The sequence below is a fragment of the Halomonas sp. MMSF_3323 genome, assembly GCF_030733595.1.
Lineage (GTDB): Bacteria > Pseudomonadota > Gammaproteobacteria > Pseudomonadales > Halomonadaceae > Halomonas > Halomonas litopenaei.
Genome location: NZ_JASHIT010000038.1, coordinates 1 through 54,041, shown reverse-complemented (window position 1 = coordinate 54,041; position 54,041 = coordinate 1). Strand labels below are relative to the sequence as shown.

At 60.9% G+C, this 54,041-nt stretch carries 51 protein-coding genes, 1 tRNA gene and 4 pseudogenes; 29 read left to right on the top strand and 27 right to left on the bottom strand.

Annotated features, from left to right (window positions below; all coding sequences use genetic code 11):
• Positions 1-36: 36 nt before the first annotated feature.
• Positions 37-1,233, bottom strand: a complete 1,197-nt coding sequence (gene fabV / locus RBB39_RS17830) for an enoyl-ACP reductase FabV (protein ID WP_045990896.1) — start codon at positions 1,231-1,233, stop codon at positions 37-39.
• Between the two features lie 256 nt (positions 1,234-1,489).
• On the opposite strand from fabV, the gene RBB39_RS17825 reads away from it, so the two are divergent.
• Complete coding sequence (locus RBB39_RS17825) at positions 1,490-1,879, top strand: hypothetical protein (protein ID WP_045990895.1); 390 nt, start codon at positions 1,490-1,492, stop codon at positions 1,877-1,879.
• 12 nt (positions 1,880-1,891) lie between these two features.
• Here the strand turns inward: RBB39_RS17825 and RBB39_RS17820 are convergent, their stop codons facing one another.
• Positions 1,892-2,377 carry a glutathione peroxidase gene (locus RBB39_RS17820; RefSeq protein WP_045990894.1) on the bottom strand — a complete coding sequence of 162 codons (486 nt, stop codon included), beginning with the start codon at positions 2,375-2,377 and terminating at the stop codon, positions 1,892-1,894.
• 84 nt (positions 2,378-2,461) lie between these two features.
• Positions 2,462-3,013: an NUDIX hydrolase gene (locus tag RBB39_RS17815; protein WP_239452483.1), complete on the bottom strand. Its 552-nt coding sequence runs from the start codon at positions 3,011-3,013 to the stop codon at positions 2,462-2,464.
• Between the two features lie 171 nt (positions 3,014-3,184).
• Between RBB39_RS17815 and RBB39_RS17810 the strand changes: the two genes are divergently transcribed.
• Complete coding sequence (locus tag RBB39_RS17810) at positions 3,185-4,831, top strand: acyl-CoA dehydrogenase family protein (protein WP_045990893.1); 1,647 nt, start codon at positions 3,185-3,187, stop codon at positions 4,829-4,831.
• Between the two features lie 52 nt (positions 4,832-4,883).
• Here the strand turns inward: RBB39_RS17810 and RBB39_RS17805 are convergent, their stop codons facing one another.
• Positions 4,884-5,492 (bottom strand): LysE family translocator, encoded by a 609-nt coding sequence (locus tag RBB39_RS17805; RefSeq protein WP_083970155.1) that lies wholly within the window; start codon positions 5,490-5,492, stop codon positions 4,884-4,886.
• Between the two features lie 248 nt (positions 5,493-5,740).
• Between RBB39_RS17805 and RBB39_RS17800 the strand changes: the two genes are divergently transcribed.
• Positions 5,741-6,256: a hypothetical protein gene (locus tag RBB39_RS17800; protein ID WP_306169238.1), complete on the top strand. Its 516-nt coding sequence runs from the start codon at positions 5,741-5,743 to the stop codon at positions 6,254-6,256.
• Between the two features lie 157 nt (positions 6,257-6,413).
• Here the strand turns inward: RBB39_RS17800 and dmeF are convergent, their stop codons facing one another.
• Positions 6,414-7,370, bottom strand: a complete 957-nt coding sequence (dmeF, locus tag RBB39_RS17795) for a CDF family Co(II)/Ni(II) efflux transporter DmeF (RefSeq protein WP_011589743.1) — start codon at positions 7,368-7,370, stop codon at positions 6,414-6,416.
• 180 nt (positions 7,371-7,550) lie between these two features.
• Entirely contained in the window at positions 7,551-7,820 is a 270-nt protein-coding gene (locus RBB39_RS17790) for a metal/formaldehyde-sensitive transcriptional repressor (RefSeq protein WP_011589742.1), read from the bottom strand.
• A gap of 140 nt (positions 7,821-7,960) precedes the next feature.
• Between RBB39_RS17790 and RBB39_RS17785 the strand changes: the two genes are divergently transcribed.
• Positions 7,961-9,244 (top strand): ISL3 family transposase, encoded by a 1,284-nt coding sequence (locus tag RBB39_RS17785; RefSeq protein WP_045995197.1) that lies wholly within the window; start codon positions 7,961-7,963, stop codon positions 9,242-9,244.
• Here RBB39_RS17785 and RBB39_RS17780 read toward each other — a convergent pair.
• Entirely contained in the window at positions 9,225-9,488 is a 264-nt protein-coding gene (locus tag RBB39_RS17780) for a hypothetical protein (protein ID WP_306169237.1), read from the bottom strand. The genes RBB39_RS17785 and RBB39_RS17780 overlap by 20 nt on opposite strands.
• Here RBB39_RS17780 and RBB39_RS17775 point away from each other — a divergent pair.
• Positions 9,411-9,596, top strand: a complete 186-nt coding sequence (locus RBB39_RS17775) for a response regulator transcription factor (RefSeq protein ID WP_306169239.1) — start codon at positions 9,411-9,413, stop codon at positions 9,594-9,596. The two genes, RBB39_RS17780 and RBB39_RS17775, sit on opposite strands and share 78 nt — an antisense overlap.
• Positions 9,597-9,626: 30 nt before the next feature.
• Here RBB39_RS17775 and RBB39_RS17770 read toward each other — a convergent pair whose 3' ends face one another.
• On the bottom strand, positions 9,627-9,971 hold the full coding sequence (locus tag RBB39_RS17770) for a hypothetical protein (protein WP_045995223.1): 345 nt from the start codon (positions 9,969-9,971) through the stop codon (positions 9,627-9,629).
• A gap of 229 nt (positions 9,972-10,200) precedes the next feature.
• Positions 10,201-10,605: a GreA/GreB family elongation factor gene (locus RBB39_RS17765; RefSeq protein ID WP_045992777.1), complete on the bottom strand. Its 405-nt coding sequence runs from the start codon at positions 10,603-10,605 to the stop codon at positions 10,201-10,203.
• 408 nt (positions 10,606-11,013) lie between these two features.
• Here RBB39_RS17765 and RBB39_RS17760 point away from each other — a divergent pair, with 408 nt between their 5' ends.
• Positions 11,014-11,577, top strand: a complete 564-nt coding sequence (locus RBB39_RS17760) for an exopolysaccharide biosynthesis protein (RefSeq protein WP_239452547.1) — start codon at positions 11,014-11,016, stop codon at positions 11,575-11,577.
• Positions 11,578-11,726: 149 nt separating this feature from the next.
• On the opposite strand, the gene RBB39_RS17755 is transcribed toward RBB39_RS17760, so the two are convergent.
• Positions 11,727-13,430, bottom strand: a complete 1,704-nt coding sequence (locus tag RBB39_RS17755) for a dihydroxyacetone kinase family protein (RefSeq protein WP_045992775.1) — start codon at positions 13,428-13,430, stop codon at positions 11,727-11,729.
• Between the two features lie 369 nt (positions 13,431-13,799).
• Here RBB39_RS17755 and RBB39_RS17750 point away from each other — a divergent pair, with 369 nt between their 5' ends.
• Complete coding sequence (locus tag RBB39_RS17750) at positions 13,800-14,405, top strand: hypothetical protein (protein WP_045992774.1); 606 nt, start codon at positions 13,800-13,802, stop codon at positions 14,403-14,405.
• An 82-nt stretch (positions 14,406-14,487) separates the two neighbouring features.
• Here RBB39_RS17750 and RBB39_RS17745 read toward each other — a convergent pair whose 3' ends face one another.
• Complete coding sequence (locus RBB39_RS17745; protein ID WP_045992773.1) at positions 14,488-16,149, bottom strand: amidohydrolase; 1,662 nt, start codon at positions 16,147-16,149, stop codon at positions 14,488-14,490.
• Positions 16,150-16,513: 364 nt separating this feature from the next.
• On the opposite strand from RBB39_RS17745, the gene RBB39_RS17740 reads away from it, so the two are divergent.
• From RBB39_RS17740 to RBB39_RS17690, 12 genes are all read left to right on the top strand, one after another.
• A complete protein-coding gene (locus RBB39_RS17740; RefSeq protein WP_045992772.1) occupies positions 16,514-16,711 on the top strand; it encodes an ADP-ribosylglycohydrolase family protein in 198 nt (65 codons plus the stop codon).
• Positions 16,712-16,986: 275 nt separating this feature from the next.
• Complete coding sequence (locus RBB39_RS17735; protein WP_253028920.1) at positions 16,987-19,428, top strand: class I SAM-dependent DNA methyltransferase; 2,442 nt, start codon at positions 16,987-16,989, stop codon at positions 19,426-19,428.
• Positions 19,421-20,758 (top strand): restriction endonuclease subunit S, encoded by a 1,338-nt coding sequence (locus RBB39_RS17730; RefSeq protein WP_052704346.1) that lies wholly within the window; start codon positions 19,421-19,423, stop codon positions 20,756-20,758. The genes RBB39_RS17735 and RBB39_RS17730 overlap by 8 nt, the downstream gene beginning before the upstream one ends.
• A 57-nt stretch (positions 20,759-20,815) precedes the next feature.
• Positions 20,816-20,998, top strand: coding sequence for a hypothetical protein (locus tag RBB39_RS17725; protein WP_045992771.1), 183 nt, complete (start codon positions 20,816-20,818; stop codon positions 20,996-20,998).
• On the top strand, positions 20,998-21,582 hold the full coding sequence (locus tag RBB39_RS17720) for a hypothetical protein (RefSeq protein WP_083970401.1): 585 nt from the start codon (positions 20,998-21,000) through the stop codon (positions 21,580-21,582). Before RBB39_RS17725 ends, RBB39_RS17720 begins: the two co-directional genes overlap by 1 nt.
• Positions 21,579-22,505 carry a hypothetical protein gene (locus RBB39_RS17715; protein ID WP_045992770.1) on the top strand — a complete coding sequence of 309 codons (927 nt, stop codon included), beginning with the start codon at positions 21,579-21,581 and terminating at the stop codon, positions 22,503-22,505. The genes RBB39_RS17720 and RBB39_RS17715 overlap by 4 nt, the downstream gene beginning before the upstream one ends.
• A 195-nt stretch (positions 22,506-22,700) precedes the next feature.
• A complete protein-coding gene (locus RBB39_RS22800; RefSeq protein WP_083970400.1) occupies positions 22,701-22,970 on the top strand; it encodes a DarT ssDNA thymidine ADP-ribosyltransferase family protein in 270 nt (89 codons plus the stop codon).
• Positions 22,967-23,149: a hypothetical protein gene (locus RBB39_RS17710; protein WP_045992769.1), complete on the top strand. Its 183-nt coding sequence runs from the start codon at positions 22,967-22,969 to the stop codon at positions 23,147-23,149. Before RBB39_RS22800 ends, RBB39_RS17710 begins: the two co-directional genes overlap by 4 nt.
• Positions 23,150-23,318: 169 nt before the next feature.
• Entirely contained in the window at positions 23,319-24,506 is a 1,188-nt protein-coding gene (locus RBB39_RS17705) for a hypothetical protein (protein WP_045992768.1), read from the top strand.
• 3 nt (positions 24,507-24,509) lie between these two features.
• On the top strand, positions 24,510-27,890 hold the full coding sequence (locus tag RBB39_RS17700; protein ID WP_306169236.1) for a type I restriction endonuclease subunit R: 3,381 nt from the start codon (positions 24,510-24,512) through the stop codon (positions 27,888-27,890).
• Positions 27,887-28,588 carry a M48 family metallopeptidase gene (locus tag RBB39_RS17695; RefSeq protein WP_108448529.1) on the top strand — a complete coding sequence of 234 codons (702 nt, stop codon included), beginning with the start codon at positions 27,887-27,889 and terminating at the stop codon, positions 28,586-28,588. The genes RBB39_RS17700 and RBB39_RS17695 overlap by 4 nt, the downstream gene beginning before the upstream one ends.
• 846 nt (positions 28,589-29,434) lie before the next feature.
• On the top strand, positions 29,435-30,130 hold the full coding sequence (locus RBB39_RS17690; protein ID WP_045992765.1) for an NYN domain-containing protein: 696 nt from the start codon (positions 29,435-29,437) through the stop codon (positions 30,128-30,130).
• Between the two features lie 413 nt (positions 30,131-30,543).
• On the opposite strand, the gene RBB39_RS17685 is transcribed toward RBB39_RS17690, so the two are convergent.
• A tRNA-OTHER gene (locus RBB39_RS17685) sits at positions 30,544-30,637 on the bottom strand.
• 651 nt (positions 30,638-31,288) lie between these two features.
• Between RBB39_RS17685 and RBB39_RS17680 the strand changes: the two genes are divergently transcribed.
• From RBB39_RS17680 to RBB39_RS17670, 3 genes are all read left to right on the top strand, one after another.
• A complete protein-coding gene (locus RBB39_RS17680) occupies positions 31,289-31,891 on the top strand; it encodes a hypothetical protein (protein ID WP_124802881.1) in 603 nt (200 codons plus the stop codon).
• Positions 31,892-31,927: 36 nt separating this feature from the next.
• Positions 31,928-32,431: a hypothetical protein gene (locus RBB39_RS17675; RefSeq protein ID WP_124802883.1), complete on the top strand. Its 504-nt coding sequence runs from the start codon at positions 31,928-31,930 to the stop codon at positions 32,429-32,431.
• An 84-nt stretch (positions 32,432-32,515) separates the two neighbouring features.
• Positions 32,516-33,466: an IS481 family transposase gene (locus tag RBB39_RS17670; protein ID WP_124802885.1), complete on the top strand. Its 951-nt coding sequence runs from the start codon at positions 32,516-32,518 to the stop codon at positions 33,464-33,466.
• A gap of 149 nt (positions 33,467-33,615) precedes the next feature.
• Here the strand turns inward: RBB39_RS17670 and RBB39_RS17665 are convergent, their stop codons facing one another.
• The 8 genes from RBB39_RS17665 to RBB39_RS17630 all read right to left on the bottom strand — a co-directional run bounded on the left by RBB39_RS17665 (position 33,616) and on the right by RBB39_RS17630 (position 39,577).
• Entirely contained in the window at positions 33,616-34,731 is a 1,116-nt protein-coding gene (locus RBB39_RS17665; RefSeq protein WP_124802887.1) for an MBL fold metallo-hydrolase, read from the bottom strand.
• 123 nt (positions 34,732-34,854) lie between these two features.
• Positions 34,855-35,598, bottom strand: a complete 744-nt coding sequence (locus tag RBB39_RS17660) for an SDR family oxidoreductase (RefSeq protein ID WP_311767524.1) — start codon at positions 35,596-35,598, stop codon at positions 34,855-34,857.
• Between the two features lie 75 nt (positions 35,599-35,673).
• Complete coding sequence (locus RBB39_RS17655; protein WP_124802891.1) at positions 35,674-36,033, bottom strand: cyclophilin-like fold protein; 360 nt, start codon at positions 36,031-36,033, stop codon at positions 35,674-35,676.
• Between the two features lie 100 nt (positions 36,034-36,133).
• Positions 36,134-36,895 (bottom strand): SDR family NAD(P)-dependent oxidoreductase, encoded by a 762-nt coding sequence (locus tag RBB39_RS17650; protein WP_124802893.1) that lies wholly within the window; start codon positions 36,893-36,895, stop codon positions 36,134-36,136.
• Between the two features lie 129 nt (positions 36,896-37,024).
• Positions 37,025-37,495 (bottom strand): cupin domain-containing protein, encoded by a 471-nt coding sequence (locus RBB39_RS17645; protein ID WP_185696371.1) that lies wholly within the window; start codon positions 37,493-37,495, stop codon positions 37,025-37,027.
• Between the two features lie 92 nt (positions 37,496-37,587).
• Positions 37,588-38,310 carry a dihydrofolate reductase family protein gene (locus tag RBB39_RS17640; RefSeq protein WP_124802895.1) on the bottom strand — a complete coding sequence of 241 codons (723 nt, stop codon included), beginning with the start codon at positions 38,308-38,310 and terminating at the stop codon, positions 37,588-37,590.
• Between the two features lie 15 nt (positions 38,311-38,325).
• The gene (locus RBB39_RS17635; RefSeq protein ID WP_124802897.1) at positions 38,326-38,721 is read right to left on the bottom strand and encodes a cupin domain-containing protein; all 396 of its coding nucleotides are present in this window, start codon (positions 38,719-38,721) and stop codon (positions 38,326-38,328) included.
• A gap of 202 nt (positions 38,722-38,923) precedes the next feature.
• The gene (locus RBB39_RS17630; RefSeq protein WP_124802899.1) at positions 38,924-39,577 is read right to left on the bottom strand and encodes an NADPH-dependent F420 reductase; all 654 of its coding nucleotides are present in this window, start codon (positions 39,575-39,577) and stop codon (positions 38,924-38,926) included.
• A 97-nt stretch (positions 39,578-39,674) separates the two neighbouring features.
• Between RBB39_RS17630 and RBB39_RS17625 the strand changes: the two genes are divergently transcribed.
• The 5 genes and pseudogenes from RBB39_RS17625 (at position 39,675) to RBB39_RS17605 (ending at position 43,895) form a co-directional block, all read left to right on the top strand.
• Positions 39,675-40,568, top strand: coding sequence for a LysR family transcriptional regulator (locus RBB39_RS17625; protein ID WP_124802901.1), 894 nt, complete (start codon positions 39,675-39,677; stop codon positions 40,566-40,568).
• Between the two features lie 138 nt (positions 40,569-40,706).
• Positions 40,707-41,492: a carboxymuconolactone decarboxylase family protein gene (locus tag RBB39_RS17620; protein ID WP_124802903.1), complete on the top strand. Its 786-nt coding sequence runs from the start codon at positions 40,707-40,709 to the stop codon at positions 41,490-41,492.
• 91 nt (positions 41,493-41,583) lie between these two features.
• Positions 41,584-41,865: pseudogene (locus RBB39_RS17615) on the top strand ((2Fe-2S)-binding protein); the annotation flags it as partial.
• A gap of 58 nt (positions 41,866-41,923) precedes the next feature.
• Positions 41,924-43,086 (top strand): IS3 family transposase gene (locus RBB39_RS17610; protein WP_124802905.1). Its coding sequence is split into 2 segments (ribosomal slippage): positions 41,924-42,182 and positions 42,182-43,086, totalling 1,164 coding nucleotides; the frame shifts between segments, so codons are not numbered across the junction.
• Positions 43,087-43,451: 365 nt separating this feature from the next.
• On the top strand, positions 43,452-43,895 hold the full coding sequence (locus tag RBB39_RS17605) for a hypothetical protein (protein WP_124802907.1): 444 nt from the start codon (positions 43,452-43,454) through the stop codon (positions 43,893-43,895).
• Between the two features lie 110 nt (positions 43,896-44,005).
• On the opposite strand, the gene RBB39_RS22795 is transcribed toward RBB39_RS17605, so the two are convergent.
• From RBB39_RS22795 to RBB39_RS17595, 3 genes are all read right to left on the bottom strand, one after another.
• Positions 44,006-44,122 (bottom strand): DUF4113 domain-containing protein, encoded by a 117-nt coding sequence (locus RBB39_RS22795; RefSeq protein ID WP_185696372.1) that lies wholly within the window; start codon positions 44,120-44,122, stop codon positions 44,006-44,008.
• A 72-nt stretch (positions 44,123-44,194) separates the two neighbouring features.
• Positions 44,195-46,123, bottom strand: coding sequence for a TRAP transporter fused permease subunit (locus RBB39_RS17600; protein ID WP_306169235.1), 1,929 nt, complete (start codon positions 46,121-46,123; stop codon positions 44,195-44,197).
• A gap of 3 nt (positions 46,124-46,126) precedes the next feature.
• Positions 46,127-47,083, bottom strand: coding sequence for a TAXI family TRAP transporter solute-binding subunit (locus RBB39_RS17595; RefSeq protein ID WP_124805326.1), 957 nt, complete (start codon positions 47,081-47,083; stop codon positions 46,127-46,129).
• Positions 47,084-47,525: 442 nt separating this feature from the next.
• Here RBB39_RS17595 and RBB39_RS17590 point away from each other — a divergent pair, with 442 nt between their 5' ends.
• Positions 47,526-48,440 (top strand): LysR family transcriptional regulator, encoded by a 915-nt coding sequence (locus RBB39_RS17590; protein WP_124805325.1) that lies wholly within the window; start codon positions 47,526-47,528, stop codon positions 48,438-48,440.
• On the opposite strand, the gene RBB39_RS17585 is transcribed toward RBB39_RS17590, so the two are convergent.
• From RBB39_RS17585 to RBB39_RS17575, 3 genes and pseudogenes are all read right to left on the bottom strand, one after another.
• Positions 48,437-50,170: a thiamine pyrophosphate-binding protein gene (locus tag RBB39_RS17585; protein ID WP_185696496.1), complete on the bottom strand. Its 1,734-nt coding sequence runs from the start codon at positions 50,168-50,170 to the stop codon at positions 48,437-48,439. The genes RBB39_RS17590 and RBB39_RS17585 overlap by 4 nt on opposite strands.
• Positions 50,171-50,187: 17 nt before the next feature.
• On the bottom strand, positions 50,188-51,645 hold the full coding sequence (locus tag RBB39_RS17580) for an aldehyde dehydrogenase family protein (protein ID WP_124805323.1): 1,458 nt from the start codon (positions 51,643-51,645) through the stop codon (positions 50,188-50,190).
• A gap of 218 nt (positions 51,646-51,863) precedes the next feature.
• Positions 51,864-52,166: pseudogene (locus RBB39_RS17575) on the bottom strand (integrase core domain-containing protein); the annotation flags it as partial.
• 44 nt (positions 52,167-52,210) lie between these two features.
• Here RBB39_RS17575 and RBB39_RS17570 point away from each other — a divergent pair.
• A pseudogene (locus tag RBB39_RS17570) lies at positions 52,211-53,583 on the top strand (IS30 family transposase).
• Positions 53,584-53,614: 31 nt separating this feature from the next.
• Here the strand turns inward: RBB39_RS17570 and RBB39_RS17565 are convergent.
• Positions 53,615-53,966: pseudogene (locus tag RBB39_RS17565) on the bottom strand (DDE-type integrase/transposase/recombinase); the annotation flags it as partial.
• Between the last annotated feature and the right edge of the window lie 75 nt (positions 53,967-54,041).

Sequence of the window (54,041 nt, the reverse complement as noted above, 5' to 3'; positions counted from 1 at the left end):
GCGGCCTCCTTCATCGCCGAACGGCAGTCCTCTGGTTTACAGCTGCACCACGTCGAACTCGGCGACAGGATCAACGTCGGCGTCGTAGTCGACGTCATCGCGCTCAAAGCCAAACAGCTTCAGGAATTCGTGCTTGTAGCCGGCGTAGTCGGTGATGTCGAACAGGTTGTCGCTGGTCACCTGGGGCCACAGGTCCTTGCACGCCTGCTGGACATCGTCACGCAACTCCCAGTCGTCCAGGCGCAGGCGCCCGACGTCATCGGTGGTCGCCTCGCCACCGTAGAGGCGCTCGCCGAACAGGCGATTGAGCTGATCGATGGTGCCTTCGTGCAGACCCTGCTCCTTCATCACGCGGTACACCATGGCGATGTACAGCGGCATGACCGGAATCGCCGCACTGGCCTGGGTCACCACGGACTTCAGCACCGCCACGTTGGCGCCACCACCGCTCTGCTTGAGCGAGTCATCGATGGCGGAGGCTGCCCGGTCCAGGTCTTCCTTGGCCTTGCCAAGGGCGCCGTGCCAGTAGATCGGCCAGGTGATCTCGGTACCGATGTAGCTGAACGCCACACTGCGAGCGCCGGGTGCCAGCACGCCGGCCTCGGACAGCGCCTCCATCCACAGTTCCCAATCCTGGCCACCCATGACGTCGATGGTGTCGGCGATCTCCTGCTCGGTCGCCGGCTCCACCTGGGCTTCGATGATGGTGTCCTTGTTGGTATCGATGGCGGTAGCGCGATAGGTCTCGCCGATGGGCTTCAGGCAAGAGCGCTTGAGCTCGCCGGAATCGGGCAGCTTGCGCACCGGGGAAGCCAGCGAGTAGACCACCAGATCGATCTGGCCCATGTCGGCCTTGATCAGCTCAATCGCCTTGTCACGAGCCTCGTGGGAGAAAGCGTCGCCATTGATGGACTTGCTGTAGAGCCCTTCTTGCTTGGCGAACTTGTCGAAGGCGGCAGAGTTGTACCAGCCCGCCGTGCCCGGCTTCTTCTCGCTGCCCGGCTTCTCGAAGAACACCCCCAGGGTATCGGCGCCGTAGCCGAAGGCCGCAGTGACGCGCGCGGCCAGACCGTAACCACTGGAGGCGCCGATGACCAGCACCTTCTTGGGCCCTTTGGATGCATCGAGGCCGCGCGCACGGGTCGCCTCGATCTGCTCGAGGACGTTCTTCTCGCAACCGACGGGATGGGTGGTGGTGCAGATGAATCCGCGTACCTTGGGCTTGATGATCACGACAGACCTCTTCGTTACTCGCGGCTCCCGAGGGAGAGCCATCCAATGTGTAGAGCGTGGTCGCGATATTCTAGCGGCACAGCGCCGCCCTGTCCGCCTTTGTGCACATGCCCCTGACTTCCCGCGCTTTTCCTTGCCGCGCATTGCGCCTGAACACACCAGGGCCCTGTCCGGCTGTGCTGGCGATCGCGTCGCTCTCTTGCCCACCGGCACGGGGTCGGGCAGGATGCTGCCCACCGCTTGAGGAGACCGCCCGATGGATGCACAGACCCTGGTCGATGAACGCGGCGAGCTGTGGCTTGCCCTGGCGCCCATGTGGCTCGAACGCGAGCCCAGAGAGTCCGACTATGCGCGGATGGTCGAGGTGATCGAGCGCGCCGGCATCGCCCTCAAGGACCTGGAATGGGTCTTTCGGATCGAGCTGGCGCCGGTATTGTCGCGTCAGCAGATGTCGGTCGCCGGTGAGTGGCGCAAGTTCGATGACCACCAATTGATGCGCCGTCTGGTCGCCCACAACCTTCGCCTCAAGGGCTGGCGACGCAAGTTCTGGGCACTGTTTTCGGGCCTGACCACCATGATGGTGCGCCATCGCTACAACGAACTGGTGGAACGGCTGGTGGTGGCGCGCGGAGGAGACATACGCTGACCGGCAAAGAGGTCAGGATTCGTCCAGTGCCCGCTCGAGGTCCAGCATCATGGCGTCGCCCCCATCGCGAGGCCCATAGCGCTTGAGCACACGGCCGTCTCGAGCGACCAGAAACTTGGTGAAGTTCCACTTGATGGCGCGTGTTCCCATCCATCCTGGGGCTTCGGCCTTCAGGCGCTTGAACAGCGGATGGGCCTTGGCGCCATTGACCTCGACCTTTTCCATCAAGGGAAAGGTGACACCGAACTCACGCTCACCGAAAGCGCAGAACTGCTCTGCGGACTCCGGCGACTGCCGTGCGAACTGGTTACAAGGGAACCCGAGCACGGTGAAGCCGCGCTCGCGGTGTTCACGATAGAGCGCCTCCAGCTCCGCCAGCTGAGGGGTGAAGCCGCACTTGCTCGCCACGTTCACCACGAGCAGCACCTGGCCACGCAGGGCGCGGAGGTTGAAGGGCTCGCCGCTATGGGTGCGGCACTCGACATCATGCAGGGTCATGGGATGAACTCGCGCTTACTGTCTTCACGATGACATGCCAGACGTCATTGCGCCAGTCGCAACGCCCTGGCGGCAAAGCGGCATTCAGTTGTCCCCCTCGCGCTCGAGCAACAACTCGAGGGCCAGCCGCGTATCCGGCGTCACGCCGGCGAGCTCGAGGGCTCGACGCGGTGACATCCAGGCCACGCTGGCGACCTCCTCGGCCTGCAGCGACAAGGGGCCGTCCCACTCTACGCAGTAGACGCTGCCGAAGATGCGATACCCGTCCTCATCGTAGCGAAACTCCAGGCAATGGCGCAGCGCTACTGCGCGGATACCGAGCTCCTCGGCCAGCTCACGACGTGCCGAGACGTGGACCGCCTCCCCGGCGCCGACCACGCCTCCCGCCGCCAGGTCCAGTCCGCCGGGAAAGGCTTCCTTGGTCAGCGTTCGATGCTGCACACATAGTTCACCACGGCGATTGCGTACCACGATGTAGGTGGCGCGGTGCCAGAACCGATAGCGGCGCATTTCTGCGCGCCAGGCGCTGCCACAGGGACGATTGCGGGCATCCACCACCTGCACACGCTCCCGGGCGATCACCGCTGCGGGCGCCTCACGCTGGTAGTCAGGGGACGCCTCGCCAGCATTCGTCACGCCAGAGGCCGTGGGAGCCGAGTCGAAAGAGGAAACAGGGCACATCGAAGGGCTCCACCGAGAAAGCCCCAAGACTACCCATCCCGTCCCGTTGCGTCATCCCTCTCGTTTGACCCGAGGGGCACAGCACACCATGCTGAATATCAGGTCTTTCGTCATCAGGACAGGGCCATGCATGACCAAGCTCCGCGAGAGTGCCTGGCGAGCCACCGGGTCGACAATCAGCCGTACTCTCTTCCCTTCGACGCCTTCGCCGACGACGCCGTGCTTCAGTTCTGGCTGGCCCATCTGGCGCCGGCCTGGGTGAGTTGCCGACTGTCCCTGCTGGGCCAGGATGTCGGTCGTGCGGAGACCCAGCGACTGGGTGACGAGGCCAACCGCCACCCACCCTCATTGCGACTTTTCGATCGTCACGGTCGCCGGCTCGACGCCGTCGATTACCACCCGGCCTACCACGCCCTGATGCGCCTGGCTACCACCCGTGGCGTCCATACCATGGCCTGGACGGAGGAGGGGCGCGGCGGTCATCAGGCGCACGTGGCGGGACTCTATCTGCTGACCCAGGCCGAAACTGGCATCTGCTGCCCGGTGACCATGACCCATGCCGCCTACCCGGTGCTGCGTCGAGAACGCTCGCTGCCGGATTGGTGGGCCTCTGGGCTGCTCGTCGAGGACTACGATTCCAGGGCCCTACCGGCGAGCGACAAGCACGCCCTGACCTTCGGCATGGCGATGACCGAGAAGCAGGGTGGCAGCGATGTGCGCACCAACACCACCCGAGCCGAACATGGCGAGGACGGCTGGCGCCTGTACGGACACAAGTGGTTCATGAGCGCCCCCATGTCCGACGCCTTCCTGACCCTGGCTCAGCGAGACGAAGGCCTCAGCTGCTTCCTGGTGCCTCGCTTCGCCCCTGATGGCGAGCGCAATGCCATCGAGATTCAGCGACTGAAGGACAAGTGCGGCAATCGCGCCAATGGCTCCGCCGAGATCGAATATCGGGGGGCCTGGGCCCACCCGCTCGGCGACCCTGGGCGCGGCATCGCCACCATCCTGGAAATGGTTCAGCAGACCCGTCTCGACGCCGCCAGCGCACCGGTGGGCATGATGCGCCAGGCCTGGCGCGAGGCCTGGCAGCATACCTGTCAGCGTCATGCCTTCGGGGCGCCCTTGGCCGAGCAGCCGGTGATGCGGGCGGTGCTGGCGGATCTGGCGCTGGAGGTGGAGGCCGGCGTAGCGCTGATGCTGCGCACCGCTCAGGCCTTCGACGGCGCCAGCCGCGGGGAGGAGCAGGAGCGCGCCCTGGCCCGGCTGCTGCCGAGCCTGGCCAAGTACTGGCACAACAAGCGCGCCCCCGGCTTCATGGCCGAGGCCATGGAGTGCCTCGGAGGCATCGGCTACGTCGAGGAAGCACCGCTGGCGCGGCTCTACCGCGAAGCGCCGGTCAATTCCATCTGGGAAGGATCCGGCAACGTGATCTGCCTCGACGTGCTGCGGGTCATGGCGCGACACCCCGAGGCCATGGCGGCCCTGTATCAGCTGTTCGAGCATGCCCGAGGTGGACATCCGGATCTGGATCGCGCCTTGGCCCTGCTGCCTCAGCCACAGACCAGCGAAGACCTGGTGCCCAGGGCCCGCTGGCTGACCCAGTGGCTGGCCCAGTGCACCCAGGCAGCGCTGCTGGTCCAGCACGCGCCGCACGAGGTGGCGGATACCTTCTGCCGCACCCGCCTGGGCCAGCACCCGAGCCCGGCCTATGGCGTGTTGCCGACGGCAAGTCCGCTGGACGCCATCCTCCATCGCTCGGCGCCAGCATGAACCGACATCGCCAGCAGCCTCGGCCACGACATGCTCGCAGCCGGCGGCGGCCTTATCCCGCCAGTACCCTCAGCGCCAGCCCCAGCAGCAGCACCCCGCTGATGCGATTGATCCAGTGGGCGCGAGCCTGGAGCCAGGGCAGCACGCGGGAGTGCGACAGCCCCAACGCCACGATGACGTACCAGCCACCGTCGATCAGCATCGCCGTCAGCACAATGATGGCACGCTCGATCGAGGACATTTCGGGGCTGACAAACTGACTGAGCAGCGCGACGAAGAACAGGATCAGCTTGGGATTACCCAGGGCAACCAACAGCCCTTCTCTCGCAGCGACGCGGTGACTGGCGGCGGTGGGTCGGGCGCCCAGCGCTCCGCCACGCCCGGCCCTCAGCGCCTTTATGCCAAGCCAGGCCAGATACAGTGCCCCACCGATCGTGATCACGCGAAAGGCGGAGGGATGGCGTTCGATCACCTCCCCCAGTCCCCAGACGGTCAGCAAGGCGTAGAGGCCGACGCCCAGCGCATGGGCGATCGCCGCCACCACCCCGGAGCTGCGCCCCCCTCCCAGCGTATGACGAAGCACCAAGGCCAGACTTGGACCAGGAGACATGGCCCCCATGGCACAGATGGCGGCCAGAGACATCCACAATGACAGCGGCATCACACTCCCTCGTGAGAATTCCGATGGACTAGACGACGAATGGCGCACAGTTCAGCGTGCTGACACCTACGACCCACGGCGCTCAGCGGCCATCCTTTGCGGCCCGAATCAAAAAAACCATTCTTCGGAAATGACAAAGTTCACGCCCAATGGTCATTTACAAGCATATTAGTATCGATAACGATACTAAATCGGCATCACCAAAAAACGATAACGATCAATCATCGCATGGGAACAGGGAGGGGACGATGTCTGCCCTTCAGGAAGGTCCGATCGTCCGGCTGATCACGCACCCCAACGTGCAGTCGCAGTTGTTCACCCATCACCTGAGCCAGGTACTCGACTGCCAGGTCAGTCCTCTTGCCCCGGAGGCGGTGTCCGGCCTGGAAGCGGAACTGTCGAACTCACCTCCTGGTGTGCAACTGTGGCTACTGGACGCCGATCAGCTGTCACACAGCGACATGCATCGCTGCCACGAGCTCAAGGCACAGTTTCCCGACATTCTGCTGGCGGCGTTTAACCTGGCCAGCCAGGAACAAGCCGCTGAATTGCTGGCGTCATTGCACCTTCAGGGCATCTTCTATCGCCGCGACGAACTGGACAATATCTGCAAGGGAATCATCCAACTCCTCGATGGCGCCCTGTGGATGTCGCGTCCGCTGCTTCAGCAGATGTTCGAATATTTGGGTATCCGGAATATCTGGTTGATCTCTGGGTATCATGGGGAGGTAACAACTCCCCACTTCATCGGATTCCTTGGTTGATATGTCACTCAGGCCATTAAGGTACCTACAAAGCCTGGAACGTGTATGGACAATGACACTTACATGGCTTGGAGAGAGGGCGAGGCCAAGCTGAATGCAGAGCAACTCCCTCGCCCGTACCAAAACCGACTATTTCGGCCCAGCCCGCTCAATCAGCTCATCGTATCCTGGAGCCGGTATTCTCCGGACCAGTGAGACAGCGCTGTGGCTCGACTGTAATGTGTACTAATGACGGGCACTGAGCCTGGATACGCTGCTTGTAGACGGCAGGCGCCTCCGGGTCATGCGACACGACCGAGACGATGGCGGCGTGAATATTCGGACCAATGGCCCAGAGGTGCAGATCGCTGATTCGTGCATCGTCACTCTCAATGGCATGTCTGACGTCGTGCTCCAAGTCACTGCGCTGTTGATCAAGCAGCACGCGGGAGGTGTCTTTCAACAGATGCCATGACCAGCGAGTGATAAGTAACGCGCCGACGATACCCATGATCGGGTCCATCCAGTCCCAGCCCGCATACTTTCCGGCCAGCAAGGCAGCAATCGCCAATACAGAAGTTAAGGCATCGGCGAGTACGTGGAAGTAGGCAGCTCGACGGTTATGATCATGATGCCCATGCCCATGCCCATGCCCATGCCCATGCCCGTGGTCGTGGTCTTCCCCGCCCAGTATCCAGGCCGATACTCCATTGACGATCAAGCCGATGACGGCGACGAAAATAGCTCCATTGAACGAAATTTCTACCGGGTGGATGAAGCGGTCGATGCTTTCGATCACCATATACAGGGCGAAGCCTGCCAGCAGGACCGCGCCGGTGAACCCGCCTAGCGCATTGACCTTCCCGGTGCCAAATGAGAACTGTGTATTGCCTGCGTTGCGGCGAGCGTATGCATAGGCGAAGGCTGCAATACCCAGAGCGACAGCATGAGAGCCCATATGAAGGCCATCGGCCAGGAGGGCCATCGAACCGTATAAGACACCGGCCAGAATTTCCCAAACCATCATGACGACAGTTAGAGCGACGACGATCAGTGAGCGTATTTCACCGGATTTTTTACGATCTTGACCAAAAACATGATTGTGTTGCCATTCTTCGAGCCTGTGACCATGCATACTGTAATACTCCGAGTTGATAAAAATTATGGTCAGCAAGACCAATGAAAGTGGTGGCGATTGATGGCGAAGCCCTGCTAACAGCTCCGGTTCCGCAAGAACTTCAGGGGCGCGGATATTAAATCACTGCCAAAGTTCGCCTCTTACAGCTAGGGTACCCACGCTGTAGCTCGTGATGTTCTACTTGAGGTAGGACTTGATGACCTGCAGCACCGCTTCCAAGTCTTGTTGCCGCTGCTCCAACTCGGGTTCCCTGACGACGTGATCAGTCAAGTGCCCCTCAATGATGGCTGCCATCAGTCCATTCACCGCCCCACGAATCGCGGCGATCTGTTGCAGCACGGCCGTGCAGTCGCCCTCCTCGTCAAGCTGCCTTTCCAGTGCGGCCGTCTGCCCCTGAATGCGCCGAACGCGGGTTAATAGCTTCGCTTTGTCTTTGATCGTGTGCATGCAGTCGTCTCTTTAGTGGCCCAAAAACTATACTGGAGGGTAGTATATAAATACTAGGGGGTAGTATGCTTGTTTGCAAGAGAGGAGAGGTAGGTGAAGCTCACCAACGTGACACTCGCCAGCCGTAAGGAGCACGCCGCATGACCGAAATGCCCGACAACATCCTGCACCTGCCTGAGTACCAGGTGCTGGGCTGCAAATCCACCGACGACGAAATGCACTTCCAGGTGGACGCGCCCGATCCCATCGCCTGCGAGGAATGCGGCGTGCAGGGTGAGTTCGTGCGGTTCGGCAAGCGTGATGTTCCCTATCGTGATCTGCCCATCCACGGCAAGCGGGTCACCCTCTGGGTGGTCCGCCGCCGGTACACCTGCCGGGCCTGCAAGACCACCTTCAGGCCCCAGCTACCGGAGATGGTGGACGGCTTCCGCATGACGCTGCGGCTGCATGAATACGTGGAGAAGGAATCCTTCAACCACCCCTACACCTTTGTGGCGGCACAGACCGGCTTGGACGAGAAGACGGTACGTGACATCTTCAACGCCCGCGCCGAGTTTCTGGGGCGCTGGCACCGCTTCGAGACGCCCCGCATTCTGGGCATCGACGAGCTGTACCTGAACAAGCGCTACCGCTGCATCCTGACCAACATCGAGGAGCGAACCCTGCTCGACCTGCTGGCCACCCGCCGTCAGGACGTGGTGACCAACTACCTGATGAAGCTGAAAGACCGGCAGAAGGTCGAGATCGTCAGCATGGACATGTGGAACCCCTACCGGGCAGCGGTCAAGGCGGTGCTGCCACAGGCCCGTATCGTGGTCGATAAGTTCCATGTGGTGCGCATGGCCAACGATGCCTTGGAGAAGGTGCGCAAGGGCCTCAGAAAGGAGCTGAAACCCTCCCAGAGCCGAACCCTCAAAGGAGACCGGAAAATCCTGCTGAAACGCGCTCACGAAGTCTCAGACCGGGAGCGACTCATCATGGAGACCTGGACAGGCGCATTCCCGCAACTGCTGGCCGCCTACGAGCACAAGGAACGCTTCTACGGCATCTGGAACGCCACCACCCGGCCACAGGCAGAAGCCGCCCTGGATGACTGGATAGCCACCATTCCAAAGGGCCAGAAGGAAGTCTGGAGCGATCTGGTCAGGGCAGTGGGCAACTGGCGCGAAGAGATCATGACCTACTTCGAGACGGACATGCCCGTCACCAACGCTTACACGGAGTCCATCAACCGACTGGCCAAGGACAAGAACCGTGAAGGGCGTGGTTACTCGTTCGAGGTGATGCGGGCACGAATGCTCTACACCACGAAGCACAAGAAGAAGGCCCCGACTGCGAAGGTCTCTCCGTTCTACACCATCGGTTACGGACTGCCGGACTTCGCAGAGGAACTCAACTACGGGGTCAATCTATCAACCATCTGAGGGTGGTATCAGGTTGGTGGGGTGAAGGTGCCCCATCAACCATTAAATCCGTATACCCGAATATTTCCGACGACAGCAGTTCAACACCTACCGACCCGTCGCCGGTCTGACCCAGCGGGAGCTGGAAATTCTCGGCTTCATCGGCAACGGCGCGTCCAACCAGGATATCGCCACCCAACTGTTCCTGAGTGAGCATACGGTCAAGTCTCACCTGTACAACATCTTCAAGAAGATCAAGGTGCATCACCGCGCCGAGGCCGCACACTGGGCGCGCAAGCACCTGGGCATCCCGCCCCCCATGACCAAAAATTCACATCGCAGCCGTCTGCCCCGGGAGCTCGAGCCTCGCTGAACCGATCACGACATGGCCTTGCGGCCAGGCTCACTGCAACGAAAACAACATCGTCGCCCCGGCACCACTGCTGGACGAGGAAGAACGATTGCCGCGCCCGGTGACCAGCACCTCCAGCCGGCCCCCGGACGCCTGCTGGATGACGGTCATGCTGAACCGTCCGTCGGGCAGGCGCTCTACCCGAGGCGCCCGTCCCGCCCAGGTCCCGCTCCTGTGCTCCTGCCCTTGGCCCGTCCACTCCCACTGAGCGGTGAAGGGAATGCCCTTAGTCCCGGAGAACCGCACGACAATATCGGCCACGGCAATGCCTGTGGCCGCGAGGAAAAGCCCCAGCCCGAGGACACACCCTGCGAACAGGTGAGTGAATCGGCCCATCTCCCTCCTCCTTTGCTCATCCAGGCGATGCCAAAGGCTGCGGCTGCGCTGCTCACTGGGCCTTGAGCGAGAAGTCGATGAGCGAAAAGTCGACGAACGAAGGTTAGACAAGGCAAAAATCGGTGAGAAAGCGCAGTTTACGGGGTGTAAATGAGTATTTTGACCGGGCTGGCGCACCAGCCGATTTTTAACGCCGTATTACCGAGCGCAGGCACTTTTCAGACAAGCCCTAGCGATGAAACTGACGCTCTCGCTCCGGCTGCCACAATATCTCTTCCACCCGCCAGCGCCCTGGCTTCCCCAATGCCACCTGGGTCGTCCACTCTTCCCCGACCCGACGGGTCAACAGCTCGGCGCCCAGCGGCGCCATCACCGATAGACCATCTTCGGTCGTCGCCAGCGCATGAGGATAGACCAGCGTGCGCGTCAGAAGTCGGTCCGTGTCGACGTCCCTGAGCACAACCTTGCTGTTCATGCTGACCACGTCATCGGGCATCTCGTCCGGGTCGCGAATCTCGGCACGCTCCAGTCGCTCTTCCAGCAGGTCGGCGGCAGCCCGTTCGGTTCCGCAGGCTTCATCGATCAGGCGCTGTAAACGCTCCGCATCAAGACGGTTGGCAAGTCTCAACGACATCCTTGGCACCTCACTGCTATACGTCGGCCTGCGTCGAAGACAACGATCGAGAATCAGGCCTGGCAACAAAAAAAGCCCTCCCCGATATAGGGAAGGACTCGTATCAGTTTCAGCATACGACAACTTCTAAAAATAAGAAACTACTTATATTAAACTCGCACCCGCCTCGCCCCTTGCCTGGACACCGTTCTGTCGCCGTCGCATCGACAAGCGCGGACGCAGTTGACGACCGATGTGACAGGCCTGGCAAGCCTGCCTCTACACCGCCGCCTGCCTCCGGAGGCGACAAGCGCGCAGGGTTCACGGCATGGACAGGCTGCTTTTCCAGCCCCCATACTACGTCGCTTTACCCACGCCCGAGGCCCCATGCCGACGAGTTCCACCGCTTCAGAGTCCTCTCCAGAATCCTTGACCGAACTGCTCGACCAGCTACAGGCTGCCAGCCAGGACAAGCGCTGCCTGAGTCTGGCTGAGGTCATCAACGCCGTCGGCAGGCGCAGCTTTGCCCCCATCCTGCTGGTCGCAGGCCTGGTCACGCTCACTCCGCTGATCGGTGATATCCCCGGCGTGCCCACCACGATGGCGCTGCTAGTCGTGCTTGCAGCAGCACAATTGTTAGCCGGAAAAAAGAGTGTCTGGCTGCCGGCCTGGCTGGCGCGGCGTGAGGTGGAGACCGACAAGGTCGAGCGAACCATCGGCTGGATGCGCAAGCCGGCCGCCTGGATCGATCGGTTGTTGAAACCGAGGCTGACTGTATTCACCGGTCAGATCGCCCGTTACCCCATCGGCCTGGCCTGTCTGGCCATAGCGCTCGCCACGCCACCGATGGAGCTGATCCCATTCAGTGCCACGCTCGCCGGCACGGCTCAGACCATGTTCGGCCTGGCCCTGCTGGCACGAGACGGACTGATGGCGCTACTGGGCTATCTCTTCACCCTATCGACCGCCTGGGTGGTGCTGGTGGCGCTCTAGCACGAAGCCCCCCTTCTTTAGAGCAAAGCCGGCGCGGCCCCCTCTCTCTGATCACTGTTCGGCCTGGCCCTGCTGGCGCGAGACGGCCTGATGGCGCTGCTGGGCTACCTCTTCACCCTATCCACCGCCTGGGTGGTGCTGGTTGCGCTCTAGCGCTGGCCGCAGGAGCGGTCGATGGCCTCGAGCCATTTTGCCACCGCCTCGGCGCCACCGTCGGGCACGCCCATCACCCGATCGCCGAGGTAGGCCGCGCGACCAAAGCGTGGATGCATGCGGGCCGAAGCCTCGACGCCGCGCCAGGCCGCCTCGACCGCCCGAGCAAAGGCCTGAGATCCGTCCAATCCCTCTGCCAGCGCGGCCTCGAAGGCCTGGCTGGCCGGCACCAGAGCATCCAGCATGGTGCGATCCCCAGGAGCAGCACCTCCGATCTCGGCGATAGCGTCGCCGGCGGCCTTGAGCGCTCTTGCCCAATCCTGCGCCGCGACCTCCCCTTCGCTCGGCAATGCCTGCGACGCACGCAGCAGGGCAAAGGCGTAGAAGGGACCTGAGCTTCCTCCGATCGCTCGCCTCAGGGCCTCCCCGGCTCTGGCCAGGCAGTCGGCAGGCGCACCAAAAGCGCTGTCCGGCAGCTTGCGCAGCGCCTGGGCCGCGCGCACCATGCTGGCCCCCAGGTCGCCGTCGCCGGCGGCACTGTCGAGCTCGGTCAAGCGCTCCTCGCTGGCCACCATGGCGCTCGCCACCGCCGCCACCGCTCGCTGAAGTCGCTCGCAGGGTGGTCCAGCCTCGTCGGCGCCCGGCAGCGGCTCATCAAGCACGCTGGCAGTCACACTCTTCACCTCCGCTGCCACTTCGGCACTGCCTGGCCAGATGCGTACCTCGGTCGGCGACGTGAGCAAGTCCTCGCGGGCTTCGTCGAGCACCATCAACGACAGCGAGCACCCCGGCATTTCCAAAGCCGTCATGAAGTTGCCGCACCACCCCAGCACCGGCTCGGCCCCCAGCTCACGCAGCCTGGTCAAGGCCCGTCGCGCCACGATGGCAAGCTCCATCGGCGGTGTGCCGCCGAGACCATTGACCAGCACACCCAGGCGACACCCCTTCACCGACAACGCCTGGCTCAGAGATTCCAGCATGCTATCGACGATGGTATCCGCCGGCAGCATGGCCGACTTGCGAACCCCTTTCTCGCCATGGATGCCCAATCCGAATTCGATCTCGTCATCACCGAGTTCGAACCCCGGCCGGCCGACCGCCGGCACCGTGCAGGCACCCAAGGAAATACCCATGGTCGCCACCGATTCGGCCGCTCCCCGAGCCAGCGCGGCGACCTCCTCGAGGGGTAGACCACGGGCCACAGCGGCACCGGCGATCTTGTGCACCAGTACCGTCCCGGCCACACCACGACTCTGCTCCCGGGGTAGTGAATCGCGCAGCGCCACGTCATCGGCGACCATCACCACCTCTACTGGAATCCCCCGGACCCTTGCCAGTTCAGCGGCAAGGCGGAAGTTGAGACGATCCCCGGTATAGTTCTTTACCACCAGCAGGGCCCCACGTGGACCGGCGCAGGCAAGGATCGCCGCCAGCACGGCATCGACGCTCGGTGAGGTAAAAACGTCTCCCGCCACGGCGGCCGTCAACATGCCGCGCCCGACGTAGCCAGCGTGGGCCGGCTCGTGTCCGCTGCCGCCGCCGGATATAACCGCCACCGACCGACGCTCAGGGTCTTCAGGTAAGCTAGCGTCGATGACCACGTTTTCTTCATCCATCAGCGCAAGCCCAGGATGAAGGGCCACCATGCCTTCCAGCATCTCGCGAACGCTGCCTCTGGGATCGTTGATCAGCTTCTTCATGATGAGCCTCCTGCCCGACGGTGGATTCAGAATGGCAACATGGATGAGCCTCGAACCCTTGTAAAGCCGGCGCACGAGCCTCGCCCCGCGCTTCACGCACGGCCACGGTGCGCTGAAGCGAAGAGCTGGCCACAGGTTTTTCCGCCACACTGGGCCAGTTGTGCCCAAAAAACAGCAAAGTAGCGCTATCGCACAACCATGCTCATGGCCACCTGATCCTGGTCAAAGGCACAGCCGTCTAAGGGGGCTATTCTGATCTTGCCGACCAAGGATTGGTCGAGTGACAAGTCAGCGACGGCATGGACGCCGTCGCATCGCTTTTCGGGGGCAAGAGGTGGCATTCCGTCCCTCTTCCCAGCAGGGACCGATATGAAAACCTCTCGCCATGACCTGAAACTGTCCGACCCGCTTCACGACTACCTGCAACACCCTTCCACACGACACGCCGTGGACGCCCTGCTCGCCCATGAGCTGGAGCACCTGGCGGTCGGCATGCAGTGGGACGAACTCATCAACCACTGCAATACGCTGATTCTGGCGCATCAGATCCGCAACGATTATCTGGAAATCCTGCTGAAGGCGTCGAAGCGCATCTGGAAGCCATTGATCAAGGGCACCATCTGGCGCGAGCTCTCCATCGGAGAACTCGCCCCGGAACAGCAACCGAGCCCCCAGAACGTCTGGACCCAAGGGTTGTTTCGGTGCTTCATCAATCGCGACAACGGCCAGCCACTGACCACCTTGCTGAGCTGGCATCAGGGCGAAGGGCTGGTGGCCGCGTTCAGCATCGAACCGCGGGATGTCCAGGACATTCCGCCAGGGTGGGAGATCGATGGACAGGACTCCCGCTACTGGCGGACCCAGCCCGGCCTCGCCGAGTATCATCACTCCTCGCTGCTGGACATTTCATCGCTGGTGGGTCTGGCCGAGACCGCCATCACCGCCCTGAGTCAGACTGAAATCGAGCCATCGTGAACGAGTAAACAGGCGCCCTCCCCCCTTCGCCGCAACCTCAGCATATCGGCCTTGCTCCAAGCCTTGTAGGGCACCTTTCGGCCTATTGGTCCCGCACAAACACTCGCTCTCCGGCAATCCAGGTTTCACTCACCCGGGTTTGCCAGAGCTCAGCCGGATCGGCACGCAGAATATCGGTATCCACCAGCACAAAATCCGCCCACTGCCCCGGCATCAAGCCACCCAGGCTACCCTCCTGGTGCGCCGCGTAGGCCGCATCGACGGTAAAGCCGCGCAGGGCTTCGGCCACGGTGAGCTTCTGCCCGGGCAGCCAGCCTCCTTCGGGCTGGTCGTCGCGGTCTTCCCGAGTCACGGCGGCGTGCAAGCCGTAAAAGGGGTTGGCAGGCTCGACCGGAAAGTCGGAACCCGCGGCGATACGACTACCACTGTCCATGAAAAAGCGCCAGGCGTAAGCACCGGCAAGACGCTCCTGGCCTAGCCGGTCGCCGGCCATGTTCTTGTCGCTGGTCGCATGGGTGGGCTGCATCGAGGGAATGACGCCAAGTTCCGTAAATCGCGGTATATCATCGACGCTCACCACCTGCGCATGCTCGATGCGATGGCGAAGCTCACGCCGCTGGGGATCCTGCTCCAGGCTACGCGCATAGACGTCCAGAGCGACACGATTGGCCCGGTCGCCTATCGCGTGCATATTGGCCTGGAATCCCTGGCTGCTGACCTGATCGACCAGCGCCTGCAGGGCATCCTGATTCTGGATCATCAGTCCGCTGGAATCGGGTCTATCACTGTAGGGTGCCAGCAGCGCCGCTCCTCTGCTGCCGAGGGCGCCATCTGCATAGATCTTGACGCTGCGAATATCCAGCCAGTCTTCGGGGTCGTCGTGGATGCCCTGCGCGAGAATCTCGTCAAGCTGTGGGTCGCTTGAAGACACCATCGGGTAGATGCGCACCCCCAACTCACCTGCATCGGCCCTGGACCGGTACATCTCAAGCTCAGCGGCGCTGGCGCCGGCATCGTGCATTCCGGTGATGCCAAGCTCCTGCAGATGTGCCACAGCGGTATCGAAGGCCTTGGCCATTTCCTGTGCACTGCGCGGGGGAATCTTGTCGGTGATAAGCAGCTCGGCATTGTCGATGAAAACGCCGGTCGGTGTGCCGGCATCATCACGAATGATCTCGCCCCCTTCCGGTGCCTGGGTCTCGCCATCCACGCCTGCCATTTCCATGGCCTTGCTGTTGACCCAGATCGCATGCCCATCCACTCGACTCAGCACCACGGGGCGATCGGCAATCACTTCATCGGGCACTTGCGCGGTGGGAAATGCCTTGCCGTCCCACAGCACCTGATTCCATCCCCTGCCGCGTATCCATTCCAGATCGGGATTTGCCGCGGCGAAGTCGGCGACGGCATCAGCGCTCTGCTCGGCCGACGCCAGGCCACGCAGCTCGACCTCTAGCAGGCTATAGCCGAGCCCCATCAGATGCCCGTGGGCGTCGATCAGGCCAGGCAACAGCGTACGGCCTCCTGCATCGATCGTTGCCTGTGGTTCAGGATACTGCGATAGCAGTTGCTCATCGCCTCGTGCCACCACCTTGCCATCCTCGACGACAAGGGTGGTAAAGCTCACCAACTGGCGATAGGCATCGAAACCGTAGCCGTTGGCATCATGAATCACGGTGGCATCGGCACAAACACCAAGACTGGCGCCGGCAACCGACAACGCAAGCAACGTTTTATTGAGCATGGGCCCACCCTGTCATCTTGTTGTCATAAGGCCTGAATCAACTTTCAGCCTAGCCGTATTGTTCGGCGGCACCCTACGAGCATGGGGGATACAAGAAAGGACTATTACTTACAAACACCGAGGAAAAAGAAGGCAAATAGACGAAGACAGGACCACCAACCTGGGATACAACATCAGCACGCCCAGTCACCGCTGTCGACGGAGAACCGTGCGGTGCATGTCTTCGAATCAGGCTTGAGTGCTTTGAACATCTTGAGCGGATAAGGCGGTCGATTTCATCGCCCCCCTGCTCGGCTAGCCTGGAAGTACTCCTTACCGAAACGACGCCGGATCCAGCCTCGCCGGCGGTTGTGACCACGACTTCGTGCTGACCGTAAACCATGACGGCGACAGCGACTCCACCGGCGCCATCGCCGGCAACCTGCTGGGTGCTATCCACGACGAGGCAGCGATTCCCGCAAGCTGGCTGGGTGCACTGGAGTTGCGCGAGACCATCGCCACAATGGGCGATGCGCTCCACTCCGGACTCGCCCCCCGACACGCAGGCGGCGGGGAGTCATGAAACGACTGCCCCTCACGATGCGCTGACCCGGGTTTGGACGATCCGTCGGACGGTCCAGTGCATAGCGGGGCGATTTCACTGCCCACCCCGCCGTCTGCACGGCCAGTCCGAGGCATCGGGTTGTTGGCGACGGCAAAGCGCTTTCTGAGCCACGGCAGAGGTTCACCAGACATCCAACACACTGGCATAGCCTTCCGTTGCCAAATTTGATGAGATAGCCCCCATCGACACGGCGGCACAAGGCCGTCGGCTTATCAGACAGGGAATCGCAGTACATGATCCTCACCCTCAACCAGCTGGAACGGCACCTGTTCAAGGCCGCCGACATCTTGCGTGGGCGCATGGACGCCTCTGAGTTCAAGGAATACATCTTTGGCATGCTGTTCCTCAAGCGCTGCTCGGACGTATTCGAGCAGCGTCAAGAGGAAGTCCGGGAGCAGCTCAAGCACGCCGGCAAGAGCGATATCGACATTGCCCACGTCATCGACATGCCTAGCTGGTACAAGGCCACCTTCTTCGTCCCTGAGCAGGCCCGCTGGTCGTTTCTTCTCAAGGAAGCCCACCAGGGTGTCGGCAACGCGCTGAACAAGGCGCTGGCCGGTCTGGAGGAGCATAACCCCAGCCTTGCCGGGGTACTGGAGCATATCGACTTTACCCGCAAGGTAGGGTCTACCACCCTGCCGGACAAGAAGCTGCGCGACCTGATCACCCACTTCAGCGAGTACCGGCTGCGCAACGAGGACTTCGAGTTTCCCGACCTGCTGGGTGCCGCCTACGAGTACCTGATCCGCGATTTCGCCGACTCCGCCGGCAAGAAGGGCGGCGAGTTCTACACCCCACGTACCGTGGTACGCATGATGGTGCGGCTGATGAATCCCCAGGAGGATCACAGCGTCTACGATCCCTGCATGGGCTCGGGCGGTATGCTGATTCTGTCCAAGGAGTACCTGGAGGAACAGGGCGGCGACCCACGCCGACTCAACCTGTTCGGCCAGGAGGCCTCCGGTTCGGTCTGGGCCATCGCCAAGATGAACATGCTGCTGCACGGCATCGGCAGCGCCGACCTGCGCAACGACGACACCCTGACCGACCCGCAGCACGTCGAGGGTGGCGAACTGGTGCGCTTCGACCGCATCCTGACCAACCCGCCCTTCTCCATCGGCTATACGCCGAGCCAGCACTTCCCCGAGCGCTTCCACTACGGCAGCGTGCCGGAGGGCGCCAAGAAGGCCGACCTGATGTTCCTGCAGCATATGGTCGCCTGCCTCAAGGCCGACGGCATGCTGGCCACCGTCATGCCTCATGGCGTGCTGTTTCGCGGCGGTGACGAAAAGCGCATCCGCGCCGGCCTACTCGAGGACGACCTGATAGAAGCGGTGATCGGCCTGGCACCCAACCTGTTCTACGGCACCGGTATCCCCGCCAGCATCCTGGTACTGCGTGCCAAGGGTGCCAAGCCCGAGGAGCGCAAGGGCCGGGTACTGTTTATCAATGCCGATAGGGAATATCACGAGGGCCGCGCCCAGAACCACCTGCTGCCGGAGCATATCGAGAAGATCGCCAGCACCTTCGAGGCGTTCTCCGAGGTGCCCGGCTTCGCTCGAATCGTGCCGCTCGAGGAGCTGCGCGACAATGACTACAACCTCAATATCCGCCGCTACGCCGACAACACCCCGCCGCCGGAGCCCCAGGATGTGCGCGCCCACCTCGAGGGCGGTGTACCGGTCAAGGAGATCGACGCCAAGCGCGCGCTGTTCGACGCCCAGGGCCTGGACCCCATGGCGCTCTTTATACCGCGCGGCTCTTGTGAAAAGCCTGACCCCGACTATGTGGACTTCGCCGAGCGTTACAAAGAGAAGCGCGACCTCAAGCCTGCCATCGAGCGAAACGAGGGCCTGAAGGCCAAGGAAGCCAGCGTGATCGCCGCCTTCGAGACCTGGTGGGCCGAACACGGCGATAGCATCACCCACCTCTCCGCCGAAGGCGGGCGGCTGACGCAACTGCGCGACGAACTGCTGGGCAGCTTTACCGCCGCCCTGGAACCCACCGCCATGCTCGACCGTTTCTCGGTGCGCGGCATCATCGCCGGCTTCTGGTTCGACAACAAGAACGAGTTCCGCACCCTCCAGGCCCGTGGCTGCCTCGGCGTGGTGGATGCCTGGCGCACCAGCATCAGTAGCCTCTTGGAGGATGAGCAGAGCAAGGCCAATCCGCTGGATCACCGCCTGGTGCACTTTCTCTTGGAGGACTACGTCACCGAGCTGGAGCAACTCGCCGCCCGCAAGGCCGAGCTGGACGCCCGCATCAAGGCCGCCGAGGCCAAGCCCGATGGAAGCGACAGCGGCGACGACGGCGACGAAGCGGCATCAAGCGAGGACGACGACGCCCCCACCCCGGCCGAGATCAAGGCCTGGAAGAGCGAGCGCACCCAGGTGCGCAAGCAACACAAGGCCAAGGTTGCGAACTTCGAGACGCGCCTGAACCAGGCCGTGGACGCCCTGAACGAGCCCACCGCCGCCGCGCTGGTGGGCAGCATCTTGCACAACGACCTCAAAGGCATCCTCGAGCGCTATATCCGTCAGCAGCGCCAGCAGGTGATTTCTGCCTTCGAGACCTGGTGGGACAAGTACCGGGTGACGTTGGCCGATATCGAGGCCGAGCGCGACACCGCCGCCAAGGAGCTTAAGCAGTATCTGGAGGGGCTGGGGTATGTCTGAGTGGACCTATCGGCGAATCCGAGACCTTCTGGAGACCAGCTATGCGGGTGAGTGGGGGGCGCCTCCCTCACCGGGTAATGCACGTGTGCTTCGGGCGACAGATATTGATTCTGACGGACGAATCAATGGTCAGGGTGCTCTGAGGAAGATTTCGCCAGCCATTGTCCAGACGAAGCGCTTACAGCGAGGCGACATCATGCTGGAGGCCTCTGGCGGTAGCCCAGAGAAGCCAGTGGGGCGAGTCGCATTCTTTTTTAATGAGGGTGGTGAACTACCTTTTCTCACCTCGAACTTCTATAAAGCCCTCCGTCCGGCTAGTGGTGTAGAGCCCAGATTTCTCCATTGGGCTTTGCTTCGATTTTATCGGCAGCCAGATATTCTGCAGTTCCAGCAGCAAACTACGGGCATTATCAACCTGAAATTTCAGGATTACCTTGATGCAAAGATCTATGCTCCTGTCGCTCAAAATGAGCAAAAACTCATCGTCCATATCCTCGACACCCTCGACACCCAGATCCAGAAGACCGAGGCGCTGATCGCCAAGCTGGAGAAGGTCAAGGAGAGCCTGCTCCACGACCTGCTGACCCGAGGCATCGACGAAAATGGACGGCTACGCCCCAGCCCCGAGCAAGCGCCGGAGCTTTATCAGGAATCGCCTCTGGGGTTGATTCCGAGGGAGTGGAAAATCAAGACAATTGGTCACTTGTCTTCTTCTATCGTCGATGGTCCGTTTGGGTCAAATCTAAAAACAGAGCATTATATCACCGTCCCTGGAATTCGAGTCATCAGGTTACAAAACATCACCCCTTTTGACTATGACGACAGCGACTGCGCCTTTATTAAAAATGATCATGCAGCATTATTATCGAAGAACACAGTCAACCCAGGAGATTTATTAGTTGCTTCTTTAGGCGATGGCACGCACCCCGCTGGGAGAGCATGTCTATATCCATCCGGTCTACCTAAAGCAATTAACAAGGCAGACTGCTTCCGTTTAAGGCCTAATAAAAATTTAGCCACCAACAACTACCTAATGTTGTTTATGAACTCTGATATTTTTGCCAAGCAGAGTCGAAAATGGACGCAAGGTGTGACCCTACAAAGGGTAAACACTACAAGCCTGAAGCAAATCATTGTTTCTTGCCCTCCCCTTGGAGAGCAAAAAATCATTTCCCAGAGGATCAATAAGTCTCTCAATCTTTTGTCAACCCAAAAAGAAGAGTTAGATAAGCTGAAATCAAAAAAACAAGGCCTCATGGACGACCTCCTGACCGGCCGCGTCCGCGTTACGCCGCTACTGGAACAGGTCCAGGCCACCACCCCGGCATAGACCGGGGCGCTTGCCACAACATCACAACACCAGGACGACACCGCCCAGGGAACTGCCATGACCACCTTCGACAGCACCAAGCGCTCGCTTCCCGATCTGCTCAAGGAAATCATCACCGGAAAGATCCAGCTCCCCGACTTCCAGCGCTGTTGGGTGTGGGGTAATGCATGGCGTAGGGCCAATCAGACAACTAAAATGGAAAGGACACAACTTACGCAAGACTGCAGGGAAGCTAACTGATGATAGTATCGATTCCTGATTGGACCACAGAGGGCGTCCTGCCTCCCGTGGATGCCGGCAGTCCGACATCTCCGTCCCGCTCTCCCTATGCGGTTTCGCTCATTGATCTTGTCCAACGCTTCGGCACATCCAAGGAACGCATCGAAATACTCGATGGCTTCCTGAATTACAGGCAAGGCCTACACGATGCGGGACTGACACAAGGCTTTCAGTGGCTGGATGGTAGCTATCTGGAGCACGTTGAGGCACTGGAAAGCCGCTCACCTAATGATATTGATGTAGTCAGTTTTATAGAGTTTCCTGGAACCATATCTCAACTACAGATCAAAGATCGTTATGATGAGATTATCGGTCTGACCAGAAGCACGAAGCTCGCTATCAAGCGCAAGTATCAAGTGGATGCTTATCTGGTATCCCTTGCACTTTCTCCTGCCGACCTTGTCGCACAAACGTCTTACTGGTACAGCATGTGGTCTCACCGTAGAAATAGCACTTGGAAAGGATTTGTCCAACTACCCCTATCGCCAGATTCGCGCGCAAGGCACGCGCTTGAAGAAATGAAGTATCCGGGAGTCACTGCATGAACCATCAAGAATATGTGGCATTGCAGGCTGAACGAAATGCACTCCAGGCGATGCTAGACAAGATCCCTGAAGATCGCGTTCTAGATAGGGCCAGTTTGGAGATCCGCCTGGAAGAGGTTGCTGAGCTATTGGCAGAGACTACCCTACCGGAGCGAGAGTTAACCAAGGCCGTTCTGACATTCAATGGACGACCAGTAGCAGGCTCGGAAGGGGTTCTTGCTGATTTTGCAACCAAAGCGCTGGCTGCATTTTCCGAAGCAATCACCGCTGTAGGTGCCTCTCTTCATGCAACCTTAGCGCCTACTGGGCCGGTGCCTAACCGTCAGCAGTATCAAATGATGATCACCGGCACCGCACGAGGATCTTTCGGTTTTCAACTCGAGGAATCAACGACCCAACTTGAGTTAGACGAAGACAGTACAGTTGCACTAGCACTAGAGGCAACTCGAAGCCTACTAGATGGCAGTGTCGGAGTCGATGATGAGCAACTAGCGGAAGCCGCTGCTGACATGGACCAGCGTGCTCTTGACAAGATTCGCAGCTTTGTAAGCGTGCTAAATGACAATGAAGCCGTTTGCACTTTAATGCACGCTAAGAAATCATTCCGCTTCAAGGATGCGAGTCAAGTCAAGCGAAGTCTCGAGAGACTAAGCACAGAGTACCTTTCTGAAAACGAAAAAGTTATATCGGTTAAATTTGGAGGCGCCCTGCCTCATAAGGGCAGCTGCGAATTCCAGATCGAAGGCAACAAAGAATGGCTGACAGCGAAAATTGGCCCCGGCGTAGAAAGTCCAGATATCATCAACGACCATCGCGGTGAAAAGGTCGAGGCTAAGATGCTGGTGACCCAGGCTGGACGTGGTCGGCCACGCTATAAGCTGCTAGAGCTACCTGCCTGGTCATCTCATCAGACATTGGACTGAGAATGCCGTCAGTGCTCGGCTTGCCACTCCACCCATCCAGTCGCAGCTTGTTTCCCGAGGGGCACCGGATTGCCTACCATCAGGGAACGCTAATCGCCTTGGAGCTGCAACAATGACAGGTCCTGAGTACACGGATGTCGAAAATCCCTTAACCGATCGGCTAGTGGGTCACCCGAGTTCGACGCCTATCTACCGCTGGCCCGCTTCAGCAACCGGCTAGATGATCTTGCCGAGTTCGTGCCATGGCCGCTGCTGCAGGCGCAGGACTTCCGTCGAGACCCGGAGGATCCGGAGAAGACTGAGCGCTACCAGGCCGAAGCCTTGGTGCATCACCACCTGCCGGCCTCGGCACTGCTTGGCATTGGCACGTATACTGATGACGTGCGAGACGCCGTAGAAGCTCAGGTAGCGGCACTCAAGCTTCCGCTGAAGGTGGTGACACGACCCAACTGGTTCTTCCAATGATTGAATACACCCGTGGCAATCTGATCGAGGCCGACGTAGAGGCGATCAAGGAAGGTCTGCAACACTGGCCCGACGATGTGGCCGGCCAGCGCAAGCTGCGCCTGTTCTCCGATGGTCTGATAGCGCTGGCGCTGGAGCGGCTTACCGGTATGGCACACCCGACCCGGGCCTTGGCCTAGCCACCCTGGCGGCTCGTTCAAATCGAATCAATGCCTCTGAATGAACGGCTGTCTCGCGCACCAGGGCCAGGCGTCACGCCAGCGGCAGACTACCGATATGGTCACCTCGATCCGCTGCGGCGATCGAAGCCAAGGCGCTGACGAACCCATAACGACAACGGACCGGTCTATGCCGACCTACGGCAATATCCTTTTCAGACAGGACGAGAACAGCGCCTTCACCACGGCTCGGCGGGCACCACTAGGCTTCACCGATGGCCGCAACGAGGCCTGGCTGCGTGACCTTCTCGCCAGCCACCCGGATCTGTTGCCGATTGAGGAGGTGGACCCCTCCTTCGCCCCGCTGGTGCCGCTGTGTACCGAACTCTCGACCGAGGCAGGCCCGGTGGACGCCGTCTTTATCAGCCCTTGTGGCAGGCTGACGCTGGTGGAGTGCAAGCTGTGGCGCAACCCGGAGGCGCGGCGCAAGGTGATCGCCCAGATCCTCGACTACGCCCGGGCCGTGTCCCAGTGGAGCTACGCCGACCTGCAACGTCGGGTCGCGGCGGCGAGCGGCCTCAAGGGCAATGCGCCCTTCGAGGCCGCCCGGGAGCTCAAGCCAGACCTGGACGAAGCCGCCTTCGTGGACGCCACCGCCCGCGCCCTGCGCGAGGGACGCTTCCTGCTGCTGATCGCCGGTGACGGCATCCGCGAAGGCATCAGCGGCATGGCCGAACTGATCACCCGCAACGCTGCACTGGGCTTCAGCTTCGGGCTCGTCGAGGTGGCGCTTTACGAGTTCGGCGACCAGGGCTTGGCGATACAGCCTCGTGTGGTCGCCAAGACGGAAACCATCGAGCGAACCTTCGTTCATGTCCAGACTGGCGACAGCCGCGTGCTGCGTGACATCACCGACGACGACGGGGCCGAGAGTGGCAGCGAATCTGCTTCGGTGACCGATGAGCGCACCTGGTGGGAGTCCCTCACCCGCTTAAGCTTCGATGATCCCGAGCAGGAGCCTCCGGTCTATCGCCCCCGCAACCATATCCGCGTTCCTCTTCCCCACCCAGGCCTCTGGCTCACCGCCTATCGCTCCATGGGAGAGGACATCTGCGGCGTGTTCCTCGCAGGAAAGAAGTCAGAGCTTCCGGAAATACTCGATACGCTGAACGAAGAGCGCGCACAGATCCTCGCCGAACTGCCTGGCGGCACCCAGGAACGCCTTCAGGATGACCCTGAGCGGCTCGGTTTCGCCTGTTACGCACGACTTGGCGAATTCACCAACGACAACGAGTGCCGTGCCTGGCTGGCGCAGCAGCTCAACCACTTCGTCAACGCCTTCCGCCCACGGCTGAAGGCGATGGTCAAACAGGGGTAACGCATGGCAGGACCCGAATACACGGACGTAGAGAAGCCCTTCATCGACCAACTGGTGAGCCAGGGTTGGCAGCACCTGGTCGGATCGCTGGATGATCCGGCCGTCACCCACCGCGAAAGCTTCGCCCAGGTGGTCATGGAGCCAGTGCTGCGTGAGCGCCTGCGGAGAATCAATCTGCGCAATGGCGAGCCTTGGCTCGACGAGGCGCGTCTGGATCAGGCAGTCGCAGCGATCATCCGCCTACCGGCCAGCAAGGTGCTGGAGGCCAACAAGCTTGGAACCGAGCTGCTGCTGAACGGCCTGGCCGTCGAGGGACTCGAGGACTGGGACGGTGGCCGAGGCCAGACCCTGCGCTTCATCGACTGGGACGAGCCCCTCAACAACACCTTCACCGTGGTCAATCAGTTCAAGGTGAAGTGCCCGCCTGGCCACGACTCGGCCAAGGGTCACGTGATCCCGGACCTGGTGCTGTTCGTCAACGGCATCCCGCTGGTGGTGGTGGAGTGCAAGAGCCGCACCGTACCGGAGGGACTCAGCCAGGCGGTAGACCAGCTACGCCGCTATCACGACCAGCGTTTTGTGGAAAATGAAGTCGAGGAGCACGAAGGGGCACCGGCGCTGTTCGCCACCAGCCAGTTTCTGGTCGCCAGCAACTTCGATGAGGCGCGGGTAGGCACCATTGGCGCCCGCTTCACCCACTATCTGAGCTGGAAGACGGTGACACCACAGCGCGAGGCGGAGGTGGCCATCGATCTCGGGGTGGCGGATCTCTCCGCTCAGCAGCGCCTGGTTGCCGGCATGCTGACCAAGGCCAACATGCTCGATATCGTGCGTCACTACACCCTGTTCATGCAGGTGGGTGGGCAGGAAATCAAACTGGTGTGCCGCTATCAGCAGTTTCGCGGCATGACCCGCGCCGTGGAGCGACTAAAACATGGCAAGACGCGCCGCCAGGACGGTGAATCCGACCGCCGCGGCGGCATTGTCTGGCACACTCAGGGCAGCGGCAAGAGCCTCTCCATGGTCTTTCTGGTGCGCAAGCTGCGCACTGACCCGATGCTGCGCCGCTTCAAGGTGGTGGTAATCACCGATCGCAAGGACCTGCAGAAGCAACTGTCCGAGACGGCGGAACTCACCGGCGAGAGCGTCGACAAGGCCGGCAACACCGCCCGGCTCCAGAAGCTGCTGGCACGCGACGGCCCGGGCCTGGTGTTTGGCACCATCCAGAAGTACCGGGACTCGGACGACGAACCCGATGGCGAGGATGAACAGCCCTCTAAGGTCTACACCTGCGCCTCACCAGGGCTGGACAGCGGTCGGCAAGATGCCGCCGAACGGGAGGCCTCGACGAGCGTCGGCGCCCCGAGGAAACCCTCCCTCAGCGAGCCCTTCGAGGTACTCAATACCAGCGAGGACATCCTGATCCTAGTGGACGAAGCCCACCGCACCCAGGCCGGCGACCTGCACGCCAATATGATGCGCGCCCTGCCCAACGCCGCACGCATCGGCTTCACCGGCACGCCCATCATCATGGGCGACAAGAAGCGCACCCACGACATCTTCGGCGAGTACATCGACCGCTACACCATCAAGGAGGCGGAGCAGGACGGTGCCACGGTACCTATCCTCTACGAAGGACGCACCGCCAAAGGGGCAATCAAGGACGGCGCCAGCCTTGACGGCCTGTTCGAAGACCTGTTCCGCGCCCATAGCAAGGAAGAGCTGGAGGCGATAGAGAAGAAGTACGCCACCAAGGGACAGATCTTCGAGGCACCTCAATTGATCCTGGAGAAGGCAAGGGACATCCTGCGCCACTACGTCACCCACATCCTGCCCAACGGCTACAAGGCCCAACTGGTGTCTTATAGCCGCCGGGCGGCGCTGCGCTACTTCGAGGCTCTCGAGCGGGCCAAGGTTGAGCTTCTTGAGGAAGCCATGGCGCTTTCTCCCGAGGACAAGGCGCTGGACGATACCCAACTCTTGAGCCGGCCCTTGCGAGTCAAGGCCGCGATCCAGGCCTGGCGCTACCGCCAGGTGCTGCGAGAGCTGGAGTTCGCCGTGGTCTTCAGTAGCGGCAACAACGATGACTCAGCCTGGGCCAGATGGAGCGATCGAACCGCCGTCGAGAACCACATCAAGCGCTTCAAGAAGCCGCTGCCGCCGCTCACGGGTGAAGCGCCCAAGGACCCTGCCAAGCATGATTCACTGGCTTTCCTGATCGTAAAAAGCATGCTGTTGACCGGCTTTGACGCCCCCATCGAGGGCGTGATGTACCTGGATCGCTCACTGCGAGAGGCGGAGCTGCTGCAGGCCATCGCTCGCGTCAATCGGACCGGTTTCGGCAAGACCCACGGCATTGTGGTGGACTACTTCGGCGTGGCCAATCACCTCAAGGAAGCGCTGGCCGCCTACAGCGAAGAAGACATCGAGGGCGCCCTGCAGAGTCTCAAGGACGAGATCCCGCTGCTGCGCGACCGTCATCTGCGGGTGATCGACGTGCTACGTACCCAGGGCGTGGATGACCTGGACGACGTCGAGGAAGCGCTACAGGCGCTGGCCGATGAGCGGGTGCGCGCCGAGTTCTTGGTCAAGCTCAAGGAGTTCAATCGTGGTCTGGATGAGGTGCTGCCGCGCCCTGAGGGACTCGAGTTCGTCAACGACGCCAAGCGCCTCGCCTATATCCACGCCCTGGCGCGCAATCGCTACAAGGACACCCCGGAGCTTGGCCGCGACATCGGCAACAAGGTGCGAAAACTGATTGACGACTACGTAATCTCGCTCGGCATCGACCCCCGCATCCCGCCGGTTCAGCTCACCGACGCCGAGTTCGACGAGCACCTGAATCGCCAGGTGGGCGACCGTGCCAAGGCCTCGGAGATGGAGCACGCGGTGCGCTCCCACGTACGCAAGCATCTGGACGAGGACCCGGTGAAATACGGCCGCCTCAGCGAGCGCCTGGAGGAGCTGCTCGACCAACTCGATGGTCAGTGGGCCGAGCAGGTGGAGGCACTCAAGACGCTGATCCAGCAACTGCGTGACGGCGCCAGCGTCGATGGCGAGGCGATCCCCGAGATGCCCGCCTACGCCGAACCCTTCTGGCGCGAGTTGGTCGCCAGTGCTGGCCTGGAGGTAGCAAAGATGAACGCTGCCACCGCCCAGACACTGCTCGACGCCACCGAGGAAATCGTCGCCACGATCCAGCAGGAGATCGCCATCCCCGACTTCTGGAAGCCCTCCCATGTCCCGGACCAGGAGCGCCTCAAACAGCACCTGTTCAGTCAGCTGATGATGGGAAGCCTCGTTTCGATGGATCAGGCCGAAGCCACGGCCGAGCGGCTCTTCGACCTGGCGCGCAGCAACCACCATAAGCTGGTACACGCATGACGCAGCTGGCCGTGGACGATCTCACCTTCGAGGTGCGCGAGAGCTCGCGCCGCAAGACGCTGGAGATCACCGTGGACCGCGACGGCGAGCTGGTCATTGCGGCGCCTAGCGGCACCGATGAACGTCTGCTGCGCGACTTCGTGATCGAGAAGCGGTTGTGGATCTACCGCAAGTTGGCGCAGAAGGCGGAGCAGCGCCGCCGGCTGCCGCAGAAGGAATACGTCAACGGCGAGGGCTTTCTGTACCTGGGTCGAAGCTACCGACTCAAGCGGGTGGCCACGGACGCCCAGAGCGCCCCTCTCAAGCTCGTCAACGGGCGTTTTCAGCTACGCCAGGATGCGCTGCCCGACGCCCGCGAGCACTTTATCCGCTGGTACACCACCCGCGCCACCGCCTGGCTCCTTGCCAAGGTGAAGGAGCACGCTCGGCGGATGGGCGTGGAGCCGGCCGGCGTGACGGTGCAGGATCTGGGCTACCGCTGGGGGTCCTGCGGCAAGGGCAATCGGGTCTACTTTCACTGGAAGACCATCCTGCTGCCACGCCATATCGCCGAGTACGTCGTCGTACACGAATTGGTCCACCTACGAGAGCCCCACCACACGCAGGCCTTCTGGCGGCGCCTCGAACGCGCCATGCCGGACTATGAACAGCGCAAGGGTTGGCTCGCCCGTCACGGTATCGAGGTGGAGGGGGTGTAGAGCCAGGCCAACAGCTTGAACCGCAGACGCACCGTGTCAGCGACGGCGGAACGGGGTCAGCGATGATGGGCTCGGCTGGACTCAGCTTCGGCGCCCCGATCAGGACGTTGGCAGCAAGGAAAGACGAGAAACCTGACGGGAACTGCGGACGCCGTGCAGGCAACGTCGGACATGATTCAGCTAGGTTACACAAACGCGCTTAGGTACTGACAGATACCACGCCACGAGAAGGGAGAGATACACACTTGATGGGAATGGCACCGGTGGTCGGACTCGAACCGACACACTGTTTACAGCGGATTATTTTTAATAAAATCAATAGCTTATAATAAATACAGAGAAACAGATTTTACTAAAGTGTCACTCCTGATTGGGTAGCGAACTAGGACATCTTAGCCACAAGGCTGCATCGCTACGATCACCTGGATAGCTATGTCCTAGATGAAGATCGCTATCCAAGCGATTTGTCCCCGGACGGCTGAAGTGGACCCCATTCGTCGGTCCACCTGACAGGTCATCTAAGCTCGGATCAGTAGGTCATTGGCGTCAGGCCGCCTGGATCTGGGTGAAGTCCCCGGATAGCTCTGGATCGTCTCATGCTGCTGACTCTCTGAGGTCGCCCCCCTGAAAGCACTATGCTCTCGGGAGGTTGCTCGTCGGCCAAGCTGGCGAGTTCTAACCCACTACGGACAGAGCCGCGACACGCCTAGGGCGCGGCTCAGGCGATCTTGACACTCACCACTCCCGATCCTATGATTCGGGCATCCACGCCCCTGGCAGTAAGCCATCCCATACATCCCGGGATGAGCCGAGCCCTGGGGCGTTTTTGTTTCTGGAGAACGGAACGTGCCAACAGCGATACTCGTGGACGGCGCCTACTTCATCAAGCGCTTCCGCCGGATAGAGCCCGCGAACGCCTACGATGCGAAACGGGCGGCTGACTGCCTGCACCGCTGGGCTGTCAGTCACCTGCATGACGGCAATGGCGGCAAGGCCAAGCGACCTCGCCGCGACCTCTATCGCATCTTCTTCTACGACTGTCCTCCCTTGACCAAGAAGATGCACAATCCGATTACCAAGATGGCGATCGATTTCTCGAAGACCGATGAGGCAATCTTCCGCTCCGAACTGCACGCCGAACTCCTCGGCAAGCGAAAGCTCGCGGTGCGACTTGGCCATCTATCGGACGATGCCCAGTGGACCATCAAGCCACAGGTCATCCGTGAGCTTCTGAAGGGGAAAATCAAGTTCGATGACATCGACGAGGACGATGTTCAGATCGACATACGGCAGAAAGGCGTTGATATGCGAATCGGTGTCGACGTGACCTCCCTGACCCTGAAGAAACAGGTCGACCAGATAGTGCTGATCGCTGGTGACGCGGACTTCGTCCCCGCAGCCAAGATAGCGCGCAGAGAAGGAATCGATTTCGTTCTAGACCCTATGTGGCAGCAAATACCTTCTGGTCTTCATGAACATATTGATGGTCTACGGACCACCTGTCCTAGACCAACTTCAGCCAACAAACCAAAGCAGCCATAAGTAAATCTCAAGTGGCACTTGCTAGCGATCGCCTTAGGGAAGGACGGTTTGAATGAACCCACGAATCCTGGCGTTCAGTTCATGACCACATCAAAAAAAACTCAGTACACCACAACCAATTGCCGACACCTTTTCGCTTCAAAAAAAGCAACTTTCGACTCGATCCAGCAGGAAAGACTTTCGGTCATACCCCGGACTCAATGACATTTCCCCAACCAGAAAAAGCATGGTCACTGATGCAAGCGACGGCATTGCGACTCGACGAAATCTCGATGCCACAAACCACTGGTCGGCTTTAGTCGGTTGCATGGACTCATGACGTTCATCGCGACATGCGTTCAGGCTTTGAAACTAGGGAACTGCAGATAGGGGAAAACGAGCGTAAGGAGGGAATACACGAACTGCATTGGGAATGGTGCCGGTGGTCGGACTCGAACCGACACACTGTTTCCAGCGGCGGATTTTGAATCCGTTTTTCGACAACTCCAGGCCGCGCTTGCAACAGGCACTTGTCGATAAATCAACCACTTGCACTCTTACATTAGTTACACACAACACGTTGATTCGCCTCAATCTGCGACCAAACTGCGACCACATTGCGCAATACCACTGCAGCGGACGAGCGTCCGCTGCAAAAGTGACGGCGGTGTCGCCGGCCATTTTCACAGTGGATCTACAACCAAGGGATCATCAGAACGGCCAGGCCTTCAGCAAACCGCTGGAGCTTCTGGAGCAACTCGCCGCCCGCAAGCGCGATGCCCTCGAGTCCGGGCGCAAGGCGTCGGGGTAGGCGGGCATCACCTACGCCGGCGATCCCAGCAACCGGCAAGCGCTGATGGAGCCCTGAACCTCGCCGCCACCACCGGCCAGACCGCATTCGCACGCTGGAAGGACAGCGATAGCCAGTTCCACGCCGACCTCCCCGTCGCCGACGTCCGCCAGGCGCTGCTCGACATCGCCAACCGCCGCAGCGAGCTGATCGCCTGCGAAGGCGAGCTCAACGCCCAGACTGCTCTGGCCGCCGAGGACCGAACGGAGCTCGAAGCTGTGGAGTGGTCGGAGGGGGTGGCGTCTCTCAACCTGCCCATTCCGGCCGGTTAACCCCCGGCCGTTTTCGTTAGGATGGGGCCGTCATGCAATGAGCAAGGGGGGCACCAGGTGGAACAGGATCTTGCGACTCAACTACTCACCAAGATGACCGAGCTGAAGGCCACCGTGGAGGACAGCGGCTCGCTGTGGGTAGTGGCACTGCCTGCGATCATCACCGGCACTGTAGGCTTTCTCGCAGCGTTCATCCCCGCCGCGCTGCTGGAGCGCCGCAGGGAGATCCGCCAATACAGGACCCTTCGTGCCTCTCTGATCGCCGAGATATCCGCCATGAGCGAACTCATGCGATCACGCGGATACCTGGAGGACCTTCAAGCGGGCGCGGAAGGAGGGCTTCCGGACCTGTCAGTGAAAGTGCCCAGCGACTACTTCAAGGTCTTCAACGCCAACGTCGACAAGCTCGGCCTGCTGGAGCCCGAGGAGGCATCTCGCATTGTCCAGCTCTACCAGCTCGTTGAAAGTGTCATCCAAGATGTGATCCCCGGCGGGATCCTCTATACCGGTGAAGGCGGAAAGGAGACCTTCCAACAGGACCTCGCCTTCCTGAAGCGCGCCCTGGACCTCGCCGACCGGCTGATCGCTGACCATGCAGCCGACCAGCAGCGACGCCGCATGGGGGCGTTATCAGCCGTTAACGGGTGGTCCGTTCGGTAGGATGGGCAGGCACTGCGGAGCATTCAGGAGAGCGATATGGCAGCAGGGACAAGCGCAATAGCGATAGTTGGCGCCATTACGGGCGTGGCGTCGTTCGGCTGGCAGGTTTTCAAGTACCTCAAGGAAGGGCCGATCCTACGCATCAAGGTCTCTCCGGGCATGCAAGTAGTTGGTCCAGATGCTGAATTGGAGGAGGAACCTTGGGCGCTGGTCAGCATTGCGAATGCTGGCTCTCTGCCCACCACGATCACCCACCTGTTTAGCCACAGCTATCAAGGGCGGTTAGATAGACTGCTTAGAAGAAAGTCCGTCACCACCACGCTCTTCCCTCATCCCGACCCAGGTCGCTTGCCTAGCAAGCTAGCGCCAGGCGAGCTCTGGACCGGGATGGTGAAGGAAGAACACCTTCGAGAATCGCTCGAGCACGCTGACCATTTGTATGTGGGGGTTTACCACGTCTTCAGCGATCGCCCCAAGGTTGTACGGGTATCTCTGGAGAGGAAGGCCCGTGAAACGGATTCTGCAAAGTCTCAGACCTAGCTGTGATCTCTCGGTAGGTTGTTCATCCGGAGCCTACCCGGAAGACTGGAGATGCGAACCAACCAATCGCTCCAGGAGGCCCGGATGAACACCCATAAGAATGCCCGTCTCACTCCGCATGGTCGAGCCCTGCTGGCCGCTCGCGTGATCGATGAAGGGCTTCGGCCCAGAGAAGTAGCGCAAGCCCAGGGCGTCAGTGTGAGAACGGTTTACAAGTGGGTGCGTCGTTTCCGCGAGGAGGGTCGCGCCGGTCTCAAGGACCGTACGTCACGCCCTGCCCGAAGCCCCTTCGCGACAGGCGCGGCTACTGTGGAGCAGATCATCGAACGTCGTCAGCAGCGCCAGACCTATCGTCAGATCGCCGAGACACTGGGCATCGGCCACAGCACGGTGGCGCGCATTCTCAAGCGCAAGGGGCTGAACCGGTTGGCTGTCCTGTCACCGGCCAGGCCCGACAACCGCTACGAACACGACGCCCCCGGGGATCTCCTGCATCTGGACATCAAAAAGCTGGGACGCTTCGAGCGACCGGGACATCGCGTGACCGGCGATCGCCAGCAGAACACGCGTGGCGCGGGGTGGGAGTACGTTCATGTCGCCATCGACGACCACACGCGATTGGCCTTCAGCAGCGTTCACCCGGACGAGACGAGTTGGAGCGCCTGCCTGGCCCTGCTTCAGGCCATGCGCTACTACGCCAGCCTGGGCATCCGCTTCATCCGGGTGCTCACCGACAATGGCGCCTGCTACCGGTCCCGGCGCTTCCAGCGCCTGTGCCGGCGGCTGAGGCTGAAACACCGCCGGACCAAGCCATATAGCCCGCGCACCAACGGCAAGGCGGAACGATTCATCCAGACGGCGCTACGTGAGTGGGCCTACGCCCGGTCATACGCCAGTTCGGCAGAGCGTGGCAGGCACCTGCCCGCCTGGCTCCATCAGTACAACTGGCATCGGCCGCATGCCAGTCTGGATTACCACCCTCCGGTTAGCCGGCTGGGCCTTTCCGTGAACAACCTGGTGGGTTTACACACCTAGCTCTCCGTGGTGCATTTATCCAGCGCGAGCTTATGCCAAAGTTTCCGCTAGGCGGTGGTGTGTGATTGATAGCCATTGCCGGCTGATGCTAAAGCGAGCGCTAGGCTGTGCCAAGTTCGGCGCGCGGTTACACACAGCCGCCTCAGTGGCTATTCCCACCAATGGGAAACAACCGGCAAGGCATCGCCCGCCAGCTGCAGCGGCTCGCCGATGAGCGGAGTGACCAGTCGATACTCACGTCCTTGGCTGGCCGCCGCAATGCGCTCGAAGGGTTCCTGCCAGGTGTGCCGGGCGAGCGCGAACTTGCCAACATGGGCGGGCAGCAGTGCCGCGGCCCTGAGCTCTTCCGCCGCTTGCGCGGCCTCCTCGGGCGTCATGTGGATATAGGCCCAGCGCGAATCGTACTGGCCATGGTCCAATGCCACCAGATCGAAGCCGTCGAAGCGTTGCCCGATCTCGGCAAAGTGGGGCCCATAGCCGCTATCACCACTAAATAGGAGCCGTCGCTCGGGGGTTTCCAGAGCGAAACCGACCCACAGGGTCTGATTGCGCTGCAGCATGCGCCCTGAGTAATGCCGCGCGGCCAAGACATGCAACGTCAGCTCGTCGTCCAGTTCCAGGGTGTCGTTCCAGTCGTGCTGGTGGACGTTCTCGGGGTCATACCCCCACTGCTCGAAATAGGCGCCTACTCCCAGACCCGTCACCACGTTACCGACCTTGGATTTCAACGCCGTGATGCTGGGATAGTCCAGGTGATCCCAGTGATCATGGGTGATCAACAGGTAGTCGATGGACGGTATATCCTCGGCGCTGTAGGGGTTGGTGCCGGCAAAGGCACGATTGGCGAAGGGGACGGGCGCGGCATCCTCGCTGAAAACCGGGTCGATCAGGATCCGCTTGCCACCCAGCTGCACGTAATAGGAGGAATGCCCCAGCCAGATCACCAGATCCTGGTCAACATTCAGCGCCTGCAAGTCCGTCTTTACTGAAGGAATGGCGTCCTCCGGCGTCAGCCCCTCATTGCTCGCACGGAGGTTCTCGACGAGTACTGACAGGAAGCTGCGGTTCTGGGTGAACATCGGGGTATCCACCAGGTTGCGGAAGGCACCGTCCACGTAGTTGGGAGAGCGCTTGATCGTGGCGAGAGCGTTACCCTCGGGCAGCTCGCCGAACTTGGGGTGCTGAAGATAAGCCCACCCTCCCAGCAGCAGTACACCGGCGAGAGTGCCGATCACCGTTACCATCTTCCTAAACTTCTTTTTCATTTCGACATTTCCTGATGGGCAACGCTCCGACGAAACAGCGGATGCAATCAGGGCTGCGGGGATGTCCCGCAGCCCTGACGGTCGGTTAACAGGCGTTCACCGTTCGAACGGCTCGAGGCGGGATCAGATCGGCTGAGCGGTGGGGCGAAACAGGATCTCGTTGACGTCGACATCCTCGGGCTCGTTGATCGCGAAGGCGACCATGCGCGCGAAGCTGTCCGCCGGAATCGCGATTTGGCTGACGAAGTCCTTGGTCTGCGTCTGGATCTCCTGATCGCTGATATGATCCAGAAGCTCCGTTGCCACCGCGCCGGGCGAGATGACGGTGGTGCGGATGTTGTAGGGCTTCACTTCCTGGCGAAGCCCTTCGGAGAGGGCGCGAACACCGAACTTGGTCGCGCAGTAGACGGTCGCGTCGGGCCCCATCTTGTGACCGTAGACAGACGACACGTTGATGATGTGCCCGGACTGCTGCTGCTTCATGTGGGGAAGCGCCGCCGCGATGCCATACAGCGTGCCCTTCAAGTTGACATCGATCATCTGCTCCCACTCGTCGATCTTGAGCTGTTCGAGGGGAGCGAGCGGCATCAGGCCGGCATTGTTCAGCAGCACATCCACCTTGCCGAAGTTCTCGACTGCGGCATCGATCAGCCGGGTGACCTGCGCCTTGTCGGTGACGTCGGTGGCCACCGCCAGGGCCTGGTGGCCTGCCTCGGTGAGTTCCTTAGCCAGCGCATCGATGCGCTCCTGGCGGCGCGCGCCTAGGACGACGACGGCGCCCCGCTCGGCGAGGTGGCGCGCCGCCGCCTCGCCGTTGCCGCTGCTGGCGCCCGTGATGACGATTACCTTGCCTTTGACGTTGTCGATCATGTCATTTGCCTCTGTGTGTTCTGTTGAATGTTGCTTGTTCAGTGTTGAAGGGTCACCCGACGCTCGTCGGGGTCACTGCGCGGCGTCCATGCGTTCGATCCGGGCCGGCAGCGGGCCCTTGGCTTCCAGCGCCGCCGTGCTGCCGTCGATCCTCCCCAGGCGAACCAGGCCCCGCGCGTAGCCGAAGTCGCGATAGAAGATCGCCAGGTTTCCCCAAGGGGCGTAGAGGGTGATATCGCCGACCTCGGGGTCGATGCCCTCGGGCTCACTCTCCGTCGGTAGCGGGCCGGGAAGGTCCGCAACCTTCTCAATGGCGTGAAAGTCCTCGAGGCTCAGTTCCAGCGGCAGCATGTCCGCAAAGGCCCGGGCGGCCGGGGTGTCCTCGAGGGTCGCCGCGAGCGTCTGGCCTTCCAGGACGATCTGTATCTTCATGAGAATCTCCGTTGACGGGGCGCCGTCGGCTAAGGCTTTCGCCACGCAGGCGAGGGTGACGACGGCCATGGCGGCCTTGAGGGCCTGGCGCCGCATGGGATCAGCGCACCGTGTAGCCGCCGTCGACGGCCAGGGCGTGGCCCATCACAAAGGTCGAGCCGGGGCCGCACAGCCACAGCACCGGGTCGGCGATCTCCTCGGCGGTCCCCAGGCGACGGGCCGGGACCTGCTCCATCAGGATATCCATGGCCTCGGTCTCCTGCTCCTTCATGCCGGCGACCATCGGCGTATCGATGATGCCGGGGCAGACGGCGTTGATGCGGATGCCCTGGGCGGCATACTCGAGCGCCGCGGTCTTGGTCAGGCCGTGCACGCCATGCTTGGCGGCATGGTAGGCGCCGCGGCCCGGCACGCCGACGAAGCCGCCGAGCGAGGAGCAGTTGACGATGGCGCCGCTGCACTGCTCGCGCATCTGGCGCAGCTCGTACTTCATGCACAGCCACACGCCGCGCAGGTTGATGCCGTTGACGCGATCGAACTCCTCGCTCTCGAGGTCCGCGGTCTCGGTGGCGATCGACTGCACGCCGGCGTTGTTGAAGGCGGCATCCAGCGCGCCGAAGGCCTCGACCGTCTGCTCGACCATGGCCTTCACCGAGGCCTCATCGGTCACGTCGCAGGTGATGGCCAGGGTCTGGGCGCCGTTGGTGGCCAGCTCGTCGGCGGCGGCCCGAACGGCATCGCCATTCACGTCGGCGAGCGCCACCATCGCGCCGGCCTCGGCGAAGGCCCTGGCCGTGGCCAGCCCCATGCCGGACGCGGCGCCGGTGACCAGTGCGACCTTGCTCGTGAAATCATGACTCATGCGTGCTCTCCCGAAGTAAGTGATGGAGAGGATGGTACGCCGGGCTCGCCAGCACGATTAGCCCGGACAATTTGCAAGCACTCATGATTACGGCTCATCAATCACGAGCGATGGCCACGGCCAGCGCGATCACGGCGCGTCGCCGGCGTACTGCTCGTCGGTGACCGGTTCCATCCAGACGACGTTTTCGCCGTCCTTGAACTGCTGGATCGCCATGTGGGTGACCGCGGTGGTCGCGGTGGCGCCGTGCCAGTGCTTGACCTCCGGCGGGCACCACACCACGTCGCCCGGCTCCATGAGCCGCTTCTCCTCGCCCTCTTCTTGCACCCAACCGGCGCCGTCGGTCACCACCAGCACCTGCCCGGCGGGATGGGTGTGCCAGTTGGAGCGCGCCCCCGGCAGGAAGGTCACCTTGCCGCCGTTGACGACGAACGGCGCCTCGTTGGAAAAGACTGGCTCGATATAGGCGGTGCCGGTGAACTTGTCGTCGGGGCCCATGAAGCCCTCACGGGTGCCATTCTTGATGACCTCCATGCTCTGGGCGACGGCGCCGGTCGACACCAAGGCAGCGGTCAAGGCGATAGCGCTGAATCGGATCATGCGAACTCTCCTCGAGTGGGGTAAGCGGCAAGCCTCGGGGCTGCCGGAATCGGTGGGGGGATAGCCGAGGCGCGGCAAAAGCCCGGTAGGGGCTACGCCGAGGGGGCCTCTCGTTCGATGTCATGGCGCAGCCAGACCACGCCGCCGGGCAGGGTCTCGCAGGCGCGCAGGTGAAGGCGCTGTCCCGCCGCGGGGCGGCTGCCCGGCGGACCCGTGTGGTCGAAGATGGAGGGCTCGCCGGCGAGGCCATCCAGGGCCGGGCAGACCAGGATGCTCAGCGCATCGATGAGCCCCGCCGCCAGGAAGGCGCCGTTTGTGACCCCGCCGCCTTCGAGCAGCAGGTGCTCGACGCCGAAGGCCTCGCCGAGCGTGGCCAGCGCCGGGGCGAGGTCGTCGCCGTCCGGCCCGGCGAAGAGATAGGTCACGCCGGCCTCGCGCAGCCGGGTGAGCCGTCGCTCCGCGACCCGCTCCGAGAGGATCACCACCACGTGGTCGCCCTCGACGTGATCGGCCTCAAAGCGCAGTCGGCCAGCGGGATCGATCGCCACGCAGAGATCACGGCCGGCGCGCGCCGCCAGGTGCGGGGGGCGCGAGCGCGGCGCCTCGAGCCGTTCCGCCTCGGCGTGCTCGGTGACGAATTCCGCCATGGTCCGGCGCCCGACGATCCAGCCTTCGGCCTTCAGCCGGCTCGCCGCCGCCTCGTAGTGGCGCGCCACGAGCTCATCGATCCGGCCGTCCGCCGGGTCGCCCCAGCGCTGTGGATGCAGACGGCCGTCGAGGGAGGTGATCATGTGGCAGGTGATGCTGGGGCGCATGGCGTCTCTCCCGGGTCAGCCGGCATAGTCCCGGTCGCTGACCTTCTCCTGCCAGGTCACCACCGAGCCGTCGACGGCTTCCTGGATGGCGATGTGCGTCATGGCGACCTCCGGTGCCGCCCCGTGCCAGTGCCTCTCGTTGGCCGCGAACCAAATAACGTCCCCGGGGCGAATCTCCTCGACCAGGCCGCCTTCGCGCTGCACGCGCCCCACCCCCTGGGTCACGATCAGGGTCTGACCGGCGGGATGCGTGTGCCAGGCGGTGCGCGCCCCCGGCTCGAAGGTCACGGCGGCGCCGGAGGCGGTCCCGGGCGCCTCGGCCGAAAACAGCGGATCGATTCGCACGGTGCCGGTGAAGTACGCCTCCGGCCCTGGTTGGGACGCTTGGCTGCCTGCGCGGGTGATCTTCATGGTGAACTCCTCTCGCAATGCGATACCGGCTCCGTGATACCTGCTCTCGCGACGCGCAACCTGCCAGGGGACCGGGGAGGCCGGGGTGGTGGAAAGAGCAGCGGAACAGAGCGGATACCAGAAAAGATGGTGTGCCTATCAAGATAGTGGGCACCCGCTTATCGATAAACGGGGGTGGGCGACTAGAAGTTATGAAATTGGTTCATGAGTCTGCCTCTCCTCCGAGCCGTTCGAAGCGATAGACGAGGGCCGGTCCACCGGGCTGCGCGTAGGCGAGTTCGGCGGTCACCATGGCGAAGGGCTCGACGAAACGAGCCGTGTGCAACGGACCGGCGTCAAGGGGCTCATAGCCGACGTCACGGATCAGCCGGCGGGCCACCGACTTGGCCCCGGCATCGTCGCCGTAATAGAGCAGCTGGGGGCGCAGCGAGACGGCTTCCCGCGCGGCGAAGACCTCAAACAGGGCTTCGCTGGGACAGGTATTGAAGGCCGAGACGAATCGCGCCCGGGGCAGCCGCCGCGCCAGCGCCTCCGCTCCCGAGGTGGTGGTGCCCAGCACCAGGTCCCGGTTGTCGAGATCGAGGGGCACGCAGCAGTTGACGACCACCCGGTCGGCCAGGTCGCCGGCCTGCCCCAGCACATCGTCGATCCTCGACCAGTGCACGGCCAGCAGCACGGCGTCGGCCCCGTCGATGGCCTCGGCGGGCGTGCCCGCTCGTGCCCCCGCGTCCCGAGCGAGGCGTTCCAGCCTCTCCGGGCGGCGCGAGTAGCTGAACGTCACGTCGTGGCCGGCCCAGGCCCAGAGGGTGCCGAGCTTGGCGCCCATCAGGCCGGCGCCGAGTATCCCGATCTTCATGAAGGTCTCCCATCAAGATGCTTCATCAGACGGTAGCACCCTGCTCGCGGCTGATAAGTTGCTACAATCGAAAAACAATTATGAGAGAGGCTCATCAATGCTGAGGGAGAACGTCACCGACCTGATGTCCTTCGTCGTCGTCGCCCGGGTCGGCAGCTTTACCCGCGCCGCGGCGCAGATCGGCGTCTCGCAGTCGGCGTTGAGTCACGCCGTGCGCGGGCTCGAGAGCCGACTCGGCGTTCGCCTGCTGACGCGCACCACGCGCAAGGTAACGCCGACGGCGGAAGGGGAGCGCGTCCTCGAGCGGATCGCGCCCCACTTCTCGCAGATCGAGGAGGAGCTAGAGGCGCTGGTCGAGATGCGCGACCGGCCGGCCGGGACGATCCGCATCACCGCCACCGATCATGCCGCCGACGCCGTGATCTGGCCGAAGCTGGCGCCGGTATTGAAGGCTTACCCCGAGCTCAAGGTGGAGGTCGTCACCGACTACAGCCTCACCGATATCGTGGCCGAGAAGTTCGATGCCGGCGTGCGGCTGGGCGAGCAGGTCTCCGAGGGCATGATCGCCGTGCGGGTCGGCCCGGACTTTCGCATGCTGGTGGTCGGCTCGCCCGCCTACTTCGAGGGGCGGGAGAGGCCGCGGGTCCCCCAGGACCTGACCGACCACGACTGCATCAACCTGCGCCTCTCCACCCATGGCGGCCTCTACGCCTGGGAGTTCGAGAAGGCGGAGCGCGAGCTGAAGGTGCGGGTGGACGGCCAGTTCACCTTCAACACCATCTATCCGGTGGTGCGGGCCGCCCTCGCCGGGTACGGTCTCGGTTACGTGCCGGAGGACCTGGTGCGCCCCCACCTCGATAGCGGCGAGCTGGTGGCGGTACTGGAGGACTGGAGCCCGCCGTTTCCCGGCTACTTCCTCTACTACCCCCATCGCCGGCAGTCGTCCCTGGCCTTCGGGGTCATCGTGGACGCCTTGAAACATCGCTCCTGACGCCGTCATTCATGAACCTCCTTCATAACAGCATCCTGTTCGGCAGGCTTGTTCCCTAGCTCACCCGTTGCCACCGTGAACGGCGGTTCGGCACGTATTGCCTCGAGGACCGAGCCCCCTCATGACCAGGAGACGACGATGAAACTCGCATCCGCTTCATTGCTGACACTCGCCATGTCGACGGCAGCGGCCCTGCCTGCCCTGGCTGACGACCCCGCCCCCTCCTCGGACGTGCCCGGCACCGAGGAGATTGCCGCCGTCTCTCCGGCGCTTGCCGCCTACCAGGAGGACCTGGTGCTGGGTGAGGTCTGGGCTCGCGAGGGACTCTCGCCCCGGGACCGCAGCGTCGCCACCCTGGCGGCCGTGATCGCGCGCAACCACCGCGTCGAGATGCGGGCCCAGGTCGAGCGGGCCCTCGACAACGGCGTCGACCCGGCGGTGATCTCCGAGACCATCACCCATTTGGCCTTCTACACCGGCTGGGGCAATGCCATGTCGGCGGTCGCCATCGTCCAGGACGTCTTCGCCGAGCGCGGGATCGGCGAAGATCAGCTACCCGACGCCGACCCCGAGCTGCTGCCGCTCGACGAGGAGGCCGAGCAGGCCCGCGAGGCGAGCGTCGAGGCCACCTACGGCGGCTCCTCCGACGGCGTGCTCCAGTACACCACCGACGTGCTCTTCCGCGACCTCTGGCTGCGCCCGGCCTTGAGCCCGCGCGACCGCAGCCTGGTCACGGTCAGCGCCCTGATCGCCGCCGGCAAGATCGAGCAGGTCGGCTTCCATCTCAATCGCGCCATGGACAATGGCCTGACCCGCGGCGAGGCCTCGGAGCTGCTGACCCAGCTGGCGTTCTATGCCGGCTGGCCCAACGTATTCTCGACCCTGCCGGTCGCCAAGGAGATCTTCGAGTCACGCGCCGAGTGACGCCCGATCCGCCGGTCGTGCCCCCCGAACCGAAAAAAAGCTCCAGGAGAGAGTGATGCCCACCCTGACGATCAACGGCTAACAGCATGACGTGGACGTACCGGAGCGGATGCCGCTGCTCTGGGCGCTGCGCGACGTGGTCAACCTGCCCGGCACCAAGTTCGGCTGCGGCCAGGGCCTGTGCGGCGCCTGCACGGTGCACCTGGACGGCCAGGCCACGCGTTCCTGCATCACCCCGATCTCCGCCGCCCAGGGGCGCGAGATCACCACCATCGAGGCGCTGGCCGAGGACGCCACCGGCCGGCGGGTCCAGCAGGCCTGGCTGGACCTGGACGTGGCGCAGTGCGGCTACTGCCAGGGTGGTCAGATCATGATCTTGCCCACGAACAGTGGACACCCCGTTAAGGCAGTACACTGAACGAGGTGACCCTATGGCAAGGCAAGCAGCATCGATGAAGAAGACCCGTACCCGTTACACCCAGGCCTACAAGGATGAGGCCCTGGCACTTGCTGATCGTGTTGGTACCAGTGCCGCCGCTCGTGAGCTGGGGCTTCAGCCCAGCCAGTTCTACCAGTGGCGAGCCAAGGCCCAGCAGCAGCAAAGTGCTTCGGCCCGCGAGCAGGCCTTGGCTGAAGAGAACGCGCGCCTCAAGCGTCAGCTGGCTGAGCAGTCGGAAGAGCTTGAAATCGCAAAAAAAGCCGCGGTGTACTTCGCGAAGAGCCTGAAGTGAAGTACGCCTTCATCCAGCAGCATCGTCAGGCATTCAGCGTTCAACGGATGTGCGCGTTTCTCGGCGTTGCCCGCAGCGGCTACTACGCTTGGCGACAACGTGGTGGTGGGCCGTCTCCCCGCCGCTGCCGACAAGCGATCACCGATCAGCGTGTGGCTCAGGCCTTCGAGAAGGGGAAGGGGCGCTCAGGCGCCCCCAGGCTGACCCATGACCTGAACAATGCTGGCGTAGCAATCTGCCGCAATACCGTGGCCGCCAGCCTCCGTCGGCAGAACCTGCGCGCAAAAGCCGCTCGCAAGTTCAAAGCCACCACGAATTCACGGCATGGCCTGCCAGTCGCACCAAACCTGCTGGAGCAGGACTTCACCGCTACGGCACCGAATCAGAAATGGGTCGGCGACATCACCTACCTGGCGACCGGTGAAGGCTGGCTCTACCTGGCCGTGCTGGTCGACCTGTACTCACGCAAGGTGATCGGCTGGGCGATGAGCGAGCGCATGACCGCTGACCTGGTCGGCGATGCACTGAAAATGGCCCTGTGGAGCCGGAAGATGCCCAAGGGCGTGATCGTCAACTCGGATCGTGGGAGCCAGTATTGCTCGACGCTGTACCAGTCGCTGCTGACGCGTCACGACCTCCAGTGCAGCATGAGCGCCAAAGGCAACTGTTACGACAATGCCTGCGCTGAGAGCTTCTTCCACAGTCTCAAGGTCGAAGCCATCCACGGCGAGCGATTCGAGACCCGTGAGGCGATGCGACGACAGGTGTTCGAGTACATTGAATTGGACTACAACCGGCAGCGGCGGCACAGTGCAATCGGGATGATCAGCCCAGAGGCCTTTGAGGCCCGAAAGATCGCTTAGACTGGTGTCCACCAATGCTGGGTAAGATCAGTTGCTGGGCAAGATCAACCCAGCATTAGCGGCGTAGGGTGTGCAGAAACCAGGGGGTCATTACAGCTCTGGCAGGTGTAACTACAAAGATGCCATAAGGGGAGCACAAGCACTGAAAGAAAAAACAATAGAATCAGCAGATTACGCGGCCAGTTCTCAAGCTTGAGGGCACTGATCTGGTAACACACTCAGCATCTAGCAGACGAATTTTGTAGGATAAAAATGATCTGGGTCAATGAAAATATCCCATACCCCCCTAAGATACTTAGATATAGAATCATATTTCAGTATGCACCTAACCTTAACGTGGATTGACCTACTTCGAGGATGAGATAATGAATATCCGTATTGAAAAGAATTTGGTGAGAAGCATGCACAAGGTTTCGGAATTTTTCTACAAGAACCACCTTTCGAAACTGCTTCTCGACATACAGGATGAATCTCCCGAAGCTTACCAGAAGATAATCCAGGATGTAAATTTCTCACTTGAAGATAAATTCGAGAGTGAAGTAGCTAGGCGTATGAATAATGGAAACTACGGGGGGTTGATACCGGCCAATACTCTGATGCCAGCAATGATGAGCCGGTTTGGGGTTTCGAAGAGTGACTTTTCAACCGGAGATTCTCCTGAGTTTGAAACCTTGGAAGAAATATGCAATAACTGTTCGGTAGTAGGTACCTGTTGGAAGTCTATGCGAGCAGGAGCCTCGGCCCCAGAAGCGCGAACTTTCTGCCCCAGTGCAGAAGCTTTTCAAATCAAGGGTAAGACCAGTTTATAATACCATATATGCCAGTTTACGTTCCCAAGTGCAACATCGTACCTGATGGCTCACGTTTTGCACTTGGTCATTGAGACCGCCCATACGGTATACAGACGGAACATTGAATTTCACGATTTCACACTGACCAACTCGTTCCATCGCGTCATGTACCTAGGTGTCATCCTTTCACACCGTAGCCCCCAGGCATTACCTGGCCTATTTACACATAGGAATGATTGGGCCAATCGAAATCCCCCAAAAGTTATCAGTCGGATAGACCGGGCAGTTGCTCTGCCCGGCCCCGACTAAATAGCATCTTATGGCAGCACGCCCTCATGTAACTTTGACATTCTTGCCGAGAACCAGCAAGCGAGAAATATCATTAGCCCGGCGATATCGGAGTAAAACCCAAACGAGAAGAGGCCGGCAGGAATCAGTGCCAAGATACCACCCAAGATCAATGCACCTCGGAATGCAGTACCTCGGCTACCTCTCATGTAACCAACGATACCCGAAGTCACCATATAAATACCGAGGGTTGCCGAAGCCAATGCCCAAAGTACACCTATTGGACTTCCTTCAAGAATCAGTGAAGGCGCAAACAGAAAGAGAAATGGCACCACATATGCTGGCCAAGCGAGGCGCATGGCAGACGCGCTAGTTGACCACGCCTTTGTATTTGCGATATTGGCTGCCGCGAATGCGGCCAGCGCCACTGGCGGCGTTACCATTGATAGCAAGCCGAAATAGAAGACGAAGAGATGGGCTGCTATAATCGGAATGCCGAATTCAACAAGCGCAGGAGCGACTAGTGTGGCGAGCAAGATGTAAACCCCGACTGTAGGCATCCCCATACCGAGAATTACACTTATCAAGGCCGTGATAAAAGCCAAGATTACGACATTTCCACCGCTGGCATTAATGATGTGTAGTGTAAGGTTGAAGGCCAGTCCTGAGAGATTCAGCACGCCAATGATCATACCCGCGGCCGCACAGACAATAACAAGGTTAGCCGCTGCACTTCCGGCTGACGAAACTACAAAAATGATGTCACGTAAGCTGATGCGTTTGCCTCGATAGCCAAAAACCAGGCTCACGACCAGCAATGTCAGGATGGAAAGGACGGCAGCCCTCTCGGGACGCATGTTGAGCGTAAATAACGTATAGAATAGCACTACAAAAGGGAGAAGAAAGTGCCAACCTTGACGTAGAGATTGCCATCCAGATGGAATCTCCGCTCGTTCAATGGAACGAATGCCGTGCTTGGCAGCCTGCAAGTCGACGTTGATGAAGATGGCAAGATAGTAGAGAAAAGCTGAAGGCAATGCCGCAAGCATGACATCGGAGTAGTCGATTCCGATGAGATCCGCCATTATAAAGGCTGCGGCGCCCATTACGGGTGGAACCAATTGCCCACCCGTCGAGGCAACCGCCTCGACGGCACCGGCATAGGTAGACGGAAAACCGGCTCGCTTCATCATAGGGATGGTCACGACTCCGGTTCCCACAACGTTACCGACCGCACTCCCTGATATGGAACCAAAAAGTCCAGATGCGGTGATAGCCACCTTTGCGGGACCACCACGAAAGCGGCCCATACCGGCAAGAGCAACATCATTGAAGAAATCGGCAGCCCCGCAGCGAGCCAAGAGTTTTCCAAACAACATATAGGGAACGACCACAACTACTGCCACTTTGAGGGCGGTACCGAGCATGCCGTTGGCATCAATAGCAAGATACACTAAAAGCTCTGACAGTGATGTCGGACGGCTTTGCAATTCTCCAGGGACGAGATGACCGAACAATCCATAGCCCATAAATAGCAATACTACTGCCATAATCCCCACCCCTGCAGATTTGGGGAGGTTAAGCATCATCGCTGCGAACACAACACCACTCAACACGATGAGCCAGCCAGGCATAAAGGGAGCTTCCATCGAGACGGCAGGGTAGTAGAGAGCAATATACCCACCAACCCCCAAGGTGACGATGGCACAGACGACCATCAAAAAGACGATTAAGCGATTTCTGGCCTGCTCTGCCATTAGAACGAACCCCGACGCTAATGCACAGGTAAGCACCATTGCCAGGATTTGCACATCATAAAGGGAAACTCCCAGAGCTTGGTATACATTGCCGGCGTAACCCACCGGCAATACCACGATCAACACACCGAGACACCATCTCATTAACACGACGGCTGCCTGCCCCCAGTAACGTTTCTCTTCCCCGTTGTTTTCCTGCATGGGTTACTCCATGAGTCCGGACTCGATGTAGTAGGTTTCGGCCCCTTGTTGTAGGGTCAGCCCCGAAAAAGAAGGCACCATTTCCTCAGGGGAAAACTGTGAAAACGTTTTGTAGATATTGCGCACCTTGTCCGGATTTTTATGCATGGCCTCGACAATGGTTTGAACAACATCTTCAGGCACACTTTTTCCTGCGACTAGAGCATAGTCATAGCTCATCATGGGTGTCGGTTTATCAACTCCGACATTGTCTTCCGCCGGCTCGACCATTTTGATGTAGGATGTCGGTACGAATTCTTGCATTGCCGCCTCGGCTTCAGGCGTATCATCGAGTGCTAGCCAGCGGATACCTACGGTAGCATCGGCTTCGCGAGATTTACCGCCTCCCAAAGAAAAGAATGCCGCGTCGACATTGCCTGAAATGAAATCATCGACCCCGTTAGGGACTGAAGGCACCATATGTGCTTGAAGGTCATCGATGGAAAGTCCACCAGCAGCAAGAATCCCATCGACTTGCAGCCGGAGGGTTGGCTGCGCTGTATAACCATAGGTGAGGCTATGCCCCTTAAGGTCAGATACGGATTCATACTCCGAGTCCTTCCGGACCATGAAGCCATAAGCCGAGGAATTTAGTGAGGTTATTACACGCAAGTTCTTCAGAGCGCGACCGTCGAAGGGCGAGACTCCCTGAAATGCAGCCATAACGTCAGGACTAGGGATCAACTGGATATCTAACCGTCCGGTATCGATCAACGGCATCGATTGTCCTGATCCACCGTAGGCCTGGACACGCACGTCCAATTCAGTTACCTCGCTTAGAAACTTCGCTAGTCCAGCATTGACGGCATAATTCTGCGATCCTTGTCGACCGGCCCCGATACCTAGTGTCTGCGCCACTGCGACGTTAGAAATCAGTAGACCTACACAGCATACAAGAAAGCTCATTTTAGAAAACTTCATGACGAAACTCCTCGCCTATCTTGTTGTTTAATGTCATTAGCCACAGACATGTCTTGTCGTGCTGGCCTGTCATATGGCTGTTTTTTGATAGACGCTCATGAGGCAGCACACCACAGCAACGCCTTTCAAACTTCAGACTCGGCACTCGAATGACGTCCAATTTCTCGGCAGCGGCATACCGATCGCCCCATCCATGGACTATGACTGCCCAAGCATCAGTTAAATCTTCTTTTCCTAGACCACTCCTTTATTGCTAACTTTGGATTTTTGAAATATCAAATCTGATGATGCTGAGTTCATTGTAAGAAAAGCCTCAGCAGGACAATCCAGCCACTTTGCCTGTATATTCCGAGCCTCCCTCCTTAAGGCTAATTGTGCTCCTATGTGAAAACTAATATATATTTACGGGCATCCTCATACTCTAAAAGGTATAGATTACGCCATGCGATCTGTTATTTCACAGCTCTCCATTCACAAGCTCGAGGTTTTCTGTGCCGTGGCTGAGCTCAAGAGCGTCTCCCTGGCAGCCGTGCATCTCAATATCGCCCAACCTGTGGTATCGACCCACCTCAAGTCCCTCTCCGACAAGCTTGGCGTGACTTTGACCGCGCGTAGCGGTCGTCGCATCGAGTTGACCGAGGAGGGGCAGCGCGTTTATGGGTGGGCCCTTGACGTCGTGGTGCGTACTCGCGAACTGGAACGAGAGATCGCCGATACGCAACGAGGCGTGTCCGGCAAGGTCAGCGTCGGCGCATCAATGACCCTAGGTTCTTATGTCCTGCCCGGCATCATCGCATCGATCCACCAGAGATATCCTCGTGGCGAAATTTCTGTACGAGTCATGACCTCGTTATCAGTCACCGACGCCGTTCGCCAAGGAGAGTGCGATTTCGCTTTTACGATTCTCGATCCTCGACATGAGATCAATGACCTTGAGATTGAGCACGTCCGCGACGAACGCTTAATCTTGGCCGCCGCAGACCACTTTGCGGTCCAGGCGGCAAGCACCTCGTTGAACGATCTCGCATACATCACAGCTCAATTGGGGACACCTCGACGTGATATCGAAGAATACTTGCTGATGGAGTATGGAGTGTCCCGTCGTCGTATTCTGATGGAATTCGGCCATCCCGAGGCTATCAAGCGAGCGGTCCGCACTGGCGTAGGCGTTGCCTTCCTCTTCCACTCCTCGATTCATGACGAACTGGTATCAGGCAGCCTGCGGCGTATCGATACACCAGGCATGGACCTACGGGTTCCGCTTTATCTAATACGTCGCAAGAACAAGAACCTTAACCGGTTTCAGAGCACGATGATCGAGGAGATTACCCGCTCGCTTCGCGAGCAGAACAGCTAGCGCATTGATTGGACCATGGAGGGTGCATATCCCTTGGCCGCTTCGATTTCCAGTAGCGCCACGCCGCCATCTCTGACCACGCCGATAGCATCGGTCAACGCCGACCGAACCGTCTCGGGCGAACGCAACAAACCGTAACTGGTTACACCGAATCCTTGAGCAATGGCACTGATGTCAATATCGGGCTCATCCATGACGATTCCGACCCGCTTGTTCTCCACCGGGCGCCCTCTGGCCTTAGCGATCGCCTCTTGATGTACCTCGTCGTTATAGAAGGAGCGATTGTTGATGATCACGACCAGCAGAGGCACTTTCTGGTTGACTGCCGTCCACAAGGCCGAGGCACTCATCAGAAAGTCGCCATCGCCTAGTACCGCCAAGGGGAGCAACGGGGACTCGGCATCGCGTAATGCAAGTGCGGCACCTACGGCCATACCCGGCCCCGAGCCAACCCCGCCACCACCGTCATAGCCCAGCGTGCCCAGTGGGTGATCGACCGGCCAGTCCTCGCCGGTCCAGCTGAGCGGCGCACGGATCAAGCAACTGGGTCGATTGCCGATCCCATCGCGCAGCAATGCCGCGATGTCCTGCGGTGTCATCGGCTCTTCCGTCACCCGAGCGGGTTCCGGACACGCGGGCAGGGGATCCGATGGCGGGTTGCCGAGGGCCTCGTGCACGGCCGCGACGACCTGATCCGGTGCGTTGAGAAAGCTAATATCGGCCGGGGCGGGGGCACCACCGTCCTTCACCCACCCTCGGCTACTGTGCTGATCTAGCGTGGCAGAGATGATCTTCGCCGGCACTGGCCCATCGCCGAACACGGCACGTAGCGTGCCACCGAAATCGATCCAATCGAGGTTCACGATCACGTCGGCATCGGCGATCGCAGCTTTTGCCTCGGTATCGGGGAAGTAACCTGCCCGCCCGACATTGGCGCGATGAGAACTGGGGAAGGTGGCGCCGGTCTTGAAATCGGTGACCACGACAGCGCCCAGTCGCTCGACCAGGGCGATGCGTCGCTGCCAGTCCACGTCGCTGCGTGACAGACGCCCCATCAAGAAGACGACGCGGCGGGCCTCGGTCAGCAACTGGAGCGCTTCACTCATAAGGGACGGCGCCGGCGCCCCCGACATCGGCGCACCGCGACGGGCAATGTCGAGGTCGGGTGTGGCTGTCTCCAGCGGCGCTTCCTGGATCGAGGTATCGATATTCACGTAAGTGGGGCCGCACGGCGCGGTGTTCGCCCTGGCCGTGGCCTCGATCAGTGAGTGCAGGGTCGCTGACAGGCCGCCGGGCTGGTCGTCCCATTTCACGAAATCACGAATCAAGGCGCCCTGATCCTGGGAAGTATGAATCCAGTCGATCCAGGAACGCCTGCGACTGGCGTCAACCGGCCCGGTAGCCCCCAGCACCACCATCGGCACGCGATCGCACCAAGCGTTATAGATAGCCATCGTGCCGTGCATGAGGCCAACATTGGCATGCAGCGCGACCCCCATGGCCCGACCGGTGATCTTGGCGTAGCCGTGCGCAATGGCGACAGCCGATTCCTCGTGCACGCACAGCAAAAGCCGTGGATCGTCGTGTGTCATGTTGACCAGGCTATCGTGCAGTCCACGGTAACTGGCACCGGGATTGATGGCAATGTAGTTAAGATCAAGTGCTTGGAGGGTTTCGGCGATAGCATCCGACCCCCAGCAGGTAGCGTTGTCGCTAATTGCGTGATGCATGATTTCCTCTGACTTCTTCATGAAAGCATAATGTTGATTGTCTTGGTTTCGGTGTAGCTGAACAGTTCTTCGCGACCTTCCTCGCGGCCCACCCCGCTGGACTTCATGCCACCGAACGGCACGCCCAGGAAGTGCATGCTCGATCCATTGATCCAGATGTGTCCCGAGCGAACGCGCTGCGCCATCTTGAGAGCCGCATCGATGTCGTGCGTCCAGACGGCGGCGGTCAGGCCGTACTCGGTGGCATTGGCCATGGCGACGGCCTCGTCGAAGTCGCGCCAGCTCGCTATCGCCATTACTGGACCAAACACTTCCTGCTGCCAGAGCCGCATGTCAGGCGTGACTCCTGCGTAGACCGTAGGCGCCACCCAGTACCCCTTTCGGAACAACTCCTCGTCGGGCAGCCCGCCCCCCGTCAGCCGTCGGGCGCCATCGTTGTCGGCGTTGGCACAATGCGACAGGATGCGCTGTCGATGCCCCGCCGAATTGACTGGCCCGACATCCGTCGACTCACTCAATGGGTCACCCAGACGCAACGCGGCGACGCGTTCGACGACCGCATCGAGCACACGGTCATGAATGTCCTCGTGCAACAGCAACCGGCTCAACGAGCCGCAGGATTGCCCCTGCCAGGAGAAATTCATACCGAAGACGGCGGCATCGGCGATCCGCTCGGGATCACAGTCGGGGAATACGATCATGGGGTTCTTACCGCCCAGTTCCAGGCTCACGTGCTTGACCCCGGATTCGGCCGCTGATCGCTGTATGGCACGCCCCGTCTCGGGGGAGCCGATGAAGGCGATACGCTTGACGGTCGGGTGACGAACGAGTGCGTTGCCCACTTCAGGCCCCTCGCCAGTCACGATGTTGAAGACACCGGGCGGTAGGGTATCGCGGGCGATCTCGGCCAGAACAGTGGCGGACAGCGGAGATGTCTCGGGCGGCTTGACGATCACTGCATTGCCGGCAGCGAGCGCCGCGGCAGTGCGGGCTACTGCAAACATCACCGGATGATTGAACGGAGCGATCCGGACGACCACCCCATACGGTTCGTGGACTGTGAAGTGGAGATTCCCAGAGGTTGCCGGAATGCTGTCGCCGCGCAAATCCGGTGCCAGGCCGGCATAATAGCGCAAACTTTCCACAGCGGTTGGAACATCGATTTGCCGCATGGGGCGGATTGTATTGCCGGTGTCACTGACTTCGATACGTAGGATCTCGTCGGCTCGCTCGGCGATGGCATCAGCAAACCGATGCATGGCGTCGGCACGTGCCATCGGCGTCAAGCCTGCCCATGCTGGCCAGGCGCGCTCGGCGGCCCGGACAGCGAGATCGACGTCTTCCGACGTCGCCGCGGGCACCCGACCGATGGGCTCCTCAGTCGCCGGATCGACGGACATAAGCCATTGGCCGCTGACACTCTCGACCAGTTCTCCATCGATCAGCATGCGTTCGGATTCACAGACACGCTGCATACCATTCTCCTCGCTTACCTGATTCACCTAGTAATGGACGAGCTTTAAGATATGATCAAATAGATAAATTGATACCTAAAAATACCCTATTGGCTATCTTTTAGGCTTAAAAGCTTAAGTATCCGCCTTATTCACATGCGTATTTAGGTCCTGTCGGAAAAACTGCGCGCATACAACGGTGAACCGTACCGGTTTTCTCGAAGACCCGTTGGTTTGAGTCAGGCCACCTTCTTGGCCTGACCCTGTTGCTCATAATACAGCGCTTCTCGCTCGGCCGGCGGCATGTTGCCGATCGGCTCCAGGAGCCGTCGATGGTTGAACCAGTCGACCCACTCCAGGGTGGCGAACTCAACGGCCTCCAAGTGCCGCCATGGCCCGCTTCGGCGGATCACCTCCGTCTTGAATAAACCGATTACTGTCTCGGCCAGCGCGTTGTCATATGAGTCGCCGACACTCCCAACAGACGGTGCGATAACGGCGTCCTCCAAGCGCTCTGTGTATCGAATCGAGACATATTGGGCGGATTCAACCGGTCGTCGCAACATCTCGATTTTGGAGGTGTTGGATGGGACGATCACGCGGCTGGGGCGCTGAACAGACGGGGCGAGCACCGATGCGTTCGCCTGGCCGACCGGGCGTCAACCAGCGGGATGCGAAGCGCGCGTTCTGGAAGCGCATTGCAGAGGAACTATCGAGTGAGGACGCAGCGTTGGCGTGTGGTGTATCGCAGCCGGTGGGACCGCGGTGGTTCCTCGAAGCGGGAGGAATGGCACCGGCCAACTTGGCGCCGCACTCAGGGCGTTATTTGTCGTTCGCAGAGCGCGAGGAACTGGCGCTGTTGCGGGCCCAGGGGCATGGGGTTCGCGAGATCGCTCGCTGTCTGGGGCGGTCGCCCTCGACTGTCTCGCGCGAGTTGCGCCGTAATGCTGCCACCGGGGGTGGATGCTGGACTATCGGGCCACGGTCGCGCAGTGGAAAGCGGAGCGGGCCGCCAAACGGCCCAAGGTTGCCAAGCTCGTCAAGAGCGACCGGCTTCAGGCGTACATGCAATCACGCCTCGCCGGAGTGGTGACCGATGCTGAGGGTAGGCACATTCCCGGCCCCAATGTCCCCTGGAGGGGGCGGCGACATGGTCGCCGAGCCGATCGACGATGGGGAACCAGTTGGAGCCCCGAGCAGATCAGCCGGCGATTGCACGTCGACTTTCCGGATGATGAGACGATGAGGATCTCTCACGAGGCGATCTATCAAGCCCTCTACATTCAAGGCAGAGGCGCACTGCGTCGTGAGCTGTCCGCGTGCCTGCGAACTGGCCGGGCGTTGCGAGTGCCTCGTGCGAGGAGTCGGCAACGAGGCAAACACTTTATCTCACCCGAGGTCATGATCAGCCAGCGCCCGGCGGAGGTTGCCGACCGTGCCGTCCCCGGCCACTGGGAGGGCGACCTGATCATCGGACTGAACAGCTCGGCGATCGGCACCCTCGTTGAACGCTCGACCCGGTTCACGTTGCTGCTGCACTTGCCGCCCATGCCTGATCATGGATCCGGTGCCAGAACCAAGAACGGGCCAGCATTGGCCGGTCACGGGGCCGAGGCTGTTCCCGATGCCATTGCCACCAAGATCGCGATGCTGCCCGAACAACTGCGCAGATCGCTGACCTGGGACCAAGGCGCGGAACTGGCTCAACATGCGCAGCTACGGATTGATACTGGCCTGGCGATCTACTTCTGTGACCCCCACAGTCCCTGGCAGCGTGGGACCAACGAGAACACTAATGGTCTGCTGCGCCAATACTTCCCTAAGGGGACCGACATCAGCAGGTATTCCGAGCATGAGCTTGACGCTGTTGCGAATACCCTCAACAGCAGACCCCGAAAAACACTGGACTGGAAAACACCTGCTGAAGCTCTCAAAGAACTATTATCCTTGGCATCATAAGCCAGTGTTGCGACGACCCCTTGAACCTAAGTTGAACGGCCCTATCGCTATGGTGGATCAAGTCGCTGCCAGGTCGCTGAGGCCGCTCATGAAGTGCCTGCTCCAGCGCATCGAGCACCATGTCGGTGCGGGGTGAGCGGGACACTCGCCAGCAGATGATCCGGCGGGCAAAGGCATCGATGACGAAGGCGACATAGACGACCCCCTGCCAGGTGGCGACATAGGTAAAGTCCGACACCCACAGCGCATTCGGCTGAGCCGGCTGAAACTGCCGGCGCACCAGATCCGCCAGAGGCCTTGTTGGGATCTGGCACGGTCGTACGGACCGGTTTGCCTCTCACCACGCCTCGCAGCCCCATCCGACGCATCAGGCGCTCGACGGTAAGCGCCCGGGCATCACCCTCTTTCAGTGATCAGTCTGCCGGCTTCCAGTGCTGCGGCAAGAGTTCGTGGATCTG

Coding starts and splice junctions, on each gene's coding strand:
- RBB39_RS17825 (WP_045990895.1), top strand. CDS start 1,490: ATGGATGCACAGACCCTGGTCGATGAACGCGGCGAGCTGTGGCTTGCC.
- RBB39_RS17820 (WP_045990894.1), bottom strand. CDS start 2,377: ATGACCCTGCATGATGTCGAGTGCCGCACCCATAGCGGCGAGCCCTTC.
- RBB39_RS17810 (WP_045990893.1), top strand. CDS start 3,185: ATGCATGACCAAGCTCCGCGAGAGTGCCTGGCGAGCCACCGGGTCGAC.
- RBB39_RS17805 (WP_083970155.1), bottom strand. CDS start 5,492: ATGCCGCTGTCATTGTGGATGTCTCTGGCCGCCATCTGTGCCATGGGG.
- RBB39_RS17800 (WP_306169238.1), top strand. CDS start 5,741: ATGTCTGCCCTTCAGGAAGGTCCGATCGTCCGGCTGATCACGCACCCC.
- dmeF (WP_011589743.1), bottom strand. CDS start 7,370: ATGCATGGTCACAGGCTCGAAGAATGGCAACACAATCATGTTTTTGGT.
- RBB39_RS17790 (WP_011589742.1), bottom strand. CDS start 7,820: ATGCACACGATCAAAGACAAAGCGAAGCTATTAACCCGCGTTCGGCGC.
- RBB39_RS17785 (WP_045995197.1), top strand. CDS start 7,961: ATGACCGAAATGCCCGACAACATCCTGCACCTGCCTGAGTACCAGGTG.
- RBB39_RS17780 (WP_306169237.1), bottom strand. CDS start 9,488: ATGCACCTTGATCTTCTTGAAGATGTTGTACAGGTGAGACTTGACCGT.
- RBB39_RS17770 (WP_045995223.1), bottom strand. CDS start 9,971: ATGGGCCGATTCACTCACCTGTTCGCAGGGTGTGTCCTCGGGCTGGGG.
- RBB39_RS17765 (WP_045992777.1), bottom strand. CDS start 10,605: ATGTCGTTGAGACTTGCCAACCGTCTTGATGCGGAGCGTTTACAGCGC.
- RBB39_RS17755 (WP_045992775.1), bottom strand. CDS start 13,430: ATGAAGAAGCTGATCAACGATCCCAGAGGCAGCGTTCGCGAGATGCTG.
- RBB39_RS17750 (WP_045992774.1), top strand. CDS start 13,800: ATGAAAACCTCTCGCCATGACCTGAAACTGTCCGACCCGCTTCACGAC.
- RBB39_RS17745 (WP_045992773.1), bottom strand. CDS start 16,149: ATGCTCAATAAAACGTTGCTTGCGTTGTCGGTTGCCGGCGCCAGTCTT.
- RBB39_RS17735 (WP_253028920.1), top strand. CDS start 16,987: ATGATCCTCACCCTCAACCAGCTGGAACGGCACCTGTTCAAGGCCGCC.
- RBB39_RS17730 (WP_052704346.1), top strand. CDS start 19,421: ATGTCTGAGTGGACCTATCGGCGAATCCGAGACCTTCTGGAGACCAGC.
- RBB39_RS17725 (WP_045992771.1), top strand. CDS start 20,816: ATGACCACCTTCGACAGCACCAAGCGCTCGCTTCCCGATCTGCTCAAG.
- RBB39_RS17720 (WP_083970401.1), top strand. CDS start 20,998: ATGATAGTATCGATTCCTGATTGGACCACAGAGGGCGTCCTGCCTCCC.
- RBB39_RS17715 (WP_045992770.1), top strand. CDS start 21,579: ATGAACCATCAAGAATATGTGGCATTGCAGGCTGAACGAAATGCACTC.
- RBB39_RS17710 (WP_045992769.1), top strand. CDS start 22,967: ATGATTGAATACACCCGTGGCAATCTGATCGAGGCCGACGTAGAGGCG.
- RBB39_RS17705 (WP_045992768.1), top strand. CDS start 23,319: ATGCCGACCTACGGCAATATCCTTTTCAGACAGGACGAGAACAGCGCC.
- RBB39_RS17700 (WP_306169236.1), top strand. CDS start 24,510: ATGGCAGGACCCGAATACACGGACGTAGAGAAGCCCTTCATCGACCAA.
- RBB39_RS17695 (WP_108448529.1), top strand. CDS start 27,887: ATGACGCAGCTGGCCGTGGACGATCTCACCTTCGAGGTGCGCGAGAGC.
- RBB39_RS17675 (WP_124802883.1), top strand. CDS start 31,928: ATGGCAGCAGGGACAAGCGCAATAGCGATAGTTGGCGCCATTACGGGC.
- RBB39_RS17670 (WP_124802885.1), top strand. CDS start 32,516: ATGAACACCCATAAGAATGCCCGTCTCACTCCGCATGGTCGAGCCCTG.
- RBB39_RS17665 (WP_124802887.1), bottom strand. CDS start 34,731: ATGAAAAAGAAGTTTAGGAAGATGGTAACGGTGATCGGCACTCTCGCC.
- RBB39_RS17655 (WP_124802891.1), bottom strand. CDS start 36,033: ATGAAGATACAGATCGTCCTGGAAGGCCAGACGCTCGCGGCGACCCTC.
- RBB39_RS17650 (WP_124802893.1), bottom strand. CDS start 36,895: ATGAGTCATGATTTCACGAGCAAGGTCGCACTGGTCACCGGCGCCGCG.
- RBB39_RS17645 (WP_185696371.1), bottom strand. CDS start 37,495: ATGATCCGATTCAGCGCTATCGCCTTGACCGCTGCCTTGGTGTCGACC.
- RBB39_RS17640 (WP_124802895.1), bottom strand. CDS start 38,310: ATGCGCCCCAGCATCACCTGCCACATGATCACCTCCCTCGACGGCCGT.
- RBB39_RS17635 (WP_124802897.1), bottom strand. CDS start 38,721: ATGAAGATCACCCGCGCAGGCAGCCAAGCGTCCCAACCAGGGCCGGAG.
- RBB39_RS17630 (WP_124802899.1), bottom strand. CDS start 39,577: ATGAAGATCGGGATACTCGGCGCCGGCCTGATGGGCGCCAAGCTCGGC.
- RBB39_RS17625 (WP_124802901.1), top strand. CDS start 39,675: ATGCTGAGGGAGAACGTCACCGACCTGATGTCCTTCGTCGTCGTCGCC.
- RBB39_RS17620 (WP_124802903.1), top strand. CDS start 40,707: ATGAAACTCGCATCCGCTTCATTGCTGACACTCGCCATGTCGACGGCA.
- RBB39_RS17605 (WP_124802907.1), top strand. CDS start 43,452: ATGAATATCCGTATTGAAAAGAATTTGGTGAGAAGCATGCACAAGGTT.
- RBB39_RS17600 (WP_306169235.1), bottom strand. CDS start 46,123: ATGCAGGAAAACAACGGGGAAGAGAAACGTTACTGGGGGCAGGCAGCC.
- RBB39_RS17595 (WP_124805326.1), bottom strand. CDS start 47,083: ATGAAGTTTTCTAAAATGAGCTTTCTTGTATGCTGTGTAGGTCTACTG.
- RBB39_RS17590 (WP_124805325.1), top strand. CDS start 47,526: ATGCGATCTGTTATTTCACAGCTCTCCATTCACAAGCTCGAGGTTTTC.
- RBB39_RS17585 (WP_185696496.1), bottom strand. CDS start 50,170: ATGCATCACGCAATTAGCGACAACGCTACCTGCTGGGGGTCGGATGCT.
- RBB39_RS17580 (WP_124805323.1), bottom strand. CDS start 51,645: ATGCAGCGTGTCTGTGAATCCGAACGCATGCTGATCGATGGAGAACTG.